The sequence below is a fragment of the Planktothricoides raciborskii GIHE-MW2 genome (assembly GCF_040564635.1).
GTDB classification, from domain to species: domain Bacteria; phylum Cyanobacteriota; class Cyanobacteriia; order Cyanobacteriales; family Laspinemataceae; genus Planktothricoides; species Planktothricoides raciborskii.
On sequence record NZ_CP159837.1, the window covers coordinates 2472816 to 2529982 of the forward strand.

The 57167-nt window shown below is 44.3% G+C and carries 59 protein-coding genes, 1 tRNA gene and 1 pseudogene (2 of these 61 cut by a window edge); 32 read left to right on the plus strand and 29 right to left on the minus strand.

What is annotated here, in order from left to right; genetic code table 11:
* Together ABWT76_RS10335 and ABWT76_RS10340 are read right to left on the minus strand one after the other, a co-directional pair.
* Window positions 1-434, minus strand: partial view of a TrkA family potassium uptake protein gene (locus ABWT76_RS10335; RefSeq protein ID WP_054466260.1) — the start only. 646 nt of this gene lie to the left of the window's left edge; the window shows 434 of its 1080 coding nt (coding positions 1-434); the start codon lies at window positions 432-434; the stop codon falls past the left edge of the window.
* 254 nt (window positions 435-688) lie between these two features.
* Window positions 689-760: transfer RNA gene (locus tag ABWT76_RS10340), tRNA-Val, on the minus strand.
* Window positions 761-803: 43 nt separating this feature from the next.
* Between ABWT76_RS10340 and ABWT76_RS10345 the strand changes: the two genes are divergently transcribed.
* The 10 genes from ABWT76_RS10345 (at window position 804) to proC (ending at window position 10891) form a co-directional block, all read left to right on the plus strand.
* Entirely contained in the window at window positions 804-1478 is a 675-nt protein-coding gene (locus ABWT76_RS10345) for a metal-binding protein (protein ID WP_054466339.1), read from the plus strand.
* Between the two features lie 90 nt (window positions 1479-1568).
* A complete protein-coding gene (gene mazG, locus ABWT76_RS10350; RefSeq protein WP_054466259.1) occupies window positions 1569-2420 on the plus strand; it encodes a nucleoside triphosphate pyrophosphohydrolase in 852 nt (283 codons plus the stop codon).
* A 256-nt stretch (window positions 2421-2676) separates the two neighbouring features.
* The gene (locus tag ABWT76_RS10355; RefSeq protein ID WP_354636041.1) at window positions 2677-3075 is read left to right on the plus strand and encodes a hypothetical protein; all 399 of its coding nucleotides are present in this window, start codon (window positions 2677-2679) and stop codon (window positions 3073-3075) included.
* Between the two features lie 189 nt (window positions 3076-3264).
* Complete coding sequence (der, locus tag ABWT76_RS10360) at window positions 3265-4626, plus strand: ribosome biogenesis GTPase Der (protein WP_054466257.1); 1362 nt, start codon at window positions 3265-3267, stop codon at window positions 4624-4626.
* Window positions 4627-4732: 106 nt separating this feature from the next.
* Window positions 4733-5761, plus strand: coding sequence for an energy-coupling factor transporter transmembrane protein EcfT (locus tag ABWT76_RS10365; RefSeq protein ID WP_190879835.1), 1029 nt, complete (start codon window positions 4733-4735; stop codon window positions 5759-5761).
* Window positions 5758-7347 carry an anthranilate synthase component I gene (locus ABWT76_RS10370; protein ID WP_082348844.1) on the plus strand — a complete coding sequence of 530 codons (1590 nt, stop codon included), beginning with the start codon at window positions 5758-5760 and terminating at the stop codon, window positions 7345-7347. The genes ABWT76_RS10365 and ABWT76_RS10370 overlap by 4 nt, the downstream gene beginning before the upstream one ends.
* A 160-nt stretch (window positions 7348-7507) precedes the next feature.
* Window positions 7508-7774, plus strand: a complete 267-nt coding sequence (gene pipX, locus ABWT76_RS10375; protein WP_054466255.1) for a transcriptional coactivator PipX — start codon at window positions 7508-7510, stop codon at window positions 7772-7774.
* Window positions 7775-8022: 248 nt separating this feature from the next.
* Window positions 8023-8682, plus strand: a complete 660-nt coding sequence (locus ABWT76_RS10380; protein ID WP_054466254.1) for a YggS family pyridoxal phosphate-dependent enzyme — start codon at window positions 8023-8025, stop codon at window positions 8680-8682.
* Window positions 8683-9342: 660 nt separating this feature from the next.
* Window positions 9343-9984, plus strand: coding sequence for a cell division protein SepF (locus ABWT76_RS10385; protein ID WP_054470425.1), 642 nt, complete (start codon window positions 9343-9345; stop codon window positions 9982-9984).
* A gap of 121 nt (window positions 9985-10105) precedes the next feature.
* Window positions 10106-10891: a pyrroline-5-carboxylate reductase gene (gene proC / locus ABWT76_RS10390; RefSeq protein ID WP_354636399.1), complete on the plus strand. Its 786-nt coding sequence runs from the start codon at window positions 10106-10108 to the stop codon at window positions 10889-10891.
* A 321-nt stretch (window positions 10892-11212) separates the two neighbouring features.
* On the opposite strand, the gene ABWT76_RS10395 is transcribed toward proC, so the two are convergent.
* Window positions 11213-11500: a hypothetical protein gene (locus ABWT76_RS10395; RefSeq protein WP_054470420.1), complete on the minus strand. Its 288-nt coding sequence runs from the start codon at window positions 11498-11500 to the stop codon at window positions 11213-11215.
* Window positions 11487-11936 (minus strand): BrnT family toxin, encoded by a 450-nt coding sequence (locus tag ABWT76_RS10400; protein WP_313890675.1) that lies wholly within the window; start codon window positions 11934-11936, stop codon window positions 11487-11489. Before ABWT76_RS10400 ends, ABWT76_RS10395 begins: the two co-directional genes overlap by 14 nt.
* 31 nt (window positions 11937-11967) lie before the next feature.
* Between ABWT76_RS10400 and ABWT76_RS10405 the strand changes: the two genes are divergently transcribed.
* From ABWT76_RS10405 to ABWT76_RS10420, 4 genes are all read left to right on the plus strand, one after another.
* Complete coding sequence (locus ABWT76_RS10405) at window positions 11968-12108, plus strand: hypothetical protein (protein WP_190879837.1); 141 nt, start codon at window positions 11968-11970, stop codon at window positions 12106-12108.
* 405 nt (window positions 12109-12513) lie between these two features.
* A complete protein-coding gene (locus tag ABWT76_RS10410; RefSeq protein ID WP_354636042.1) occupies window positions 12514-14250 on the plus strand; it encodes a bifunctional serine/threonine-protein kinase/formylglycine-generating enzyme family protein in 1737 nt (578 codons plus the stop codon).
* Between the two features lie 269 nt (window positions 14251-14519).
* The gene (locus ABWT76_RS10415; RefSeq protein ID WP_354636043.1) at window positions 14520-15311 is read left to right on the plus strand and encodes a transposase; all 792 of its coding nucleotides are present in this window, start codon (window positions 14520-14522) and stop codon (window positions 15309-15311) included.
* A complete protein-coding gene (locus ABWT76_RS10420) occupies window positions 15301-15513 on the plus strand; it encodes a hypothetical protein (protein WP_354636044.1) in 213 nt (70 codons plus the stop codon). Before ABWT76_RS10415 ends, ABWT76_RS10420 begins: the two co-directional genes overlap by 11 nt.
* A gap of 262 nt (window positions 15514-15775) precedes the next feature.
* Here ABWT76_RS10420 and ABWT76_RS10425 read toward each other — a convergent pair whose 3' ends face one another.
* Window positions 15776-17257, minus strand: a complete 1482-nt coding sequence (locus ABWT76_RS10425; protein ID WP_354636045.1) for a protein kinase — start codon at window positions 17255-17257, stop codon at window positions 15776-15778.
* A gap of 455 nt (window positions 17258-17712) precedes the next feature.
* Window positions 17713-18540 carry a BMC domain-containing protein gene (locus tag ABWT76_RS10430; RefSeq protein WP_054470084.1) on the minus strand — a complete coding sequence of 276 codons (828 nt, stop codon included), beginning with the start codon at window positions 18538-18540 and terminating at the stop codon, window positions 17713-17715.
* Window positions 18541-18782: 242 nt separating this feature from the next.
* On the opposite strand from ABWT76_RS10430, the gene ABWT76_RS10435 reads away from it, so the two are divergent.
* Window positions 18783-19868 carry a RuBisCO accumulation factor 1 gene (locus tag ABWT76_RS10435; protein ID WP_190880714.1) on the plus strand — a complete coding sequence of 362 codons (1086 nt, stop codon included), beginning with the start codon at window positions 18783-18785 and terminating at the stop codon, window positions 19866-19868.
* Between the two features lie 210 nt (window positions 19869-20078).
* On the opposite strand, the gene ABWT76_RS10440 is transcribed toward ABWT76_RS10435, so the two are convergent.
* Window positions 20079-20492, minus strand: coding sequence for a M48 family metallopeptidase (locus ABWT76_RS10440; RefSeq protein WP_054470082.1), 414 nt, complete (start codon window positions 20490-20492; stop codon window positions 20079-20081).
* A 193-nt stretch (window positions 20493-20685) separates the two neighbouring features.
* A complete protein-coding gene (locus ABWT76_RS10445; RefSeq protein ID WP_054470081.1) occupies window positions 20686-21042 on the minus strand; it encodes an iron-sulfur cluster assembly accessory protein in 357 nt (118 codons plus the stop codon).
* A gap of 423 nt (window positions 21043-21465) precedes the next feature.
* Here ABWT76_RS10445 and ABWT76_RS10450 point away from each other — a divergent pair, with 423 nt between their 5' ends.
* Window positions 21466-23115 carry a DUF6930 domain-containing protein gene (locus ABWT76_RS10450; RefSeq protein ID WP_054470080.1) on the plus strand — a complete coding sequence of 550 codons (1650 nt, stop codon included), beginning with the start codon at window positions 21466-21468 and terminating at the stop codon, window positions 23113-23115.
* Window positions 23116-23132: 17 nt separating this feature from the next.
* Here ABWT76_RS10450 and ABWT76_RS10455 read toward each other — a convergent pair whose 3' ends face one another.
* Window positions 23133-24143, minus strand: a complete 1011-nt coding sequence (locus tag ABWT76_RS10455; RefSeq protein ID WP_354636046.1) for an aldo/keto reductase — start codon at window positions 24141-24143, stop codon at window positions 23133-23135.
* Between the two features lie 252 nt (window positions 24144-24395).
* Between ABWT76_RS10455 and ABWT76_RS10460 the strand changes: the two genes are divergently transcribed.
* Complete coding sequence (locus ABWT76_RS10460; RefSeq protein ID WP_231636967.1) at window positions 24396-24599, plus strand: hypothetical protein; 204 nt, start codon at window positions 24396-24398, stop codon at window positions 24597-24599.
* A 198-nt stretch (window positions 24600-24797) separates the two neighbouring features.
* On the opposite strand, the gene ABWT76_RS10465 is transcribed toward ABWT76_RS10460, so the two are convergent.
* The 3 genes from ABWT76_RS10465 to ABWT76_RS10475 form a co-directional block, all read right to left on the minus strand.
* Complete coding sequence (locus tag ABWT76_RS10465) at window positions 24798-25271, minus strand: tetratricopeptide repeat protein (RefSeq protein ID WP_354636047.1); 474 nt, start codon at window positions 25269-25271, stop codon at window positions 24798-24800.
* 352 nt (window positions 25272-25623) lie between these two features.
* Entirely contained in the window at window positions 25624-26022 is a 399-nt protein-coding gene (psb27, locus tag ABWT76_RS10470; RefSeq protein ID WP_054470076.1) for a photosystem II protein Psb27, read from the minus strand.
* 259 nt (window positions 26023-26281) lie between these two features.
* Window positions 26282-26440, minus strand: a complete 159-nt coding sequence (locus ABWT76_RS10475) for a hypothetical protein (RefSeq protein ID WP_156332113.1) — start codon at window positions 26438-26440, stop codon at window positions 26282-26284.
* 60 nt (window positions 26441-26500) lie between these two features.
* Here ABWT76_RS10475 and ABWT76_RS10480 point away from each other — a divergent pair, with 60 nt between their 5' ends.
* Window positions 26501-27049 carry a hypothetical protein gene (locus ABWT76_RS10480; RefSeq protein WP_054470075.1) on the plus strand — a complete coding sequence of 183 codons (549 nt, stop codon included), beginning with the start codon at window positions 26501-26503 and terminating at the stop codon, window positions 27047-27049.
* 278 nt (window positions 27050-27327) lie between these two features.
* The gene (locus ABWT76_RS10485) at window positions 27328-27753 is read left to right on the plus strand and encodes a DUF2809 domain-containing protein (protein ID WP_354636048.1); all 426 of its coding nucleotides are present in this window, start codon (window positions 27328-27330) and stop codon (window positions 27751-27753) included.
* Window positions 27754-27995: 242 nt separating this feature from the next.
* Here ABWT76_RS10485 and purU read toward each other — a convergent pair whose 3' ends face one another.
* From purU to ABWT76_RS10510, 5 genes are all read right to left on the minus strand, one after another.
* Entirely contained in the window at window positions 27996-28850 is an 855-nt protein-coding gene (gene purU / locus ABWT76_RS10490) for a formyltetrahydrofolate deformylase (protein WP_054470403.1), read from the minus strand.
* A gap of 56 nt (window positions 28851-28906) precedes the next feature.
* The gene (locus tag ABWT76_RS10495) at window positions 28907-29968 is read right to left on the minus strand and encodes a DUF4340 domain-containing protein (RefSeq protein ID WP_082349233.1); all 1062 of its coding nucleotides are present in this window, start codon (window positions 29966-29968) and stop codon (window positions 28907-28909) included.
* Between the two features lie 162 nt (window positions 29969-30130).
* Entirely contained in the window at window positions 30131-31057 is a 927-nt protein-coding gene (locus ABWT76_RS10500) for a diguanylate cyclase domain-containing protein (protein WP_054470410.1), read from the minus strand.
* Between the two features lie 26 nt (window positions 31058-31083).
* Window positions 31084-31254: a hypothetical protein gene (locus ABWT76_RS10505; RefSeq protein ID WP_156332141.1), complete on the minus strand. Its 171-nt coding sequence runs from the start codon at window positions 31252-31254 to the stop codon at window positions 31084-31086.
* 426 nt (window positions 31255-31680) lie between these two features.
* Window positions 31681-32031 (minus strand): hypothetical protein, encoded by a 351-nt coding sequence (locus ABWT76_RS10510; protein ID WP_054470301.1) that lies wholly within the window; start codon window positions 32029-32031, stop codon window positions 31681-31683.
* A 1149-nt stretch (window positions 32032-33180) separates the two neighbouring features.
* Between ABWT76_RS10510 and ABWT76_RS10515 the strand changes: the two genes are divergently transcribed.
* The 6 genes from ABWT76_RS10515 to ABWT76_RS10540 all read left to right on the plus strand — a co-directional run bounded on the left by ABWT76_RS10515 (window position 33181) and on the right by ABWT76_RS10540 (window position 37307).
* Complete coding sequence (locus ABWT76_RS10515) at window positions 33181-33447, plus strand: diguanylate cyclase domain-containing protein (protein WP_354636049.1); 267 nt, start codon at window positions 33181-33183, stop codon at window positions 33445-33447.
* A complete protein-coding gene (locus ABWT76_RS10520; RefSeq protein ID WP_054470306.1) occupies window positions 33444-33773 on the plus strand; it encodes a diguanylate cyclase domain-containing protein in 330 nt (109 codons plus the stop codon). The genes ABWT76_RS10515 and ABWT76_RS10520 overlap by 4 nt, the downstream gene beginning before the upstream one ends.
* 246 nt (window positions 33774-34019) lie before the next feature.
* Window positions 34020-34568 carry a thioredoxin family protein gene (locus ABWT76_RS10525; RefSeq protein ID WP_354636050.1) on the plus strand — a complete coding sequence of 183 codons (549 nt, stop codon included), beginning with the start codon at window positions 34020-34022 and terminating at the stop codon, window positions 34566-34568.
* A 157-nt stretch (window positions 34569-34725) separates the two neighbouring features.
* Complete coding sequence (gene pyrH / locus ABWT76_RS10530) at window positions 34726-35454, plus strand: UMP kinase (protein ID WP_054470311.1); 729 nt, start codon at window positions 34726-34728, stop codon at window positions 35452-35454.
* Window positions 35441-35989: a ribosome recycling factor gene (frr, locus tag ABWT76_RS10535; protein ID WP_054470312.1), complete on the plus strand. Its 549-nt coding sequence runs from the start codon at window positions 35441-35443 to the stop codon at window positions 35987-35989. The genes pyrH and frr overlap by 14 nt, the downstream gene beginning before the upstream one ends.
* A gap of 187 nt (window positions 35990-36176) precedes the next feature.
* A complete protein-coding gene (locus ABWT76_RS10540; RefSeq protein WP_054470313.1) occupies window positions 36177-37307 on the plus strand; it encodes a geranylgeranyl reductase family protein in 1131 nt (376 codons plus the stop codon).
* A gap of 29 nt (window positions 37308-37336) precedes the next feature.
* Here ABWT76_RS10540 and ABWT76_RS30670 read toward each other — a convergent pair.
* Window positions 37337-37456, minus strand: a pseudogene (locus ABWT76_RS30670) (SUMF1/EgtB/PvdO family nonheme iron enzyme); the annotation flags it as partial.
* Window positions 37457-37954: 498 nt separating this feature from the next.
* Between ABWT76_RS30670 and ABWT76_RS10550 the strand changes: the two are divergent.
* Window positions 37955-38515, plus strand: coding sequence for a transposase (locus ABWT76_RS10550; RefSeq protein WP_354636052.1), 561 nt, complete (start codon window positions 37955-37957; stop codon window positions 38513-38515).
* An 814-nt stretch (window positions 38516-39329) separates the two neighbouring features.
* On the opposite strand, the gene ABWT76_RS10555 is transcribed toward ABWT76_RS10550, so the two are convergent.
* Entirely contained in the window at window positions 39330-40778 is a 1449-nt protein-coding gene (locus tag ABWT76_RS10555; protein ID WP_354636053.1) for a serine/threonine-protein kinase, read from the minus strand.
* A gap of 415 nt (window positions 40779-41193) precedes the next feature.
* Between ABWT76_RS10555 and ABWT76_RS10560 the strand changes: the two genes are divergently transcribed.
* Window positions 41194-41352, plus strand: coding sequence for a hypothetical protein (locus tag ABWT76_RS10560; RefSeq protein WP_156332002.1), 159 nt, complete (start codon window positions 41194-41196; stop codon window positions 41350-41352).
* A gap of 44 nt (window positions 41353-41396) precedes the next feature.
* Here the strand turns inward: ABWT76_RS10560 and ABWT76_RS10565 are convergent, their stop codons facing one another.
* The 3 genes from ABWT76_RS10565 to ABWT76_RS10575 all read right to left on the minus strand — a co-directional run bounded on the left by ABWT76_RS10565 (window position 41397) and on the right by ABWT76_RS10575 (window position 44089).
* The gene (locus ABWT76_RS10565) at window positions 41397-42365 is read right to left on the minus strand and encodes an alcohol dehydrogenase catalytic domain-containing protein (protein WP_054469368.1); all 969 of its coding nucleotides are present in this window, start codon (window positions 42363-42365) and stop codon (window positions 41397-41399) included.
* A 346-nt stretch (window positions 42366-42711) separates the two neighbouring features.
* Window positions 42712-43497: a hypothetical protein gene (locus ABWT76_RS10570; protein WP_054469369.1), complete on the minus strand. Its 786-nt coding sequence runs from the start codon at window positions 43495-43497 to the stop codon at window positions 42712-42714.
* Window positions 43498-43843: 346 nt separating this feature from the next.
* Complete coding sequence (locus ABWT76_RS10575) at window positions 43844-44089, minus strand: hypothetical protein (RefSeq protein WP_054469370.1); 246 nt, start codon at window positions 44087-44089, stop codon at window positions 43844-43846.
* Window positions 44090-45077: 988 nt separating this feature from the next.
* Between ABWT76_RS10575 and ABWT76_RS10580 the strand changes: the two genes are divergently transcribed.
* Window positions 45078-45257 (plus strand): hypothetical protein, encoded by a 180-nt coding sequence (locus ABWT76_RS10580; RefSeq protein ID WP_054469371.1) that lies wholly within the window; start codon window positions 45078-45080, stop codon window positions 45255-45257.
* 185 nt (window positions 45258-45442) lie between these two features.
* Window positions 45443-45634: a hypothetical protein gene (locus ABWT76_RS10585; protein WP_054469372.1), complete on the plus strand. Its 192-nt coding sequence runs from the start codon at window positions 45443-45445 to the stop codon at window positions 45632-45634.
* On the opposite strand, the gene cobA is transcribed toward ABWT76_RS10585, so the two are convergent.
* Complete coding sequence (gene cobA / locus ABWT76_RS10590; protein ID WP_054469373.1) at window positions 45627-47291, minus strand: uroporphyrinogen-III C-methyltransferase; 1665 nt, start codon at window positions 47289-47291, stop codon at window positions 45627-45629. The two genes, ABWT76_RS10585 and cobA, sit on opposite strands and share 8 nt — an antisense overlap.
* Window positions 47292-47489: 198 nt before the next feature.
* Between cobA and ABWT76_RS10595 the strand changes: the two genes are divergently transcribed.
* The 3 genes from ABWT76_RS10595 to ABWT76_RS10605 all read left to right on the plus strand — a co-directional run bounded on the left by ABWT76_RS10595 (window position 47490) and on the right by ABWT76_RS10605 (window position 51679).
* Window positions 47490-48110 (plus strand): hypothetical protein, encoded by a 621-nt coding sequence (locus tag ABWT76_RS10595; RefSeq protein WP_231636927.1) that lies wholly within the window; start codon window positions 47490-47492, stop codon window positions 48108-48110.
* Window positions 48107-50767, plus strand: a complete 2661-nt coding sequence (locus ABWT76_RS10600) for a KGGVGR-motif variant AAA ATPase (protein ID WP_354636054.1) — start codon at window positions 48107-48109, stop codon at window positions 50765-50767. Before ABWT76_RS10595 ends, ABWT76_RS10600 begins: the two co-directional genes overlap by 4 nt.
* Before the next feature lie 324 nt (window positions 50768-51091).
* Entirely contained in the window at window positions 51092-51679 is a 588-nt protein-coding gene (locus ABWT76_RS10605; protein ID WP_054469398.1) for a Uma2 family endonuclease, read from the plus strand.
* 261 nt (window positions 51680-51940) lie between these two features.
* On the opposite strand, the gene ABWT76_RS10610 is transcribed toward ABWT76_RS10605, so the two are convergent.
* The 6 genes from ABWT76_RS10610 to ABWT76_RS10635 form a co-directional block, all read right to left on the minus strand.
* On the minus strand, window positions 51941-53266 hold the full coding sequence (locus ABWT76_RS10610) for a permease (protein ID WP_054469375.1): 1326 nt from the start codon (window positions 53264-53266) through the stop codon (window positions 51941-51943).
* A gap of 182 nt (window positions 53267-53448) precedes the next feature.
* Window positions 53449-53691, minus strand: coding sequence for a thioredoxin family protein (locus ABWT76_RS10615; RefSeq protein ID WP_054469376.1), 243 nt, complete (start codon window positions 53689-53691; stop codon window positions 53449-53451).
* Between the two features lie 237 nt (window positions 53692-53928).
* Complete coding sequence (locus tag ABWT76_RS10620) at window positions 53929-54339, minus strand: heavy metal-responsive transcriptional regulator (RefSeq protein ID WP_190880472.1); 411 nt, start codon at window positions 54337-54339, stop codon at window positions 53929-53931.
* A 272-nt stretch (window positions 54340-54611) separates the two neighbouring features.
* A complete protein-coding gene (locus tag ABWT76_RS10625) occupies window positions 54612-55487 on the minus strand; it encodes a universal stress protein (protein WP_190880470.1) in 876 nt (291 codons plus the stop codon).
* A 555-nt stretch (window positions 55488-56042) separates the two neighbouring features.
* Complete coding sequence (locus tag ABWT76_RS10630) at window positions 56043-56492, minus strand: transposase (RefSeq protein WP_255353258.1); 450 nt, start codon at window positions 56490-56492, stop codon at window positions 56043-56045.
* Window positions 56489-57167: the 3' portion of a transposase gene (locus ABWT76_RS10635; protein ID WP_354636055.1), read on the minus strand. Its footprint extends 104 nt past the window's final position; 679 of the gene's 783 nt are visible here — the last part of the coding sequence; the start codon falls outside the window, past its right edge; the stop codon is at window positions 56489-56491. Before ABWT76_RS10635 ends, ABWT76_RS10630 begins: the two co-directional genes overlap by 4 nt.

Sequence of the window (57167 nt, forward strand, 5' to 3'; positions counted from 1 at the left end):
AGGACTAAGAAAGGAATGCCTTCTGCTTTGAATTCCAAAGCAACTTGACGTCCGGTGCGACCAAATCCACAGAGGATATAGTGTTCTGATAATGTATCTATCAATCGTCTCTGTTGCCTTAATCGAATAACGTCTTGAAAATATCCTGCAATAATCGCTTCTGTAAACCGATTCACAATGTAACCGATGGTAATTACACCCAGGGCAATTAAAGACATGGTGAACAGTCGCCCCGTAGGACCGAGAGGTCGCACCTCAGTAAATCCCACCGTTGAAAGGGTAATTGCAGTCATATAGGCGGCTTCGGATAAAGACCATCCTTCCATTGACCAGTATCCCAAGGTGCCTAGTAAAAAAACACCCCCAAGTAAACTGACACTGGTAATCAGTTCTTTCCTAATCCGTCGGTATTTTTGTTCTAGGATTGAATGCACTGGTTTGGTGTGAGAAGCACTTTCATTTTTGGTGTGATCTGATTAATTTTTGCATCGATTGTCACCAAAATCAGGATCTAGGTTGTGTGGCGATCGCATTTTTCAGTCAACGGTTGACGGTTAACGATTAACGATATCCGCCACCTACACCGCCACCTACATCCCGACTTGCATCCCGACTTAATAATCAAAAACCCCTGTAACCGATTTAGGTGACAGGGGTAAAAACCTTGTTATGATAAGGTTTCCGGGAATGGGCAGTACTGGGCTCGAACCAGTGACATCCTGCTTGTAAGGCAGGCGCTCTACCACTGAGCTAACCGCCCGGTTTTTGTAACCGAATCTACTATAGCACACTTTTTTCAATTTATGCCATCTGGTCGCACCCATGACGAAATTACTTTATGGAGCTTGCCCTGGGTGGCAGGTATCACCTGGGTTTTCACCCGTAACAGCCATTTAACTTTATTTGTTTCGGGAGGTTTTTTATTCAGTGGGCTGATGTTTGGCCCGGATCTGGATATCTATTCCCAGCAGTTTCTCCGTTGGGGGTGGTTGCGTTGGATTTGGCTGCCTTACCAAAAGAGTTTGCACCATCGCTCATTTCTGTCTCACGGTCCGGTGATTGGCACGGTGTTACGAGTTGTTTATCTGATGACTTGGATCGGCATGGTGGCGATCGCTATTTTGTTGGTGATGGATCTAGTCCGGGGTATGCCCTGGACCGTGGAGATGATGATTCAATGGGGGGCGCGATCGCTTCTGAGTCATTACCCAGACTTAATTGCCCTATTGATTGGTTTCGAGTTGGGGGCAATGAGTCACTCCTTAAGTGACTGGGGGGGTTCCACTTATAAACAAATAAAATCTCGCGGTTGGATGGCGGTGTTGCCCAAGTCTGTCACCTCCCAACTGGCGAAACGGCAGTCCCGCAAGTCCAGAAAACCCCCGCGTCCGTCTAGCAAATCCAGCCAACCGAAGGGTGGTCAGTCCAAGGGTCGGGGCAGCAGTGGCAGAAAAGCCCCCACACCGAAACGCAAATAAAGGGCAAGTAAAACACAAATAAAAATTCTAAGATGGTAAGAAAGTCCGGGCTAATCTGCACTTATATTTTGCACTTACATCACTTATATTATGTCCACCTACGAAACATCTCCAGCTAATCTGACTCCTGAACTTGCGGCTATGGAACAATTGATTTCCGTGGTGGCTAAATTGCGATCGCCTGATGGCGGTTGCCCCTGGGACTTGGCACAAACCCCAGAAAGCCTGATTCCCTATATCATCGAAGAAGCTTATGAGGTGGTCGATGCCATTCGGCAGGGCGATCCAAAGGCGATCGCCGAAGAATTAGGAGACTTGCTGTTACAAGTTGTTTTACAAGCGCAAATTGCCAAAGAATCTGGTCAATTTAGCATCGCCGAAATCGCCCAAGGAATCAGTGAAAAATTAATTCGCCGCCATCCTCATGTATTCGGGGATCTGAAAGTGAACAGCATCGAAGAAGTTCACCAAAATTGGGAACAAATTAAGGCTTCAGAAAAGGGCGAAACCAACTCAGAAAGCCAATTACTCAGTGATAAACTCAGCCGTTATGCCCGGACATTTCCCCCATTAGTGGCGGGAATGAAAATTTCTAAAAAAGCGGCAGCGGCGGGCTTTGAATGGGATGATGCCGAAGGAGTTTGGGCGAAATTACATGAGGAATTAAATGAGTTTAAACACGCCGTAGAACATGAAACCAAAGAAGAGCAAAAAGCTGAACTGGGAGATATTCTCTTTGTGTTGATTAATTTGGCACGTTGGTATGATTTGGAACCGGAAGAAGCTTTACAAATTACCAATGAAAAGTTTATTCAGCGGTTATCGAAAGTGGAGGCATTTAGCGATCGCCCATTGTCTGATTATTCTTTAGAAGAATTAGATCAACTTTGGGCAAAAGCCAAAGCACAAATTGCCCAGCAAAAATCAGCCAGCAAAAGTTAAATCATCTTCCCTAATTCAGAAACCGGGTTTCTGCGACAATTTACAGCACTTTTATCCGCGAGTCAACCACAAAGAATTTGTAGGGGCGAAGCATGACCGCAGAAGTTTGACGCTGAAAATATTAATGTGAATCCGGTCATGCTTCGCCCTACCCTGGTTCAGTAGGGGCGAAACCGCTGTATGATACCAAACCAATATTTATAGAACCAACCCGGTTTCTTTCGTCAAGCCAATTTATCAGACAAATCAGACAAAAATGATTAAACTTAAACCGAGTCTAAAACTAAGTCTAAATTTAGCGATCGCCTCTCTCTTAGCAGCCCTAGCGGGATGTACCAGCGCCCCAACAAGTAACCTAGGGCGAATTTGCACTTATGATGCCACAAAAGACCCGGAAAAAAGCCTGGGACAAAATGCAACATTGATCGTCCAAGAACAAGGAGGCGATACAATTTTTACTTACCAGTCTTTACCCTCGGTTCCCGTGGCGGAAAATATTACTCTGAATGCGAAAAGGGAATTAGTTTTTAAGAATACCCAGTTAGATACAGCCAGGGTAATTTTGCTGCAAAATAAGCCATATTTTAACCAGCTAGTAGGGGAGGAAAAACCCAAAGTATTTGCTGCCGTGAATCAGTTTTTAACTTGTCAATAGGCGGGAATCGCGCAATTTTGAAGAAAGAGTGGCAGGGGGGCAGGGTAAAACCGCACCCTCAATGGTCACTCGATGAACCAATCAATCAAAAAAGATTAAATAAACCTGATAATTTGGCAAAATTGTGATAAAAAATAGTATAATCATATAATTGCTATTTTTTATTCGTTTAGCAGGAACTATTAAAGAATGCCTCTGCCTATAGTAGCTATTATTGGCCGACCGAATGTCGGTAAGTCCACCCTGGTGAATCGTTTGGCGAGTACGCGAGATGCGATCGTCCATGATGAACCGGGAGTCACCCGCGATCGCACCTACAAACAAGCCTTTTGGGGCGATCGGGATTTTCAAGTCGTCGATACCGGGGGTTTAGTCTTTGCCGACGACACGGAATTCTTGCCGTTAATTAGAGAACAAGCCTTGACTGCCCTCACGGAATCAGTTGCCGCCATTTTTGTGGTCGATGGTCAAGCGGGTTTGACCTCTGGGGATGAAGAAATCGCCCAATGGTTACGACAACAAAAAGTGCCCATATTGTTGGCAGTGAATAAATGTGAATCAGAAACAATGGGTCTGACTCAAGCCGCCGAATTTTGGAATTTAGGACTGGGCGAACCTTTTCCTCTTTCCAGTATTCACGGCAATGGAACTGGTGAACTTTTAGACAAATTGATTACCTATTTTCCCCCGGTCGATGCAATTCCCGAAATCGAAGAAATTAAAATTGCCATTGTGGGGCGTCCGAATGTCGGTAAATCCAGTTTATTAAATAGCTTAGTCGGTCAACAACGGGCAATTGTTAGCCCAATTTCCGGCACTACTCGCGATACTATTGATATGGTGGTGCAACGGGACGATCAGGTTTATCGCCTGATTGATACAGCGGGAATTCGCAAAAAGAAAAATATCGATTACGGAGTGGAATTTTTTAGTATTAATCGGGCATTTAAAGCCATTCGCCGATCTGATGTGGTGTTGCTGGTGATTGATGCGGTGGATGGAGTCACGGAACAAGACCAAAAACTCGCCGGACGGATTGAAGATGAAGGTCGCGCTTGTGCGATCGTGGTGAATAAATGGGATTTAATTGAAAAAGATTCTTCGACCATTTATGACTATGAACGAGACATTAAAGATCGTCTCTATTTTGTCAATTGGGCACCGACGATTTTTACCAGTGCATTGACCGGCAAGCGAGTGCCGAATATTCTGGATTTAGTGGATCAAGTGGTGAGTCAACATCGCCGTCGCGTCTCTACTTCGGTGATTAATGAAGTGCTCGAAGAATCCGTGCGTTGGCATACTCCACCGACCTCGCGGCAAGGGCGTCAAGGGAAGATTTACTATGGAACTCAAATCAGAAGCCAACCACCCACGATCGCCCTATTTGTCAACGATCCAAAACGGTTTAAAGATAACTATCGCAGTTATTTAGAACGACAATTTCGCGATCAGTTAGGCTTTGAAGGGACACCCGTTCGGTTTGTTTGGCGGGGCAAAAAAGCCCGTGATGGAGAAAGGTCTGGAGCAAATCGGGCGGTGCGAGTGTAATATTGATAATTGATAATTGATAATTGATAATTATCAATTATCAATTAATGCCAACCACCAACCAACAACCAACAACCAACAACCAACAACTAATAACATTTAGAAAATGGATTTATTGCGATCGCTGCCTCTGGGACTTTATTTAGAACAACCAATTACCTGGCTACATTCCTTAGATGCACGGGTAAAATTAATCTGGTTGCTGAGTTTTCTTTTAGCCCCGTTGTTAGGAAATATTCCTTGGCGAATTGCCTTAGTTGGTTTACTAATTATTTTAACCTTTACCGCCATGATTCCCATGCGGGTTTGGCGACAACAAATGGGCTGGTTACTAATCTTTAGTGTTATGGTATTGTGCATCACAGCGATCGCCCCAGATGGATTAGCCATTGAACACCAAAGGCGTCTTCCTGCCTCGGAAATTACCTTCGTCACCACACCGCAGAATCCGCAAACCACTGCCACTCGTCAACCGTGGTACGATCCCTTCGGTTGGTTTAGCAATTCTGAAGCAAAGCAGCAAAAAGATGCGACCAAAGACCCCGCAAAAAAACCGGAATTATCATCGGATATTAACTTACCCCAGCCCACGGATTATCGTTATGTCATTTTTGATCAAGGGCCTGTGAAAATTACCCGCCGTTCTTTAGACTTAGGTCTTCGAGTCAGCACATTATTATTTACCCTAATTTACAGCACCAATCTTTATTTACTCACCACCGCCCCAGAAGAAATTACCGCCGGACTCGAAGATTTAATGAGTCCGTTGCAACGCTTCAATTTGCCAGTCACAGAAATCACCCTTACCTTAACTTTATCTTTGCGATTTATTCCCTTAGTCTTAGAAGAAGTGCAAAACTTAATTAGAGCCGTTAGCACTAGGGCAATTAACTGGAAAAAACTCGGTTGGCGTCGTTCCGTGAAAGTTTGGTTAACGGTGGTAGAACGGTTATTAGAAAACCTGCTTTTGCGAGCCTCTCAAATTGCTAATAGTATGCAAGTACGCGGCTTTACCAGTCCCAATGAGCATCGGGTGCAGTGGCATCAATTGCGCCTCAAAAGAGTTGATTGGTTAGCGATCGCCGGTTTGTTTATATTGTGGGGATTAAGATTAACCTGGGGATGGCAAGCATGAATCAACAAATACACCAAAAAAAACAACAAATCCAGCAACAAATACAGCCACAAATACAGCCAAGTCAGCCGTGGTATTGGCGATCGCTCCCTTTGCAAAAACGTACCGGATCCCAAGTTTTTGCCGCCTTATTTCGCACCAACGGCAACATCGCCACCTTATTAGAAAGTCCGGCAACCAAACCCTTGGAAAGTCAGGCATTAGCCCGATATTCCATCTGCGCTGGAACCCCTCGGATCGTACAAAATCAGCCACAAATTTGGACACCGCCATTAGGAGAAATATTTCCCTTTTTGCAGCAACTTTGGCAGCAAATTGAAGCCCGCAAACAAGGCAAATTTTCGCACAAGTCTGCGGTGTTGCCCGGATTATTGCCAGACCCTTCCTTACCTTTTACCGGCGGTTGGTTAGGTTGGCTAGGATATGACTTCGCTTGGGAAGTGGAAAAACTGCCCCAAATTAACACAGATCCCCTACCTTTTCCCGTGGCTTATTGGTATGAACCCGCAGAATTTGCCATCTTAGACCACCTGGAGCAAATCCTTTGGTTAGCCGCTAGTGAACCCAGGGATCTTGATAGTATGGAACAGCGATTAGAAACTATTAAGGCTATTAAGGCAGAAAAGTTAGCGCCAAATTTCTCCCAAAATCAGGGCTTAGTCACCGATTTACCTGCCATCGATCCCCATTTTCAGGTAAACCAAGGGGAATATGAACAGATGGTGCGTCAAGCAAAAAAATATATTCAAGCGGGAGATATTTTTCAGGCAAATTTGTCCTTACGCTTTGAAGCGGAAATTAGCCGCAACAGTTGGCAGATTTATCAAGCCTTACAAAACATTAATCCTTCTCCCTTTGCGAGTTACTGGCAAACCCCCTGGGGCGAAATGATCAGTTGTTCTCCCGAAAGATTAGTAAAATTGCAAGGGAGAAAAGCGGAAACTCGACCGATTGCCGGGACGCGATCGCGCGGAGTCACCCCAGAAAAGGATCGCCAACTTGCCCAAGAACTCTTGACCAACACCAAAGAACGGGCTGAACATATCATGCTGGTGGATCTGGAACGGAACGACCTGGGTCGAGTTTGTCAATGGGGTTCCGTGCAAGTGGATGAACTCTTGACCATCGAGCGATATTCTCATGTAATGCACTTAGTCAGTAATGCGATCGGCACTTTGCGTCCCGACTGCAATGGCATCGACCTGATCCGCGCCATGTTTCCTGGGGGCACCATCACCGGCTGTCCTAAAGTTCGTTGCATGGAAATCATCGAAGAACTCGAACCTGTACGGCGCAGTTTATTCTATGGATCTTGTGGTTATCTTGATTGGCGGGGAAATCTCGACCTAAACATCTTAATTAGAACATTATTATGTACTCACGGGGAAACCTATCCTGATGCCAACAGCCCCCTCTCCACTTCTACCAAAGCCTCAGCCTCCGCATCCTCCCGCGTATTTGGGCAAGTGGGTGCGGGAATTGTCGCCGACAGCGATCCAGAAAAAGAGTGGCATGAGTCCCTGCATAAAGCCCAAGCTCAATTAGCAGCTTTACAAATTGCGAGAATCAGCGATCCAAATACCTGATAAGATTTCTTTGTCATTTCACCTAAAATAGGACTTACGCAGCGCGGATATATCCGCAAGAACAGTTGGTAGGTGCTCTCCCGTGGCGGTGGTTGCCCCAATTAGAGACTCTTTGCGTAAGTTCTGTAAAATTTAGACCAATTGCTGGATCAAACCTTGAATGAGCACTGAAACTTATATCAATCATCCTAACTTTGGCCTGCTTTATCGAATTTGTCTGATTGCGGATAATCAGGAATTATTCACAACTCTCTATGCCCAACGTCTCTATTTTTTAGTCTCTAACCACCCCGATGGTTTGCAATTTCAACCCATTACCCGGAATGAGGCGCGAATTAATGTAGAAAACCGATTGCGAATGTTGCGGCGAAATCGACAAATGAGTGAATATCAAGAGCTAATGAAAGTTCATCAGCGTAATTTTTAATTAAAACTTCAGGCAACCTTCAGGATTTTCGCTAAACAGGTAATATTTTGAGCGCGGTCTGAGCGCTATCTGAGCGCGATCGCTATTTCATAACTCTCATATTCCTGTAAAAATCCTGTCGAGCTACTCTGGTCTATTAATTATTGACGATCGCCATAAGATTAGTCCTCAATTTATTAAAATTTCTAGTCAACATTAGTCAATAACCATATTTAACCCATTTTACCCTATTTAAATTATTGATAATGATGAATCAAGCCATCAGAGAAAAAATTACCAACATTCGCCAAAACCTACCGGCCAACGTGCGCCTGGTTGCCGTCAGTAAATATGTCTCCGTTGAGGAAATTAGAGCCGCTTATGCCGCCGGAATTAGAGATTTTGGGGAAAATAAAATTCAAGATATGGAGGAAAAAAAAGCTCAATTACCAGATTTATCGGACATTACCTGGCATTTAATCGGTCATCTGCAAACCAATAAAGCCAAAAAAGCCTTAGAACTTTTTGACTGGATTCACTCCGTTGACAGTTTAGCTTTAGCCCAAAAATTAAACCGACTAGCGGGGGAATTATCTAGGCAGCCGCAAATACTTTTACAGGTAAAAATATTACCAGATCCGAATAAATTTGGCTGGGAAATTGAGCAACTGATGCAAGAATTACCCGCTTTAAATGATTGCACTAATTTAAAGATTAGAGGCTTAATGGTGATTGCTCCTTTGGGCTTAAATGAAATCGAAAACCTAGATTTTTTTCACCAAGCCCGTCAGTTGAGTGAAGCGATCGCGCAACAAAATTGGTCGCATATTTCTATGGAAGATTTATCAATGGGAATGTCCGGGGACTACCCCTTAGCCGTCCAAGCAGGTGCCACTATCGTCCGCTTGGGACAAATTTTATTTAGGTAGATTGTTATTTGTTATTTCTTATTTGCTATTTGTTGTTAGTTATTTGTTGTCCGAACAACCAAAGAATCCCTACCCACCAACCACCAACCACCAACCAACAACCACCAACCACCAACCACCAACCACCAACCAACCCGATCGCTAACTGCCAATCTGTAGCAAAAAAATAAAAAACTTAAGATAATTGATCCAGAAATGTCAAAACCGCCGAGACACTTATAATATATTAAAAGCATCCTGTACCCTATTGTTACAGCCTAGGACTTTGCCAATACTCAAAAAACGGGTGCTTGCTGGTGATCTAGGCATAATAGACTTCTTGCTTTCATTCGTGCAAAGCCGAGTGGCGTTTTTAAGGGGGGTTGGGGGGATCGACCTCGGTATTTTGCACTCGTGTCTAATAAATATACTGTTAATCTAAAGACAGTAGTGAAATCCCGGCAGGTTTGGGAGCCTTTACGGGTAAGTGATTAAAGCAGATAAAAAGGTGCAGTCAACCACCAGTTAGGATAAGAAGAATTGCGACACCGCGATCGCGAGCAAGCAAAGAACAGGGGACAGAGTTACGAGTAAGTCATCGACTTGTAAGATCAAATCGGCGTTTTAATCAGGAAAGCTCTGGCCTTGAGTGAATCATTATGTAATGAGGGAGCGTGAACAGTGAACAACCTTTTTTCTAAGTTACGAGATTTCGTCACCGGCACCCCAGGCGACGAATATGATGAATACTATGATGGAGATGCGGAGGGACAAGGCTATCAAAATTTGTACCCAGAACAACCGCCTGCCCCAGCCGCCCCAGCCGATAATAGCCAGACCCGTAGTAGACTTCGAGACAGAACAGTTAGTGCTGTTGGCATGAGTTCTTCAAATATTGGTATGGGTGGAGCAGATACAGGAATGAATACAAATTTAAAGGGGATGAATAATGTGATTGGAATGCCCGGTGCCGCTAATGGGATCAGCGAAGTTGTGGTAATGGAACCTCGCTCGTTTGAAGAAATGCCTCAAGCCATCCAAGGTTTGCGGGAACGCAAATCTGTGGTGTTGAACCTGACCATGATGGATCCCGACCAAGCCCAAAGAGCCGTCGATTTTATTGCCGGTGGAACTTATGCCCTGGATGGCCACCAAGAAAGAATTGGTGAAAGCATCTTTTTGTTTACACCGAGTTGTGTTCAAGTCAGCACTCAGTCTGGTGTTGTCCATGATGTCCTGCAACATCATATCCGCTCTTCGCGTCAGCCAATAGCGCCGACCGGAAACTGGAATGATGACCAAATGCGGATGGCTTCTCAGTAAGTTTCTCGCTTTCTGCTAGTAAATCTATTCGTAGGGTGGGCAAGATTTTGCCCACCCTACTGTTTTAAAATTATCCATAATTAGCAGAAAGGATTAGAGAAAATTGTCCATAAAATTAGGCATGATTGGCGGTGGGGTAATGGGAGAGGCGCTTTTATCCCGGTTAATCGCCCAAAGCGTCTATGCGCCTCAAGAGGTGATCGTTAGCGATCCCCTACCTCAGCGAAGAGAATATTTAAGTGAAAAATATCAGGTTCAGGTGACATCTGATAATCAGGCTGTCGCCTTGGCAGATCGGGTGCTCTTATTGGCAATTAAGCCCCAAGTATTTGATGCAGTAGTTGCCCAGTTATCTGCCGGTGATGCTAAAGACCAGTTGGTGTTGTCTATTCTCGCCGGGGTGCCTCTGCGGAAATTGGAGGCGGCATTTCCCCAACAGCCTGTGATTCGGGCAATGCCCAATACTCCGGCAACGGTGGGGGCAGGTATTACCGCGATCGCCCCTGGGAAACTGGTTACACCGTCGCACTTGCAACAAGGTCAGCAGATATTGCAAGCAGTGGGGGATGTGGTGGAAGTCCCCGAATCCATGATGGATGCAGTGACGGGGCTTTCCGGTTCTGGCCCTGGTTATGTCGCGATCGCCATTGAAGCCTTAACTGATGGCGGTGTTGCGGCTGGTTTACCAAGGGCGATCGCCGCCAAACTAGCCCTAAACACCGTATTAGGCACCGCGCAACTACTCAAAGAAACGGAAATGCACCCAGCAGAACTCAAAGATCGAGTCACCAGTCCAGGGGGAACCACCATTGCCGGAATTGCCCAACTAGAAAGCGCCGGATTTCGTTCCGCCTTAATTGAAGCCGTCCGCAAAGCCGCCCAAAGGTCTCAAGAACTCGGCAGCTAGAGCCCCAGAAACCGGGTTTCTTGAAGCGGCCCAGAAACCGGGTTTCTTGCGTCAACCCTTGCCACCCACCAACAACGCTCATAGAAACCCGGTTTCTTGTCGGCCGAAGTCCAAGGACCCCTGAAACCGGGTTTCTTGCGTCAACCCTTGCCACCCACCAACAAACATCATAGAAACCCGGTTTCTTGTCCCTGGGGCTAGAAACCTGGAGAGGTTAGAAACCGGGTTTCTATGTAAGGGCCGGTGGGGAGGCCGAGATTTCTTAGAGAAACCCGGTTTCTTGTCCAGGAGTCCAGAAACCGGGTTTCTTTCCTGCTGAATTCAAATTGCCTGACAATTTTTCGGAAACAAACTAATCAAAGTGCGTAAAGCCCTATTCACCGTTTCAGCATCAGGAAAATATTCCCGCACATCTGGATCAAGCATAATTGCTCCATCTTCCAGAGTAAAATATTGAACAATATCCTTGCCATCGGTTTGATGAATGGTCACAGTATGTCCTTGCCGATAGGCTTGGTAATGCTTGCCGCGTATGCCCCCGGTAAAATCATATTCTGGAAGCATTTCATCATCAGTGATATCTGGCTGGTCAAAATTATGATTGTTCATAGATTTTCCTCTCTGTTTTGGTGGCTTTCCGACAACTAATAATCCGAATGTTTGCTTGACGTTCTGTGTAAACTACAACAAGTAACTGACCTTGACTGGACCGACCAATATCAATATAGCGATCTTCATTATCCGAGTGCTGGGAATCAGCGATCGTTATCGATAATGGGTCATTGAAAACGGTTTTTGCTTCCTCAAAACTAATTCCGTGTTTTTTGAGGTTATTTTCGGCTTTTTCTTCATGCCATTCAAACCTCAACTGCATATCATCGCCTCTTGAAAATTGAGAAACCGGGTAATTGACGAAAATCTCGGTTAGGATAGATAAATTATCGCCGAAACCCGGTTTCTTGTCCCCCCAGAAACCCGGTTTCTTTTTTCGGCCCAGAAACCGGGTTTCTTGCGTTAACCCTTGCCACCCACCAACAACTCTCATAGAAACCCGGTTTCTTCTTTGCCGAAGTCAAATGGCCCCAACACCTGAAGCGGTTAGAAACCCGGTTTCTTGTCCCTGGGGCGGTGGGAAGCCGGGAGAGGTTAGAAACCGGGTTTCTTGTCCCTGGGGCGGTGGGAAGCCGGGAGAGGTTAGAAACCGGGTTTCTATGTAGGGGCCTGTGGGGTGGCAAAGGTTAACTTAAGAAACCCGGTTTCTTGTCCCTGGGGCGGTGGGAAGCCGGGAGAGGTTAGAAACCGGGTTTCTATGTAAGGGCCTGTGGGGTGGCAAAGGTTAACTTAAGAAACCCGGTTTCTTGTCCCTGGGGCGGTGGGAAGCCGGGAGAGGTTAGAAACCGGGTTTCTATGTAGGGGCCTGTGGGGTGGCAAAGGTTAACTTAAGAAACCCGGTTTCTTGTCCCTGGGGCGGTGGGAAGCCGGGAGAGGTTAGAAACCGGGTTTCTATGTAGGGGCCTGTGGGGTGGCAAAGGTTAACTTAAGAAACCCGGTTTCTTGTCCCTTCTATGCTACTCTAGACTATGTGGCAAAGCTGATCTAAACAAGCCCGGTTTCTCACTCCCATGACCCAAATCTGGCAACCCGTCATCTGGCAACCCAACCAGCAACTCGACAAAGGCAAATACACCATCACCGGCATCCTCGGAGGCGGTGGCTTCGGCAGCACCTACACCGCTAAAGACAAAAGCGGCAAAACCTTCGCCATCAAAACCCTCAACACCCAACAACAAACCAACAAAACCATCGCCGAATTTACCAGCCTCCAGGTCAGTTTTGTCAACGAAGCATTACGGCTGGCAAGATGTCATCATCCCCACATTGTCCAAGTGTATGAAGTGGTGGAACATCAAGGACTCATGGGTATGGTCATGGAATATATCCAAGGGCAGAACTTAGCGGAATTCGTAGAAGACAATGGCCCCATGTCCCACCAGCAAGCCCTAAAAATTATGGAGCAAATTGGGGCGGCTTTGACTTTGGTACATAGCCAAGAATTATTACACCGGGACATTAAACCCCAAAATATAATGTTGCGCCGTAGTGATAGTAGCGCGGTGTTAATTGACTTTGGGTTAGCCAGACAGTTTGCCTACGGACAAACCGGCACCATGACCAACTCCAGAACCGAGTGTTATGCTCCCATTGAGCAATATAAACGGCAAGGAAAATTCGGTCCCTATACTGATGTCTATGCTTTGGCCGCTACGCTATATAATTTGCGGACAGGTAAAAGCCCGATCCCCGCTAATTTTCGGGATGAGTTGAAACTTCCCTTGCCGGAACCGAAACAGCATAATCCGCAAATCCCTGACTGGGAAAATGCCGCCATTCTCAAAGGCTTGGAACTAGAAGCCGCAAACCGTCCCCAGTCCGTCGCTGAGTGGTTAAAATTACTAGGTCCTTTTACCACCTTTACCTTTAACATCGTCAAAGTCAACGCCCAGGGGAAAGAAATCAGCCGCAGTCAAGGGCAAGCGAAACAAATCATCACCGACCTGGGCAATGGCATCACCCTGGAAATGGTTTATATTCCTGGGGGTACATTTATGATGGGTTCCCCTGCTGGTGAAGGATATGATGATGAAAAGCCGCAGCATCAAGTCACCATCAAACCTTTCCTGATGGGCAAATATCCCGTGACCCAAGCCCAATGGCGGCAAGTGGCCAGTTTTCCCAAGCTGCAAATAGACCTCGACCCCAACCCGTCATATTTTAAAGGAGAAAATCTTCCCGTTGAATGTGTTTCATGGTATGACTGCATCGAATTTTGTGCGCGGTTAAGTCAAAAAACTGAGAAAAACTATCGCTTGCCCAGTGAAGCTGAGTGGGAATATGCGGCACGAGCCGGAACGACCACAGCCTTTCACATCGGCGAAACCCTGACAACCGACCTGGCCAACTATGATGGCAATTATACCTATGGCTCAGGTGCTAAAGGCGTTTACCGCGAAAAAACTACTCCCGTCGGTCATTTTCAACACGCCAATGCTTTTGGCTTGTATGACATCCACGGGAATGTTTGGGAGTGGTGTTTAGACGATTGGCACGACAGCTATACTGGCGCCCCGACTAATGGTTTGGCGTGGCTAAATGAGAATGATAATGATTATCATTTTGAGCGTAATTGGATCCATTGGTTGAAAGAAATTTTTACCCATAAAAATAATAAGCTGTTGCGTGGCGGATTCTGGTTCGACGGTCCCAGGGCTTGCCGTTCGGCGCATCGTTACTACCTCGATCCGGGCTATCGGTATCTCATTATTGGCTTCCGTATTGGGATCTCCCTGCCGAGAACTTAATTTCCCTCTACTCTTTTTCTCTTTTTCCCTTTTGGCGCGAAGCGCCTTTTTTTTTTTTTGTAAAGTTTTGTAAAGTTTTAAGAACAATTATGTTGACTAAAAAATCAATCTTATGTTGACTAAAAAATCAAGTATTAATGCAGGGGCAAGAAACCCGGTTTCTTAAGTCAACCTCTGCCACCCCACCGGCCCCTCCATAGAAACCCGGTTTCTAACCGCTTCAGGTGTTGAGGCCTTTCGACTTCGGCTTTCCAAGAAACCGGGTTTCTATGACATTTGTTCGTTGGTGGCTTTCGATGGTCGAAAGAAACCCGGTTTCTGCGCCCCTGGACAAGAAACCGGGTTTCTCTAAGAAACCTCTGCCACCCCACCGACCCCTCCATAGAAACCCGGTTTCTAACCCCTCCAGGTTTCCCACCGCCCCAGGTTTCTGCGCCCCTGGACAAGAAACCCGGTTTGATGCGATAATTTTTCTCGGTTTTCTTATCCTAAATCCTGATATGCCACGTCGCGAAGTTATCTTTCAAGCGGGTAATTATTACCATGTTTATAACCGAGGTAATAACCGTCAGCTAATCTTCTTTGAACAAGATAACTATACTTATTTTTTACGCCAATTAAGAACCCATTTGATGCATCGCGGCGTGGATATTATTGCGTATTGTTTGATGCCCAATCACTATCATTTATTAGTCTATCTGAACACTGAAAATTTTTCTAAGCTGATGCAGGCATTTACTTTGTCTTATGCTAAGGCGATTAATCAACGGTATAAAAGGGTAGGGTCACTATTTCAAGGACGGTTTCAGGCGATTCATGTAGATAAAGACGAATATTTATTAAATCTAACTCGTTATATTCACTTAAATCCCGTCGAGGCTAATTTAGTGGAGAAAGCAGAGGATTGGGAGTTTTCCAGTTATCAAGAATATGTTGATTTGCGTCGGGGTAGTTTGCCGAAATTGGATGGATTGGAGTTGGTTTCAGCGGATGCTTATCGGGATTTTTTAGAAGATGTAAATATGGAGAATATAAGCGAGGATTTAACTTTTGAAGAATAGCCCCAGAAACCGGGTTTCTTGCGTCAACCTTTGCCACCAAGGAAAAAACATCATAGAAACCCGGTTTCTTCTTTGCCGAAGTCAGTTAACCCCAAAACCTGAAGCGGCCCAGAAACCGGGTTTCTTGCGTCAACCTTTGCCACCAACCCCAGAAACCGGGTTTCTTAAGTTAACCTTTGCCACCAACGAACAAATATCATAGAAACCCGGTTTCTTGCCCCGGTTTCTGGTTTGCCGAAGTCAAGGGGTCCCAACACCTGAAGCGGTTAGAAACCGGGTTTCTATGTAAGGGCCGGTGGGGTGACAAGGGTTGTCTAAAGAAACCCGGTTTCTTGTCCCTGGGGCGGTGAGAAACCGGGAGAGGTTAGAAACCGGGTTTCTATCTAAGGGCCGGTGGGGTGACAAGGGTTGTCTAAAGAAACCCGGTTTCTTGTCCCTGTGTCCCTGGTTTCTTGTCCCTGGGGTTAGGTTGCTTTTTCGATCGCCCCTTTAAATTCTGCCGCCGTTTTATAATATAATTCTGGTTGATCTAATAAGGCGCGATCTATGATTTTGGCCAAAGATTCGGGAATCCAGGAAGCGCGATCGCGAATGGGCACCGGATTATTTTTCAACACCGCCAAAAATGGGTCTTGCCCACTCAAATCGCGGGGAATAAAACCTGTTAACATAAAATACAAACAAGCCGCCACAGCCCACACATCAACCGCCGGATCTGCATACTTAAAATCAATCACTTGTTGCCGGGGCATAAACGCCGGAGAACCTGCTTTATCACCACTCATGGTAAAGCCACTTAACCCCGCCAAATCAAACGCTTTTGATAACCCATAATCGCCGATTTTGGCCTGAAATTTTCCCCCTTCATGCACTAAAAAAATATTCGGCGGCTTAATATCCCGATGCACCAGACCGCGACCTTTACCAAAACCACCACCGGCCAATTTTACCGCCGGAATTTCCGCTTGATGAGCATAAATTAACCCATCCAAAACTTGTCGAGTAATTGTCAAAGCTTCATCAATTGATAAAGTTCGGCCAAGTTGTTGCATCAAATCACAAACATTGCCACCATTACAATATTCTAAAGTAAAAAAGAAATTGCCATCGGCAAAACCCGCATCTTTTAGTTTGACAATATTGGGATGATTTAACACCCTAGTATTTTCAATTTCTCGCTGAAACATTTCCACGGCGCGGGGACTGGCTGCGACTTGCGGTAACATGATTTTAAGGGCAACTTCTTCCCCGGTTTGCTCATTTTTGGCTAAATAAACTTCCCCAAAACCACCTTCACCCAATTTACGCAATAGGGTATAATGTTTAATCGACCTTAAATTTTCCTCACCAGCTTTTGCCCGCTTTAATAAACCTTTTAACCAGTCCCATAAATTCGGTTTTGGCGAATGAACTGTAGCACGATAAAGTGGCACTTTATCTACATTCGGGGTTGGTAAAAATTCCGGGTCGGAGACAATATCTACCGAAAAAATCGTATTACTGAGTTTAATTTTATCTCCGGGATTTAAGTCATATTCAGGAAACTTGATTTTTGCTCCTTCTTCGGGGCTGTGATGTGCTTCTCGTTGGCCAATTTTTTGGTCATTGACAAACGTGCCATTTTTGCTGCCAAAATCCCGCACCCGGATATTTGGGGGGTTAATATCCAGCAAACAATGATAACGGGAAATTGTGCGATGATATTCATCATCGGGTATTTTCGGATAGCAATCATCAGCCCGACCGATAATACAAGTAGCGCGGGAATCAAACTCAAATTTTTGTCCCGCTAGGTTGCCTTTGGTGATGGTTAAAATAACTTTTGCTGACATAATTTCCTTTTTGAGAGAGACGTTAGAAACCGGGTTTCTTAAGTTAACCTTTGCCACCAACCCCAGAAACCGGGTTTCTTTAGATAACCTTTGCCACCAACAAACAAATGTCATAGAAACCCGGTTTCTTGCCCCGGTTTCTTGCGCTGGTTTCTTCTTTGCCGAAGTCGAAGGGTCCCAACACCTGAAGCGGTTAGAAACCGGGTTTCTATGTAGGGGCTGGTGGGGAGGCAAAGGTTGTCTAAAGAAACCCGGTTTCTTGTCCCTGGGGCGGCCCAGAAACCGGGTAATTAACGTTAACCTTTGCCACAAACGAAAAAACATCATAGAAACCCGGTTTCTTGTCCCTGGGGCTAGAAACCTGGAGAGGTTAGAAACCGGGTTTCTATGTAGGGGCCTGTGGGGAGGCCGAGATTTCTTAGAGAAACCCGGTTTCTTGTCCCTGGGGTTAGAAACCGGGTTTCTCTGTAGGGGCTGGTGGGGTGGCAAAGGTTGTCTAAAGAAACCCGGTTTCTTGTCCCTGGGGTTTCTTGTCCCTGGGGTTTCTTGTCCCTGGGGTTTCTTTTCCCTTAAAGTAATTCTGAGCGATCTAAATATTGTTTTTTCTTTTCCATAACAGGTTTTGACTCCTCGATCGCCAAGGGAACTTTTTCGATTTCGGGAAGTTTTAACGGTTGTTTTTCCACTTCTTGTTTAAGCGCTTTCGGCGTTAACACGGGCAACGGTTCCGGTTTTTCGATCCAGCAGCTTGCTATGGGTAAAGTATGTTCTAGGTCTTCCAACGGTCGAGGAATCACCATCACCGCATTCAATTCGCCAATCCTCTCCGCTTCATACATCCCCGCTTCCACCGCGACTGCGACATCAGCCACGCGACCCCGAATAATTGCCGTACATAAACCATCCCCAATGGTTTCATAAGCAGCCATTTGCACGTTGGCAGCCTTCAGCATGGCATCAGCAGCGCCGACCATTGCCGGAAATCCGCGAGTTTCCAGCAGCCCGATCGCCTGATTACTTAAACGGGATGACCCTTGCTGTTCAAACGCCAACTCTGCCAACCGACTCCCCAGAGGAAACACCACTTCCATATTCGGCATTGGTCTAGGAATCACGGACTTAGAAACAAATTGGCCAAACTGTTCGGCAACCCGGGCGCCTTCTTCCACCGCCAACCGCACATCCGCTACTTTGCCTCGGATAATTGCCGTACAATAACCGCTGCCAATTTTCTCATAACCCACGAGGATTACACCAGCGGACTTTAACATCATATCCGCTGTGCCAATAATTGCCGGGAAACTCCTGGTTGAGACTAAACCTAAAGCACTTTCGCGAATATTTTCGATTTGTCTGATTCGCCGGGAATTACCTGGGAGTTTCCTTTGTACTTTCATAGACATTGACGTATTACCTTACTTATAAAAATATCTTAGACTGGTCAAATTTGAATTAATTTTCTGGCTGGTGGTTGGGGTGTAATTGATAATTGATAATTGTTAATTATCAATTATCAATTGTCAATTGTCAATTGTTAATTGTTTTCCCCCACACCCCCGCTCCCTATGATTTAATTTTTCTCTGCGGATGAGGACTGGCTGTGAGAAACTGAGAGAGGTATTGTTTTTCTCTTCGTTTTATGACTCAAATGCCTCACGACACTTCGGCAAATTCTCAACCCTCGGAAGAAACGATCGCTGAGTTATTACAACTCCTGATTTATAAACAAGGAACTTGGGTAGATTGGGGAAATGCTTGTCAAGAGTTAAAAAAAGCTGGCTATACGCCACAAAAGATTTTTGAAGAAACTGGATTTCAACCGCAGCAGCAAAATTTAATTATCGTTGCCTCCCAAGTCTATGATAGTTTAATTAAAGGGCAAGTGTCTGAAGCGGTGGCTGAGTATTTCTTAGGGCCACGCAGTGATGTTTTGCATGAGTTGCGGGTTTTGAACCAGGCCGATCGCGTGACAGCGGCAGAATTTGCGATGGAAAAAAATCTGGATGTGGATGCAGCCCATGAAATGGCCAAAGCGATGAAAGAATATGCGGTTTTGGCCAAAAAACCAGCGGGATTTTCTGCCCATCCTGGGGATACAATGGCTTATCAATATTGGAAAGTTGCGCGAGAAAAAAAGGATCTGCAACAGCGATCGGTTTTAATTGCCAAGGGTTTAAAGTTTGCCTATTCTCAAACAGCCCGACAAGAAATTGAGAAATTGCTGTTAGATTTTACCGTAGTGCCCACCCGGAAAGCCCCTTTGTTGCCGGTTTATCGCTTAGAGTCTGACGATGATTTATCTCAGATTATTCCCGTGTTGCGATCGCTGGATGCATCTCCCCAAGAATTTGCCGCTATGCCAATTTTAGAGAAAACTGGCGATTTTATGGTGGTGAATTTTTCCGGTTCTTGTGCTTTGGTTTCCTTACCGGGATGGCAAGTGATTTTGAATATCAGTGAACCCGTGGGCATATTATGCTCTAGCGAACAGTTACCTCAACCACTGCCCGGAAAACCGGAAGAGATTTTGGTGGTGGTCGATCGCACTTTACGGGAATGGAGTAGTCAGAGTTATTTCTTAGTTGCTAATGGGGACAAATTAGAAATTAACTGGTTTGATTCTGCCCCAGAAAGTCCCATTCTCGGACAAGTTATCGTGGTTTTACGACCGAAAAAGATTTTTGATGAGAATGCCGTGACTGAACCTTGGCAAATGGATGATTAACGGTTAACTAGCAATTAACTAGCCAGTAGCCTTCAAGATTCGCATACATACATAATTTGTGTTTTATCTATGTTTTATTTATGTTTTTGCGAATCTTGAATCCCTCGATAGACTCCGATGGACAATTGATGATTTTTGTCTAAAAAAATCAGAGCAAATCAATGGTGATTTTGTCTAAAATCGGCGAAAAAATTAGGGGTTTTTATCGGGCTAAAATAGCCATTTTTGCACTTGAAGTAAGCTTTTCCATTCCGGTTTTCTGGTCAAGCCATCGGCGATATTTTGTTTCACTTCATCGTGCAATTCTGAGGAAGCGATGATTAGTTGTTGGGTTAATTCAATATGCGGACGAACCCCTTTTTCGCCACTGTCGAGCATGGCTACCGCTAGGTTTACCCGGGCTTGTGGATCTTGAGGATTCAGTTTTACGGCTTTTTGAGCCGCTTTATAAGCATTTTTCGGTTTATCGACTAATAAGTATAGCCAAGCTAAACAAGTCCAAGCATTGCTATTTTTGGGGGTGCGATCGCACAGGTCTTTAAATACAGGAATCAGGGTAGCTGGGTCTTCCCCCGCTTGATAGCGTTGTAAACCCTCATTAAACAGTTCGTCGATTTGAGTCATGTCTTTAATTAGATAATTCGATTCGTGGATAATTTTTCTGGTCTGGTTATTGGTTGATTGTTGTTGGTTGTTGGTTATTGGTTATTTGCTGTTCGTTTTGAAAATCCAATCACAAACAACCAACAACAACAAACAACCAACCAATAACGATAACCGCGATCGCGGTTAATAACCAACAGTCAAGATACCAGATTTAAGCCGAAAAGGAATTACCACAGCCACAAGTTTGGGTGGCGTTGGGGTTGGTAAACTGGAAACCACCGCCAATCATGGCATTTTTATAATCCAGGACAAGGCCATAGAGATAAAGTAAACTTTTAGGGTCGCAAACCACCTTAAAGCCCTCGTAATCGTAAACTTCGTCTTTCTCGGTGATTTGGCTGGCGTCTTCAAAGTCCATTGTGTAGGACATACCAGAGCAACCCCCTTGACGGACTCCCACACGCAAGCAGAGGTCTTTTTCTTGTTGCTTACGCAGTAGTTGAATCTGCTGGAGAGCGCTTTCGGTCATTTGGATGCCTTTTTGCGACGACTGAGTTGCTGTTGCCATCAGGTTCTAAGACTCCTTCTTGAATATAGGATAATGAGTTATTTTCATTTTAGCCCCATTGCTGCTTTGTGCCACTGGACTCGATATGTCAAAATGAAAGCGGTTCCTTAACCCGATAAAATGGTGAAAATGGTGAAAAGGGTGAAAGCAGAATGGTTGAATGGGGTCAAATCCTCTGCTGGGCGCCAAGTCATGGCTGGTTGCCAAGTCATTGGGCTAGGCAAAACGTCAGAAGTCGTCAATAATACTGATTGTAATTTTGAACCACTTTGTAGGATGTTAGGTAAGGAATGTGACTCCATATTTCTCGATCGCGATAATTGCTGCGGAAAAAGATCCTCACTAGGTCTATTGTTGTCCTCTACAAACTCCCGGATTTATTCCCTAACTGGTTCCATAATTCGTTAATTTATTTATAAATTTATGGCTGCATTGAATCGCTCCACTCGTCGTCGCTTAAAAAAACTGCCACAAATTCCCAACAGCGTGTGGGAGGGCGATCGCCGTCGGTTAGCTCAACCGTTACCGATGGGCTATATAGATGACCCACAAAATCCAGACGGTGGCGGCGATTGTATTTTGTGGGTGGATGGATCCCAAGGAATTGTCCGAGCAATGGATGTGGTGTCCCCACAAACTGGACCTGCGGCAGTTGTCCGCACGTTGTTGCGAGGGATGGAGCATCCTCACAGTCCCGGAAATCCGGCTCGTCCGCAGAAAATTGTGGTCAAAGACCGGGAAATTCAGTTTTTCTTGCGGGGAGTGCTGCAAGAACTGGACATTGATATTGAATATGTCCCGGACTTACCTTTAATTGATGAAATCTTTCGCGGTTTTTCCGAGGCGATGGATAATCGACCGGAAGCGTTACCCCGGAAATATGCCAGCTTATTGCTAGAGAAAAGCTATCAAATTTGGCAAGATGCCCCTTGGGAATTCCTGGGAGATCACCAAATTTTGACAGTGGAAATCAATCAGTGGGATGTGGACAATATTTATATTTGTGTGATGGGGATGCTGGGCCTCGATTATGGCATTTTGTTATATCGGTCTTTGGATTCCCTGAAGCAGTTTCGCCAACGCGCCATTGAAAGAGAGTCTGGGGAAGATATCGAAGAAGCTTTTCTCTCCCAAGATTGTTTATTTGTCACCTTTGAAAGCGCTGAAGAATTAGACGATGATGATGAGATCGATCTGGCGAATGCAGATGTAGAAGATATTGAGCCTTCGTTTGGCAATTTGCATCCCCTGGAAGGACTGCGGTCAATTCTTTATGAAGAGGAAGCACTGATTACCCTAGTTTCCCTGGAAGCTTTGCATCGCTTTATTAAATCCTATCGCCGCAAATTGGCCGATAATGAGTTTCCGACGTTAAGTAGTCGCTATAGAATTCCGGTGCCCCCAGAAGCGGAATTGGGCAAAAGGGAAATATCGGTGCAAGTGGCTACCCTGCCAGAGGTGTCTGAAGAACTCTATCAAATGAGTCTGATTGCTCAACGTCAACGGGAAGAGATGGAGGCGCCGCCTCGGTTACAAGATGACCTGGTGCCGGAAAATTCTTTTTTGGGTTTAGGGTTGATTCCTTGGGATGTTGTGGAGCTACTGCGGCAAAGGTTGAGTTGTTATCAGTCCGCTGATGTGACCCAAGATGGGGATGGGTTGCCGGTGATTTTGATTCAAACCACGCGACCCAAGGCGAAAAAGTTGATTGCCGATTTGGATCGGGTCGGCCCGATTCAAGGAATTGGATTTAATCAGGGAGAGGAACCGGGAATCGATCAGCGTTATGACCTGGGCATTTTACAGAGCAAAAACGGTGATTTACATTTGTTTGGGGAATTTTTAGAGGATGACCCGGTTCATCAAGAGGCGCGGAAAAAGTGGGACGATCGCTGCCAAAAAACTCAGGGCTATTGCGGATTGTTAATTGCTATGGGTTTAACCGGGGCTTCCCGAGGCAATCCCCAACTGAAAGATATGATGGGCCTGTTTGAGGTGCGATCGCTCTCGGAAAAAGACTTAGGACTCGGTGTGCTCCGCCGAATGCCGATTATACCGATGCCTCCCCTTTAAATTCCCTTTAAATTGTTTCAAGTCCAAGCCCGGAAAAAGGTGTTGTCTTCCCATTGGGCTGCGGTGCGTTGTTCAATTTGGGCGATCGCGGTTTGACTCAGGGGTTGAAACCCTTGGGCAACCGCCACATTCGCCGCCAACTGTGCCACACTATCTGCGGCGACGATACAACAATGCACTCCGGGCTGAGAGAGGCTATAGCCCATTGCTTGCGCCATGCCATCGAGAACCCCAGAGGTCAAAAGTTTGCCGTAAGCGGGGACTTTCATGGCAATGACGCCAATATTTTTCCGTTGGGCAACGGGTAAGACTTGGGAAATAAAGGAACGGGGATGATGGCGTTCGGCGGCATTCACGGGAATTAATGTGGTGTCAAAGGGATACCGCTCTAATCCTTTGACAATAATATCCGGTTCGTGGTGTCCGGTGATGCCGCTAAACCGGATAATTTTTTGGGCTTTGGCTTCTTCGATCGCTTTGATCGCCCCGTTAGACTGAAAAATTTGGTCTAATTCCGAGTCAAAGGATACATGGTGCAGTTGCCACAGGTCGAGATAGTCCGAGTTCAAGCGTTGCAGCGATCGCTCTAATTCTCGCCAAGCCCCATCCCGATCTCGGGCAGAAGTTTTCGAGGCGAGGAATATCTGCGATCGGTACGGTGGCAAGACTTTTCCTAAATAATCTTCACTCGGCCCATAACTTGGTGCCGTATCAAAATAGCGAATGCCTAATTCCAGGGCTTGTTCAATAATTTTGACGGCGGCTGATTCTTGATCCAATTTAGACAAAGGAGTTTGTCGAGAAGCACCGCCAAGGCCAAAAATCGGCAGGGACTGCCCCGTATTACCTAATAATCGTTCTGGTATGGTTGGGTTGACCGGCAGAGTTAAAGGTATGTTGCTGCTGGGGGGGACATTCGCGGATTTTTCCGGTTGACTTGAGGCAGAACAAGCGATCGCCCCTCCAGCCGCCATCATACTTAGGGTTAAAAAAGACCGGCGCGTGGTTTTTATGGCTTTTTTCGTCATTTTGTCCTCTTTATTTTATTTTGTTTCAGTTTTTTATTTTTCTATATTTTATTTATAATTCCCTTCCCTTTGATTTTGTCTTGGTTTAATGGTGATGAAAATCAGTTTAACTAATGATCTCCATCACATAAACTTTGGATTTATGTCACGAAAATTACTGCGTAAAATCACCAGGGTGGCTGCTTAAAATCACCAAAATTATTAAAAAAATATTAGAGAATATATGGTGAATAGTCAATTGAAGTCACGATCATGATGCCAGATCAAAGTTATCTCATCTATTCTCAGGTGAGTAAGCTATTTAGCAAAATCTGGAGTCAAGGCGGTTTAACTGCGAGCGATCGCCAACGACTGATGTTTGCCCTGCTGAAAACCTCCCTGTGTGAAGAAGAACTGTCTACCATCGATCGCATACTCCATGCGGTTCGGCGCGGATGGCTGCAAATCATCGATTAATCTCAAGTTCTCGGATTCAACTTCTCGGACTCAAGTTCTCGGAATTCATTGATCAAGAAAATAGAGCCGAAAATAGGGAGCAATTTTCCCGACTCGCTGACCGGAAATTGCCCATGTTAAACCCTAATTTTTGGTAAATTATTACCATAAAATTTAACGGATATTTTATGGGACATGACTAAAGCTTTACATTCAGGATTAACTTAGACGAGCGGTGCATTCTAGGATCAGTTTTTGGTTGATCAGTGAATAAGGCTGAACCTCTAAAGCTTGACGAAAAGCTGCGATCGCGGCTCGATATTCTCCCACCGCTGCATAAGATAATCCCAACCCATGCAGCGCCCCAAAATGAACGGGATTCAGTTGTAAGACCATTTCACAGTCTTTGATGGCTTTTTGATATTTGCCCACACTGTAATACAGCACCGCTCGTCGATTCCATGCTTCCGCAAAATCCGGTTGGTCTTTAATCAATTCATTCAGGATCGCTTCCGCTTCTTGTATTTTGCCCAACTCTAATAACATTTGCGATCGCTGAAGAAATTCTAAGCCATAGACGCCCTTTTGATGAAACCAAATATGCCACAACTGATGAGTGGCATTGGCTCTAACTTGTTCTTCGGGATTTTTTAAGTCTTGCAGTAATTTGTCTAAGGATGGATGATTCATCATGCTTGAATTACCATATTTTTATCCAAAAGTATAGCACAATCTAACATTCAATTCCACTGCACCTTGAATGTGACGGCAGAAGATAAAGAGGCGACAAAATTATATCAAAATTATATCAAGATTATATCAAGATTATATAATAGAAATATTATATAATAGACTTTTTGCTTTCCCAAGCTAAAAAGGGAGGATTTTTAGCTTGGGAAAGCAAAAAGTCTATTATCTGAATTACTGAATAGTTTCATCATTAAAAATCATCTAATGTATAAACATATAGCAGAGACAGCAGGTTTTAATTAGTTTCTACAAATCGCAGATAATGAATTGCAACCTACTGCTCTGGGTTTCCAGATTAAACCCCTTGTCTCAAAGATGCTTCTACCTGTTTAAACTCTTGCTCTAAGCGGTTCTTTAATTTCTCTGGCACCGGACGGTTGGGATAGTAATTGTAATGACCGGCCAAACCATTTAAAGCGGTACGCATAGTAGTGAAAGATGGCAGTTTGGCGATATTCGGATCGCGGACATAGCGAGAAGCATATTCATTAATGACTTGACGTGCTTCTGCTTGAGCGGCGATTTTTTCCTCAGAACCTTCTGGCAATTCAATGGCGGTTCTTAAGCTGCTCACCAAATTGAGGGTATCTTGAGTGTAATTACCCGTGAGAATTCCCGTACCCCCGGAACAACCCATCAAACCGATCGCCATAACTAAGACTAAAGCTAGAAGCTTAGAAAATATTTGTTTCATAAACCTGATAAACGCAAATCCAAATTCACCACCATCGTAGCTTGGATTGGGATCGGAGCGATCGCTGTTTCGACATAAACTTCTCTGAATCTATCCACGATCTATCGGTTTTTTGGGGTGTGGGGTGTAGCCCTTCGGCAGGCTCAGGGTAAGAGGTGTGGGGTGTGGGGAACCGCTGCTCCTCTGCCCCCCACACCGATGGCGGCCCCATACCCTACACCCCACACCCCTGTTGCCAGTCAAAAAACTGTCCCATGTTCTACGGAATAAGCAAGGGCGATCGCTCATCCCTGGAAGGAGACAAAAACAAATCACCACAAGACTTTTCCTTGATCACAAAGGTGCGATCGCACCCACCAGTCCACAGCAAAAAAATAGTCAGCCAACAAACCTGCACAAGCTCATCACTTGAACTCAAATAGACCACCTAGAGTTGGAATATCAAAAGTTCAGATACAACTCAAAAGGAACAAACACCATGAAAAGCTTAATCAAATCCGCAACTCTCTCTGCTTTATCAATCGTCGTTATGGGTTCTACCGTCGTCGCCAGTGGTGCCGCCAATGCAATGGATCCAATCACCGGCAAACAAGGTGTCACCACCAATTATATTGGCGCTACAGCCGGTGGCAGCTTTAACACCGTAGAAGACAGTGATCAAAGTGTCTTCACCGGCGGGCTGCAAGGTCGAATCACCACCCCGAATGCCCCGATATCTTTACGCGGTGCCGCTTTGTTCAATGATAAAGCCGCTGCCCTCGTCCCGGAAATCACCTACGATTTAGCCGTGACTGACAACGCCAATATTTACGTCGGTGGAGGCTATTCTTTCATCACCAAAGAAGATGAATTAACCGCCCTGGGAAATCGTAATGCCCCAGTCGTCACCCTCGGAGGAGAAATGCAGTTGCGAAACAATGTGGTCATCTTTGGTAATGGCAAAATGGGGATTAATGCTTATGACAATACCAACAGTGACAACGAACTAGCCTTCTCGGTTCAAGCGGGTGCCGCCTTTAGCTTTTAAGGCGATCGCTCACCAGGGGAGTGTGGTGTCAGCAAATCATCATTAAATCATCATAAACCAATCGGGGGTGCAGCGTCACCCCCGATTGGTTTTCCCGCAGAAATCTCCAGAAAAGATTTATTTTTGGCAGAAATATCGCGTAATTCCAGAAAGCGTTAAAGCGGAAAACAATAATTTTATCATCCACTCATCCTCAATCCAGGAAAATAACCCGTTTCTCCAGATATTTTAGGCATAATAGACACAACAACCTTAGAAATTTGCTCAAAATAACCCTTATGAATTTCCCATTTTCTCCCCAACATCGGTTTTTTCGTTATCGCCTAGCACTGCTGATCAGTATTCTGGCGATCGCTCCCTTGGGCTTAATGATAAAATTCTATCGCGGGCCGGGGCAAGAATGGTTAAATAATAGTTTTGGCGGAGTGCCTTATGAGATTTTTTGGATCTTGATCGTGGTCTTAATTAGGCCGCAAATTTCCCCAATATGGGCGGCAGTGGGCGTGTGTCTTGCTACCTGTTTATTAGAATTTCTCCAATTGTGGCAACCGCCATTTTTACAAGCCATTCGCGCCACTTTAATCGGGCGTTTGGCTTTGGGCAATACATTTCAGTGGTCAGATTTTCCCTATTATTTTATTGGCAGTTTTATTGGTTGGGCGGGTATAGCAGTAATTCAACATCAAACCATTAGAAAAAAATAAAATTTAACCAAAATATTAATAATACTATAAACTTTGGTGATTAATATTATTTAATTATCAAATATAAATAATATAAGGTTCACAGACAGAGCGATCGCCTAGGGTTGATTTGTGAGTAGGGTTGATTCGGGAGTAGGGTTGATTCGGGAGTAGGGTTGATTCGCCAGTAGGGTTGATTCGCGAATCAACCCTACTGAATGCTTACAATATATATAGGAATTACGCCCAAATCTGACGAATGATTAAGCAAAAACGACGGTGCGATCGCCATAGACTAAGACGCGATTTTGTAAGTGCGATCGCACTGCCCGGGCTAACACCATTCGCTCTAAATCTTTGCCTTTGCGGATTAAATCATCAACATCATCCCGGTGGCTGACTCTGACCACATCTTGCTCAATAATTGGCCCTGCATCTAGGTCTGGGGTGACATAATGAGCGGTTGCGCCAATAATTTTGACGCCCCGCTGATAAGCTTGATGATACGGTTTCGCCCCGGCAAAGGCGGGCAAAAATGAGTGATGAATATTAATCACATTATTAAAGCTGCTCAAGAAATCCGCACTCAATACCTGCATATATTTGGCCAGGACAACTAAATCAATCTGGTAATAGTTTAATAGTTCTAATTGTTTGGCTTCTTGTTCGGCTTTATTGGCTTTGGTAATCGGCATATGGTAAAAATCTGCCCCAAATTGACTGGCGATCGCTTTTAAATCCGGGTGATTACTAATAATCAGGGGAATTTCCGCTAAAAATTCTTTTGCTTCATGTCGCCATAGCAAATCTAACAAGCAATGGTCTTGGCGACTAACCCAAATTGATAGTCTAGGCACCCGATCGGAAAAGTGCAGTTGCCAAGTAGCATCGAGGGATTTAGCTAAACTTGCCACCGTCGGGGCGATCGCCTCTCTGGACAAATCAAATCCCTCTAATTGCCACTCAATCCGGGTCAGAAATAACCCAGCGGCAAAATCCGTATGATGGTCAGCATGAATAATATTACCATTATGGCAATAGATAAAATTGGCAATTTTTGCCACTAATCCACGTTGGTCTGGGCAAGAAAATAGTAAAGTTGCTGTTGGTGATTTCATATTTAATTTTAGTCTAACAAGCTTAATTTTTGGTTAGATTACGGGTAATTACCTGATTATTCATAATTTTCCTCTGGGAGACTTTCTGGATTCATGGGTTCCGTCGTTTCTGGATTTGGCGCCGAACTTTCCGGGGTTGGTTCTAATGTTTCTGGTTCAGGGTTATTTTCCGGGGCGGGATTTTCCGTTTCATTGCTGGGCGGCAAAGTTTCTGGCGTTTGTTCTGGATTTAATTTGGCAGGACTCTCCGGAGTTGTGGCTGGATTTTCTTCTAAAACTGCCGCTGGTTGTTTCCAGTCTTCTAGGGTGCGATCGACCGCATACTCAAAATTTTTGGAAACCACTAAAACCGTTTGATTTTCGGTTTCTGGCAGCGGTGGATTCACTTGAGCATAAATAGCGTTGCCGCTAAATTCTGATTTGCCCAGAATCATTTGATAAATTCTCTGGTCTTTGAGGATCACTTCGATAATGGCAACCGGAGGATTTAACCCATATTCTTTAACTTGTTCCGGGGTAGCGGTCAAAGTTTGCTGACTGCGATCGCTGACTAATTGTTCTAATAAAAACGATACATAAGCCTCATTAGCATAAACTTTTTCCTGAAATGTCTGGGTTGACTTCTCTGGCATTCGATCGGGACTTTGACTATTTTCCGTAGCCGCAGTTTCTTCTGCGTTGACGGTTTCTTCAGCGGTTTCGGCGGGAGTTTCTGCCCCATTTTCTTCAGCAGTTTCGGCGGGAATTTCTGCCGCTGTTTCTTCAAGAGTTCCCGTTTCGGCGGGAGTTTCTGCCGCTGTTTCTTCAGGATTTGCCGTTGCTTTCGGGGTGGCTTTTGGGGATGGCTTTTCTTCCTTTGCTTCTGCCACTTCTAGAATTTGCATTAACCAGAGGTCTTGGGGCGTAGATAAATCCGATGCGCGTTCAAAGCGTAATGTTTGGCTTTGAGTTTTGACGAATAAAGCTTGAACATCTTCTTCTTTAAATTTAAATAGTTTTCTGGCAAAAGCTTCTTTCGCTTCTTGGGCGGGGATAATTAAAGTTTCATAGTAATAGAACGCTCCACCCATAAGCAGAGCACCGAACAGCAATATTATCGTAGAACGCTGAAATTTCATTTTGATCCTTTTTTATCCTTTTTTATCCTTGGGTTGGGCGATTTGTGGTTAAGTTGTTGTTGCTGGACAGGAAGAGGGATTGTTTCAGTGGATCCCTAGATTTGGAGGCGCAAAGCATGGCCAACCGAATCTTGACTCTGTGCGATCGCTTATTCCTCGCGATCACAGATCGCGATCTGTTGAGGATCTTACCTGATTTCGTCCGTTGCTTTTCGCTCGATACAAAGCGCGATCGGCCATTTCAATTAAATTGTTGGCAGAGGTTTCATCGTTGGGAATGACTGTGGCAACTGCTAGACTCAAGGTGACATAATCAGAAACCTGGGAAATCACATGAGGCAGATGCAAGGATGCCACATTTTGGCGAATTTGCTCGGCAATTGCTGTGGCTGAATCGAAATTAGTTTCTGGTAGAATCACCGCGAATTCTTCGCCCCCATACCGAGCCACAAAATCCGCTGCACGTTGGACTGAACTGGCTAATGTTTGTGCCACTGTTCTCCGACACTGATCCCCAGATACATGGCCATAGGAATCATTAAAATTCTTAAAGTAATCAATGTCGATCATAATCAACGCCGAGGAGGTTTCCCGGCGTTGCGATCGCCTCCATTCTCCCTTCAGGACGCGATCGAACTGACGACGATTGGGGATTTCGGTGAGTCCATCAATTTCTCCCAGACGCTCTAATAGCTCTTGCTTGCGCTTCAGTGATAGATGGGTTTTGACCCGTGCTAATACCTCTCTTTGTCCAGATGGTTTAGTAATATAATCTACTCCCCCCGCATCAAATGCTTTGACTTTACTATCTTCATCATCTATGGCCGTGATAAATATAACCGGAATAGCTTGAGTGGCTGGTTCTGATTTTAAAAGGTGACAAGTTTCAAACCCATCAATACCGGGCATCATCACGTCCAGCAAAATCAGATCGGGAAGTACAAACAACCCTCGCTTGATTCCCATTTCCCCATTGCGAGCCGAAATGACGGTCAATCCTGCTGGTTTGAGAATTCCAATAATTACTTTGATATTTGTTTGATCGTCATCAATAACTAAAATCACACCATCATCGCGACGATCTGGCATCGTATTCTCCCAAATATGATCTTTTTTCATCTACTATTATTATTGGTATTGATGTATTTAGTCAACAACTCTAAAATTGGCTCTTCCTCTAGTTTCTCCGCATATTCCCGGATAGTCTGAGTAAAAGCCCGATATTGGTGGCTGATTTGCGCCATTTCATTCACCTTGGCTTGGACTTTTTGCAGATCGCCGAACATGGTTAATTCCTAGAGTGCTTCTAAATCCTCAATGCGGGGATATAATTGGTAAATTATAAAACGCCACTTGAAACAGCAGTGGCGCTTTATATATTATCTTAATCAGACAATTCCTTCAGCAACTCCGAGTAAATCATCGCAGCCACCTTTCGCATAGTTGCACCACGGGCGGCATAAAGTGCTTTTCCGCTAAGTTTTTGCAAGGAACCATCAGGCAGTAATTGATAAGCACGGTTCAGCCAATATTAGAGAATTCGGCGAATGGTGTTTCAACAAACTTTTTGTTGAATTTGCCGTTCTCTGTAAGAGCCATTTCAAAATTGTTATTGACGTACAGCCACATTATCGATCGCGCCATTCCTGACCCTTTTGCCTTGGACTTTGAATTGACAGTCGCGCCTGATTTTCGGACAACTTCTCCCAGCCCTAAAGCTTGTCGGAAGCGCCGCTGCGATTTTTTTTAGTCAGATGCTTCGGGTCTTTTTTCTCTTGTCCTATCGTATAGTCAATAATTGGTTTCCCATCTTTAAGGTATTTAGAAAAAGGGAAAATGCGAATCAAAATCCAAGCCCGCGACCGATGGCCAAACATACATTTAGAAAATACACGATGGTAGGGGACAAAAAGTGGATCGGCAAGTAGCTTTAGCAATCGCTCCTCCAACCGCGCCTCACTGGAATGCATCAAGCAGATGATGTAGGCAAGCTCGCGGGTTTCGTCAGAAATTCCGGTCGCACTGCCAAATTCTAGCGCTTCGTTGTACTCTCTTGCGACCAATCATTGAGACTTCTGAGACCCACGCCCCAAACCACGCAATCGAGGTCACTGACCCGCTTACCCCAGGTGTGATCGGTGCTGCCGCTGCATCGCATACTCATACCGGCGCTCAAATTTCTGGGAATACTTCCGGGAGTTCTGGGAATGTTACCGGGATAGCTGCGATCGCGAATGGGGACACCGGGCCTAGTACCGTTGCTGCGGCACGTAGTAATTTGAAGGTAGAATAAGTGAAATTTCTATTACTTTTAGTACAGGATGGTCAAATTATGGCTCTTATTGGCCGTTAAAAATTAATAAATTCTCAAATCTAATTATTATCAATGGACTGGTAACTCGTACAACAGGAACCAATTATATAATTTTTACCTTGCCAACGGATGCTAGACCTGTAGTATTTATTTTATCAAATTGTTGGGGGTTTTGGAACGGAATCTACCAACAATGTCGAGTAGATTTTTACCTTAATGGCAATGTAAGCTTGATATATGCCACCCAAACAATTCCCTCAGTAATTCCCTGGCTTCAAATTAACGCTACTTTTGTCACCGCTAATCCTTAACCCAAATGGATCCTATTTTTGTTGGTTAGGGATTCCTGTCGCATTAAGGTTCCTTGCAATTTTTTAAGTGCGATCAATGAGTTATTGAATAAAGTCAAAGCTTTTGAGGTGGGAGCTTCGGATTTTATTACTAAACCGTTCCATGTGTAATTTTAGTCATAATCGAAAATAAATTAACGATTCAAAGACAAAAATAACAGTTAAAGCAAGAAATTAAGGAACGATAAAAAAACTAACAAGCTTTGGCAAATTATAGAGCGGAGCGTTTTTAGCCAGTTTTTTAAATAGTTTCATCGAAGGGATTGCCGCATTTCATGCGGTGCGCGATCGCGATGGTAAAATTGTTGATATTGTTCAGCTTGAGTGTTTTTTGGCCAATCATGTGACCAACAAAATATTAGGCATAGCCCCAGATAATTTACCCAGAAAAAGATTATTAAAGTGATATCCTAATTTGCGGTAATAACAAAAAAATATTGGTTATTTTTTGTTTAAAAATAATTAAATTTTTAAACAATTGTCTTAATAAAATCGCCTAAATTAAAGTAATTATTCATGGATTATTCATCAAGTTATGCGATATTTTTGTGATTAATTTCCGCGATATTAGTCAACATAAACAGATCAAAGCTGAATTAAAGCGTCTGGCAAATGTAGATGGCTTAACTCAGGTGGCAAATCAACGGCGATTTGATGAATGTTTGCAAAATGAATTGCGCCGCTGTATGCGGGAAAAACATCCTTTATCTTTAATTTTATGTCATGTGGATTCGTTTAAAGCTTACAATGATACTTATGGCCATCAAGCTGGAGATAAAAGACGCAAGTCGCCCAAGCTATTGTTAAGAGTGTGAAACGAGCCGGAGATTTAGTAGCTCGATATGGGGGCGAAGAGTTTGCGGTGATCTTGCCGAATACTCACGCCCCTGGAGCAATGGAAGTTGGGGAAATCATTCGCACTCATGGGCAAAAATTGCAAATTGCTCACCGAAAATCAAGCGTCAGTGGATCTGTCACTGTCAGCTTGGGGGTTATTCAACGGTTTCTACGGTTGTTCCCACGAATCAATTTTCCTCAGAATTGCTGGTTGCCGCTGCGGATCAAGCTCTTTATCAGGCAAAATCTCAAGGACGCGATCGCGTTTTGTTTGAGCAATTGTCTCCTAGTTAGATATTGTTGATTATTGATTGGTGATTATTGATTGTTGATTATTGATTATAAAAAATAACAAGTGACAAATAACAGACAACAGATAAATTTTAGGGCAAATAAATTTTTTATTTGGAGTTCACAAATGTTTGCCCGTTTTAATAAACTAATGGGATAAGCAAGGCTTTTGGGTTTGGGCAGATCAGTCATCCCATAAAACCCGATCGCGCTCATAATGACGAAATCGTTTAGTTGATAGTACCTAGAGATAAGTTTCATGGAACAGATCGATACTTCTATCGGTGTTCATGCTCCAGATTTTGAATTACCGGGAACCGATGGTAAAGTTCACCACTTAGGTCGTTATTTGCGAGAGGATCTGGCGGTGGCCGTGGTCTTCTTGGCCAATCAATGTCCTAATGTCCAACAATATATCGAACGGTTAAAGCAGCTTCAGGCTGAATTCGGCGATCGCGGCTTGTTGGTAATTGGAATTAATTCCAACGATGGCAGCGAATCTCCCGAAGATAGTTTAGAAGCAATGAAGCGCTTTGCAGCGGAGCATCAACTTAATTTTCCCTATCTACGGGATGCCAATCAGGATGTCGCCCGTAGTTTCCAAGTCTGCCAAACCCCCGAATCTTTTCTGTTAGACCAAAAAGGGGTGATCCGTTATCACGGGGCAATTGATGATAGTCCCGGAAATTCCCATGAGGTAGATTCCGCTTATTTACAGCAGGCGATCGCCCAACTGCTGGCCAAAGAATCCATTACGATTAACTCTACCGAAACCAAAGGTTCATCGGTGAAATGGCGCTCACCCTAAATGCAGAATCCACTCTTGGCTATAGTTTTATTACTAATATGCAATTAATAATAAAAAGGATCAAAGCCTAGAGATTGATGGGATTAATCGCCGAAAAATGCTCTCAGACTGCTATGTTATGGGGGTGGGAATTAATAAGTGAGAAAGTAGTCACTCGATGAGTACGGTTTATCGGCGGGTTTTGCTGAAATTAAGCGGTGAAGCGTTGATGGGCGATCTAGCTTATGGCATCGATCCATCAGTGGTTCATGGCATTGCTGAGGAAGTCGCCCATGTGGTCGGCCAGGGCATTGAAGTCGCCATCGTGGTCGGTGGTGGAAATATATTCCGAGGAGTCAAAGGGGCTTCTGCGGGCATGGATCGCGCCACCGCAGATTATATTGGCATGATTGCCACAGTGATGAATTCTTTGACTTTACAAGATGCCTTAGAACAAATGCAGATTCCGACGCGAGTCCAGACGGCGATCGCCATGCAGGAAATCGCTGAACCTTACATCCGTCGTCGGGCCATGCGGCATCTAGAAAAAAAACGAGTGGTCATTTTTGCAGCAGGCAGCGGTAATCCCTTTTTTACCACGGATACCACCGCTGCGCTCAGGGCGGCGGAAATTGACGCTGAGGTCATCTTTAAAGCCACTAAAGTCGATGGGATTTATGATAGCGATCCTCATCAAAATCCCCAAGCGCGACGCTATGAAACCTTGACTTATTCGGAAGTTTTAACCCAAGACTTACGAGTAATGGATGGCACGGCGATCGCCTTGTGTAAAGAAAATAATATCCCAATCATTGTATTTGATCTTTCGGTTAAAAATAACATCCGCCGAGCTTTGATGGGAGAAAAAATTGGAACCATAGTCGGAGGTTTGCGTGAAACTGTCTGAAGTAGAAAGTCACATGAAAAAAGCGATTGAGGCGGCTCAACGCTCTTTTAACACCATTCGCACCGGACGGGCAAATGCGTCTCTGCTCGATCGGATTACCGTAGATTATTATGGGGCAGAAACTCCGCTAAAACAATTAGCAAATATCAACACCCCAGATGCCACCACGATTACGATTCAACCCTACGATCGCAGTAGCTTGAACATGGTGGAAAAAGCGATTAATATGTCAGATTTGGGCTTAACCCCCAACAATGATGGATCAGTGATTCGCTTAAATATTCCGCCATTAACCAGCGATCGCCGTAAAGAATTGGTCAAACTGGCAGGCAAACTTGCCGAAGAGCAAAAAGTCTCCATTCGCAATATCCGTCGCGATGCTGTAGACTCAGTGCGGAAACAAGAAAAAAGCAAAGAAATCTCTGAAGATGAAGCCCGCGATCTTCTGGATAAAATTCAAAAAATGACGGACAAATACATTGCCAAAGTTGACGAACTTTTGGCAATCAAAGAAAAAGACATTACCACCATCTAAACCCTTTCCATCGCGTTTCCCGCATTCGTAGGGTGGGCAAAATATTGCCCACCCTACAACTACAACCAACAACAAACAACAAAAGAATCCCTACCCAAAGAATCCCTACCCAAATAATCCCTACCCAAATAATCCCTACCCAAAGAATCCCTACCCAACAAAAAATTCAGTCAGGGGTAAAAAAATGATGTTCGACTGTATTATTGTCGGTGCGGGTCCCGCTGGGGGCACCGCTGGTTATCACCTAGCAAAACGTGGCTATTCAGTTTTAATTTTAGACAAAGAATCTTTACCTCGATATAAACCCTGTGGCGGTGGAGTTTCTCCGGAAATTGCTCAATGGTTTGATTTTGATTTTAGTCCGGCGATTTCCCAAAAAGTGACACAAATTCGCCATACATGGAAAATGACTAATCCGGTGGATGTTTGTTTGGATGAATCAGAAACAATTTGGATGGTACGGCGCAATATTTTCGACCATTTCTTAGTGCAAAAAGCCCAAGTTCAAGGGGCTGAATTGCAGGATAAAACGGAAGTGACCGGCATAGAATTTAAGTCCGATGCTTGGCAGGTGAAAACCGCTGCCGAGGTGTTTACTGGTCGCTATTTAATTGCTGCCGATGGCTCAAAAGGAATGATGGCAAAATGGTTGGGTTTCAAAAACCGCAAACAATTCGCTTGCGGGGCTTTGGAAATTGAACCCACTATGCCAGAAGTAAAAAACGGTCATATCGCTCATTTTGAGTTTGGTATGGTTAGGAATGGTTATGCTTGGAATTTTCCTAAAGCCGATGGATATTCCATTGGTGCAGCAATATTTCGCGGTCAGGAGAAAAAGTCCCAAAACTTGAGGGAATGTATTGCTGAATATTCCCATCTGTTTGATTTGGAAGTTAAAAGTATTAAACATTACGGTCATCCGATTTTTGCCTGGAATGGTTCTCAAATTCTGCATACTCAGAATGCAGTGTTGGCAGGAGAAGCGGCTTGTGTGGTGGATCCGTTTACCGCTGAGGGGATTCGCCCGTCTATGTTTAGCGGTCTGAAAGCAGCAGAGGCGATCGCCTCTGCCTTATCTGGAGACTTGGACGCTTTGCCCCGTTACACTCAAGTGATGGAGGAGGAATGGGGCAAAGAAATGATTTGGGCCCAACGGCTGACCCAAGTTTTTTATAAAATGCCTAAAATTGCCTACGAAGTCGGAGTGAAACATCCTAGCGCCACTAAGCGCATGGCCCAAATTCTCACAGGTCAAGTGCGTTACTCGCAGGCGGTGAAAAGTGCCCTCAAGCGCTTGAGTGGGGGCATTATGGGTTAGGGCTGATTCACAGAAACTAGGCTTTCTCATTCAGCTTCACTAGGCAATCGGTAGGGTTTGCCGATTTTTTTAGAGAGGCGGGCACACCACTCAACTGCGTCATCCCAGAAAACATCTGCAATGGGAAGATTTTCTCCTTCAAAATTTGACAGGTTGAGGTTGTCACCTCTCCGCCTTCGGCACCTCCCCTGACTAAGGGGAGGCTGGGTGGGGTTCCCAATAACTTTAACCACTCAGCGACGGACTGGGGACGTTTTGCTGCTTCTAATTCCAACCCTTTGAGAATGGCGGCATTTTCCCAGTCAGGGATTTGCGGATTAAGCTGCTTCGGTTCCGGTAAGGGAATTTTCAACTCATCCCGAAAATTAGCGGGTATCGGGTCTTTCCCCGTCCGCAAATTATATAGCGTAGCGGCCAAAGCATAGACATCCGTATATGGGCCAAATTATGGGCCAAATTTTCCTTGACGTTTATATTGCTCAATAGAAGGGACAAGAAACCGGGTTTCTTAAGTCAACCCTTGCCTCCCCACCGGCCCTTACATAGAAACCCGGTTTCTAACCTCTCCCGGCTTCCCACCGCCCCAGGGACAAGAAACCCGGTTTGATGCGATAATTTTTCTCGGTATTCTTATCCTAAATCCTGATATGCCACGTCGCGAAGTTATCTTTCAAGCGGGTAATTATTACCATGTTTATAACCGAGGTAATAACCGTCAGCTAATATTCTTTGAACGAGATAACTATATTTATTTTTTACGTCAGTTAAGAACCCATCTGATTGAGCGCGGCGTGGATATTATTGCGTATTGTTTGATGCCCAATCACTATCATTTATTAGTGTATCTGAAAAATGAGTATTTTTCTAAGCTGATGCAGGCATTTACATTGTCTTATGCTAAGGCGATTAATCAACGGTATAAAAGGGTTGGGTCACTGTTTCAGGGACGGTTTCAGGCAATTCATGTAGATCGAGAAGAATATTTATTGAATCTGACTCGCTATATTCACTTAAATCCCGTTGAGGCGAATTTAGTGGAAAAAGCAGAGGATTGGGAGTTTTCCAGTTATCAAGAATATGTTGATTTGCGTCGGGGTAGTTTGCCGAAATTGGATAGAGTGGAGTTATTTTCAGCGGATGCTTATCGGTATTTTTTAGAAGATGTAAATATAGAGAATATAAGTGAGCATTTAACTTTTGAAGAGTAGCCCCAGAAACCGGGTGCGGCCCAGAAACCGGGTTTCTTCTTGCGGCCCAGAAACCGGGTGCGGCCCAGAAACCGGGTTTCTTTAGACCATCTTTGCCACCAACGAAAAAACATCATAGAAACCCGGTTTCTTCTTTGCCGAAGTCGAAGCAGCCCAAAAACCCCAGAAACCGGGTTTCTATGGAGGGGCCGGTGGGGAGGCAGACATTTCTCAAAGAAACCCGGTTTCTTCTTGCGGCCCAGAAACCGGGTTTCTTCTTGCGGCCCAGAAACCGGGTTTCTTTAGACCATCGAAAGCCACCAACGCACAAATGTCATAGAAACCCGGTTTCTTGTTGGCCGAAGTCAATTGGCCCCAACACCTGAAGCGGTTAGAAACCGGGTTTCTATGTAGGGGCCGGTGGGGTGGCAAAGGTTAACGCAAGAAACCCGGTTTCTTGTCCAGGGGCGCAGAAACCGGGTTTCTTTAGACCATCGAAAGCCACCAACGAACAAATGTCATAGAAACCCGGTTTCTTTTTTGCCGAAGTCGAAGGGTCCCAACACCTGAAGCGGTTAGAAACCGGGTTTCTATGGAGGGGTCGGTGGGGTGGCAAAGGTTGACTTAAGAAACCCGGTTTCTTGTCCCTGGGGCGCTTAGTGGTAGGATGTGTTAGGCGTGCAGTTATTTCTCGGTATAAACCAACAAGTTTTATTCAAGCCGTAACTAACGCACCAATATGAGCAAGTGGTGCATTACCGCCTGAAAAAGATTAGTTGTTTCAACCGTCAATTTATGGCGAGCCTAACGCACCCTACCAGACCTACTTTAGGTGTTAAAGTCCACAAGTCTCGACGCGACATAAGATAGGGAACCCTTGACCTGTAGGCAAAGTCCAACCGACCTCAGTAAGAAAAGGAAGGTGAGGAAGGTGACCGGAAGGGGCTTTCATATCAAAAGTAATATCACTGTAATTCAACCACTCTTCTCTTTTTCTCCGCTCTTCTCCTTTTCTCCACCCTACTCTGTTTATAAATTCTTGCCATTTCGGATAGACGAATTTCTCATCGGTTATATTACCTGTTTGAAGCAAACTTCGATAAATGCGACTCTGCACCGAAAAGCCAAAGCGCCCATTGCTGTATTTAACCCACAATTGGTCAATGGTTCGCAGGTCAGTACAAGGAAAATTGCCCAGATGAGAATTTGCCCCCCAGCCTCTGCGTCCCCCTATTTGGTCGGGACTGAACTCCAATATTTCGTAAACGGTGAGCCGGTCAATGCCAGGAAGATTATCCCTGAAATTCAGCCAGAAATCTTCTTCTTCTACGCCCATCACTTTCAACATCACTCGCGCTGTTTCCACGTCTGCGGCTTTCCACTCTTGCGCTTTTAAATAGTCTCGCAAGCGATGATAGTCCAATCCTTTATCTGAGCTCAAATCGTCTTCCAATAACTTCAACCACTCAGCCACGGACTGAGGACGTTTTGCTGCTTCTAACTCCAAGCCTTTGAGGATGGCGGCATTTTCCCCGGCTGGGATTTGCGAATTATGCTGTTTCGGTTCCGGCAGGGGGATTTTCAACTCATCTTGATAATTAGCCGGTATCGGATTTTTTCCCGTCCGTAAATAATATAGAGTAGCGGCCAAAGCATAGACATCAGTATAGGGACCGAATTTTCCTTGCCGTTTATATTGCTCAATGGGAGCATAACACTCGGTTCTGGAGTTGGTCATGGTGCCGGTTTGTCCGTAGGCAAACTGTCTGGCTAACCCAAAGTCAATTAACACCGCGCTACTATCACTACGGCGCAACATTATATTTTGGGGTTTAATGTCCCGGTGTAATAATTCTTGGCTATGTACCAAAGTTAAAGCCGCCCCAATTTGCTCCATAATTTTCAGGGCTTGCTGTTGGGACATGGGGCCATTGTCTTCTAGCAGTTCCGCTAAGTTCTGCCCTTGGATATATTCCATGACCATGCCCATGAGTCCTTGATGTTCGACCACTTCATACACTTGGACAATGTGGGGATGATGACATCTTGCCAGCCGTAATGCTTCGTTGACAAAATTGACCTGGAGGCTGGTAAATTCGGGGATGGTTTTGTTGGTTTGTTGTTGGGTGTTGAGGGTTTTGATGGCGAAGGTTTTGCCGCTTTTGTCTTTAGCGGTGTAGGTGCTGCCGAAGCCACCGCCACCGAGGATGCCGGTGATGGTGTATTTGCCTTTGTCTAGTTGCTGGTTGGGTTGCCAGATGACGGGTTGCCAGATTTGGGTCATGGGAGTGAGAATCCGGGCTGGTTTAGATCGGCTTTGCTACATGGTCTAGAGTAGCATAGAAGGGACAAGAAACCGGGTTTCTTAAGTTAACCTTTGCCACCCCACAGGCCCTTACATAGAAACCCGGTTTCTAACCTCTCCCGGCTTCCCACCGCCCCAGGGACAAGAAACCCGGTTTCTAACCTCTCCCGGCTTCCCACCGCCCCAGGGACAAGAAACCCGGTTTCTAACCTCTCCCGGCTTCCCACCGCCCCAGGGACAAGAAACCCGGTTTCTAACCTCTCCCGGCTTCTAGCCCCAGGGACAAGAAACCGGGTTTCTTAAGTTAACCCTTGCCACTCCACCGGCCCTTACATAGAAACCCGGTTTCTAACCCCCCTTGCTCTCTATGTTTGAGCAACTTTCACCACAATAGTTGGGGGTTATTCAACAGTATTGGAATAGCACTTATTATTCCTGTCGAGTAGATTTTTACCCTAATGGTACTGTAGCCTTGGTATATGCCACCGGAACAATTCTTTCCGTAATTCCCATTCCTCAAATTAACGCTACTTTTGTCACCGCTAATCCTTAAACCAAATGGATCCTATTTTTGTTGGTTAGGGATTCCTGTCCCATTCAGGTTCCTTGCAATTCCCTAATATCCAGCAAAACTTTAAGCACTCCCCGTGTTTGGGCGTGTTTAAAGGCAGCGATCGCTTCTTTTAAGGGATAACGGGCTTGAATCAACGGCTGAACATTAATTTTATTTTTAGATAAGATTTCTAGGGCTTGGGGAAAAGGGCCACAACGAGAACCAATTAGGGTAATTTCATCCACCACTAACCCCGAAGCATCAAAGGTGAGATTGCCCTTATAGGTACTTTTCAGCACCAACGTGCCCCTGGGACGTAAAGCGCGACGGGCGATCGCGAATCCTTCCGGGTTGCCAGTACATTCCACCGCAATATCAAAACTTCTATCTTTGACCAAATCCGCAAATCCGGTTTGAATTCCTTCCGCTTCCAGGTTGGCCAATTTCTCACCATGACGCCCGATCGCCAATAAGTCGCAAGCAGTCAACGCCAAGGTTTGCGCCACCAACTGACCCAACTTGCCATCCCCGACCACCAACACGCGATCGCCGGGTTTAATCTCCACTTGCTGCTGAATTTCCAACGCGGCAGCCACAGGTTCCGTAAAAGTCGCCACATCTGTGGAAATGTTATCCGGTACTCGGTGCAAATTTTTGACTGGCAAAGCCAGATAATCCGCAAAAGCGCCATTCCGATTCACAATCCCCAACACCGTGCGATTTTCACAGTGAGTCGGTTGTCCCTTTTGACAAAAGCGACACCAACCGCAAGCGGCATTAATTTCGCCCACCACCCGCTGATTAATCAAATTTTCCGGCCCTTGTTCCACCACCCCAACAAATTCGTGGCCCAAAATGCCATTGTAAGGATAATAGCCTCTGACCAATTCCAAATCCGTATTGCAAATACCTGCCCGCAAAACCCGCACTAAAGCTTCTCCCGGTGCAGGTTCAGGAATTGGCAGATTTTGCCGCAGTTCTAATGTTTGATTTTCTAACCAGAGTCCTTGCATAGTTTGTTATTTGTTGGTTGTTGGGTAGGGATTCTTTGGTTGCCCCTCTTTGAAGGGGGTTGGGGGGTTGTTTGGTTGCCCCCCTTTGAAGGGGGTTGGGGGGTTGTTGGTTGGTTTTTTCGATAACTCCTGTTAAAAAAAGCGAAACCGCTACCTTAAATTTGGTGCGGTTTAGTTCGGCAGTTATACCACTACCCTTGGGTCGAACCCTACTCATTTGATACCCTACTCATTTGATACTCAATTAAACCCAGACTGTCAAGTAGCTTGTGGGAGAATGTACCACTTAGCCTCAGAAACCAGAGAAACCCGGTTTCGCCGAAGTTACCGGGTTTCTGGTTTGTAATCAAGCTTTCTTGAAAAAGCGAATAATTTCCCGGACATGGTTGAGAAATTCCCCATCTTCGGTAATTTGCGCGATCGCATTTTGAGACTCTTTGGCTAACTGTTCATGCTGCGCTTGATTGGTACTTTTGAGGGATTCCATCGCCGCTGCAAGCTGGGTTAAATCATGGCGAATGGCCTCAAAATTGCGGTTTTGCTTTACCGCTAAAGCTTGGGGATTTTCTAAGTTAAATTCTTGTTGAATTGCATTTAGATTTGCTTCCAGGGAATCGACTCTGCCGCGCAATTCCCACACATCTTCACGGGGATAAAGAAACTCTTGTCTGACCATCCCTAGGCGGACTAAAATATACTCATAAGCCCGGATTGCTGGCCGTAATACCGTTAATAATAAAGCCGCCCCAGACCCGACATACCCGACGGCACTAATGCCGGTAATCGCCAAAGTATAAAGGGCGATCGCAGAGAGGATATGCAGCAAAATTGCTAAAGGCAGCGATCGCTGGGCTAAAGTTTGCACATAATTCAGTTTTTTCTGATCGATCGGAATACTTTTATCCTGACTTTTCTCCTGAGACTGTTCCGCTTCCGCTAAAACTTGCTTCGCTTGAAAATAAATATTCCAAGGCACCGTTACAATCACCATTAACCACCAAAACGTTGCCCCACCAATCACCCAATCTAAAAAAGTGCCCGCACTAACATCTAGCCATTGCAACAAGCCAAATGTCCCCAGCACTAACACTACCAATCCCACAGTAAAACTGGCAAAAACATTTAAATACATAGATTTCACCGTTTTTTGCTAACTTTTTTCGAGTCAATTTTTACAGTCAATTTAATGATCGCCACTCTCTGAATGAAAAAATTTCACTCTGTGACAGTTTGATGACTGGCATAAGCGAGAAAAAAACCAATGGTTACATTTTTAATCAATTTTACTCAATATGATATATTTTATTTGAATTTTTTCATTTAACTTCATTTATTTTTGTTGAAAATATAAAAAAATGGAATCGCCCCACGCCCCGATCGCGATTTCGGTTAATGTGGGGGTTTGAATCAAAAAAAATTTTTTTATATGACCAGAATAGGTCGTTAAATTATTTGGTTTAATTATCTTTTTCAGGAAACTAAAAAATATCACATTTCCAACCACTCATCGACCGATTAATTAAAAAATTATTGGTCGCTGGTTCAGAAATATGACCTGGGATATCTTTCCCTAATAAGGTCAAAAGATATACTAAGCTGAAGCCATACATTAATATTGATATACCAAGAGCAATTTTATTGAAATTAAAAGCATAATATTGAGGCGAATTTGCTTCGCTGTATCTAAAGAATCTATTGGCTTGGTTTAATAAATTAGAAATCATGGCGACAATTCTCTGGTATTTCAGTTGATATTTGTTTGATACCTACAGAATACCAAGATATTTTTTTCGGGACTGCGATCGCGCTAATCACTTGTGGTGATAATCTCGGCGATGATTCGTGATTAAACCAGTACCAAACTGTAACCACATCCACCAAGTTGAGTGATTTCTATCACAGATCATTACTTGTTATTTGGGAACGGGGTGTAGGGTGCTTCTGGTGCGGGGGAGCTTTCGGAGCAGGGGTGCTTCTGGTGCAGGGGAAAGTGAAAAGTTAAAAGTGATGCATTCGTAGGGGCTTTCTGGCCATATAGCCTGACGGATTATGCTTCGCAAGGACGCCCGTACAAGTGAAAAGTTAAAAGTGATGCATTGAAAAGTCGTAGGGGCTTTCTGGCCATATAGCCTGACGGCATGGGCTTCGCAAGGACGCCCGTACAAAAGAATTATCACTATTTACTATTTACTATTTACTATTTACTATTTACTATTTACTATTTACTATTCACTATTCACTCTCTCCTCATCTCCTCATCTCCTCATCTCCTCATCTCCTCATCTCCTCATCTCCTCATCTCCTCTGCCGACGGCGGTGGCGGGTTCCGAAAGCTCCGAAAGCCCCTACACCCTACACCCAAGGGTCAACAAAAATTTTTAGATTTATACCTAGACGTAAATAGAAAAAATATGTATAGTGAAGGAGAATGTATATTAAAATACATTCTCCTGAGTTCCTAAATTTTCTATTTTTTTTAGAATCTCCCAAAACCTACTCTAGAACTGAAATCCTTTTGGTGATTGGCATAGCCGCCTCAGTATATGCCAACCATATCGGTATAATATCCGTAAAAACACGGATAAAACATCGGTGAATATACGCAGAAAAAAAGATCCGGGAATATACTGAACAAAAACTCGCAACATTACTGATGCACTTCAAAAGAAGAAGATGCAGTATGTATATATGGAACAGTTCAGGAGACGGAATATGCAATTCACTAATATCCAAGATTTATTTATTAAAGGTTCTATTTCTCATCAAATTAACCGGATTGACTGGGAAAAAATCAATACTCTCTCTGGCAGCAACCTTTCCGCAGAAGATGAACTAATGATTAAGAGAATTCGCCATAGTGTTCGTCGCGGCTGGATTAACGTTTTCTCTTAATGAGTACCAAGGATCACGCTTCAGGAAACGCTTCAGGATATTTAGGCAAAGCCTAAAGTAATCCAAGATCCAATGATTCAACCGACTTGAATTAAGTTGGTGATTTCTCACAACAGCTTTTTCCTCTTTGATGGATTTTTTTGAGAATTATACCGATAAACAACGAGAAACAGCGAGGAAAGATTATGTCTATCAAGTCATTTAGCGCTAAAATTGAGCAGATTTTTATCGATACTTCCCTGACTCAACAAATGACGGTTCAAGACTGGCAGCAACTTAATCAGTTGGCACAAGCTTCGTTGCCTCAAGATGATGAACGAATTGTTAGGAGAATTATGCATAGTGTGCGTCGAGGTTGGATTCAGATTCTTAATTAATCTGTTTGTCGCGGTGAGATGCCCATTTGACAATGGTTTGGGTTAGCCCGTCTAGGGTGTATTCTTCCGCCTCTATGTCTACTCTGCCCAGCAGTTTGATACAGGTTTGAGAAGTTTGCGGGCCAATAGAGGCAAAGTAAACATTAGATAATACATCTGATAACAAATTGTCCAGGTTTTGGTCTTTTTTGGTTTGTGGGTAATCGGTTTGCTGGTCTTGATTCAAGTTTTGATTAGATGCTAGTTCTTGGGTTAATAGCTGACAGAAATATTGTACGGTTTTGGAACTGGCAAAAGTAATTACATCTACCTGGCGTTGTAACAGTAAGTTAGCAACGGCAGGGTCTATTTTTTTGGGACAACCGGACTGATAGGCGGCGACTTCGGTGACGTTGGCACCAGCAGCAGTAAATTCGGCCACGAGCACTTCTCGTCCCCCGGTTTCGACGCGGGGAAATAAGATATTTTTGCCAGCAACCGATTCGGGAAATTCTGCGACTAAGGAGTCGGCAACAAAGTTGGGGGGAATAAAATCTGCTTGCAAACCCCTTTGTTTCAGACTGGCGGCGGTTTTTTTGCCAACGACGGCTATTTTAATTCCGGCTAAGTGACGAGTATCTTTGCCTTGGGTCAGTAGTCTGTCAAAGAAATAGTCTACGCCATTGGTGGAGGTGAGGATTAACCAGTGGTAGCTGTCTAGGTTGGCGATCGCCCGATCTAGTTCTTGCCAACTGGACGGTGGACCAATTTCTAGGGCAGGCATTTCGGCGACGATCGCCCCGAATTCTTCTAGGCGATCGCGAAATTCATTATTTTGTCCGGCAGCACGAGTGATTAAAATAGTGATTCCGGCAAGAGGGAGAGACTGATCGGACATGGCAAATTTATTTAGGAAGCCCGGGCTACCCGGTGGACACAAATAATCTCGCAGCCCCACCACTTCGCCGATCGCAATGACTGCGGGAGAAAGGGACAAACCGCGAGTTGTTTCTAGAATATCTCCTAAAGTACCCGTCCATACAGTTTGTTTGGGAGTGCCCCCAGCCTGAATAATGGCAATGGGAGTTTTGGGGCTGCGATCGTGCCGGAGTAATTGGTGGATAATTTCCGGTAATTGTTGGGTTCCCATTAAGATCACCAAAGTTTCTAGCTGAGAAAAGATTTCCCAATTTAAATCGGCGGGTTCGTGACCAGTCAATACGGTAAAACTGCGACTCAGAACCGGATCCGTTAAAGGAATGGCAGCTAATTCTGGGGCGGCTAAAGCGGAAGAAATTCCCGGCACCACTTCAAAGCAGCAACCCGCTTCCTGTAAGGCCATAATTTCCGCCGTACAACGACCAAAAATAAACGGATCTCCCCCTTTGAGGCGGACTACCTGTTTTCCCGCCTGACATTCTGACACGAGTAATCTATTGATGTCTGTTTGTAGCCAACTCGCTTGTCCACCGCGTTTTCCCACATGGAAAAGTTGACAATTTGCCGGGGCAAATTGCAAAATTTGTTCGTCTACCAGAGCATCATAAATAATCACTTCGGCCTGTTTGAGCAATTCCTCAGCCCGTCGAGTTAGGTAAGCAATGTTTCCCAGTCCGGCACCTACCAAATAAACTTGGCCATACATTCGGTCACTTTTTCGGTTACTTTTATCCGTCATTACTCGCAGTTCTCCCTGATTTTCGGCTGATTATTCTGTTGTTGCCTTTGAAGGGGGGGTTGGGGGGGTTAGACGCCGGGAACGCCCGTAGGGTGTTGTTCCGTGCGAGAACCCATTCCTGACCAGTCCTATCAAAAACCAGTCCCATCAAAAATGATAAACTTAAACGAGTTGGCGGAAAATAAAGTCAAATGAAAAATGTCAGAGTCCCTGCTTAATATACAGTTTGATAAACTCAACCTTGACCAGACCAGTAGTCAGGCGATCGAACAGCTACTTGCTTATAGTCTGTCGCTAATCGATCCAGCAAAAGAACCAGAGGCGATTGCCTACTTATCCCAACTTCAAAAACAGATCGTCCAACTGAGAAGTCAGAAAGGCAACTTCGGTTCTAAGAAAATTCATGTCGGGGTGAGCGAGTTAAGGCAAGCTTTTCATGCTCATAGTCAATCGGCTGCTGCTGAACAAATTAAACAGATTTCGGCTTATTTACTCCTATTCTATGCCGTTGAATGTGGCCTCAAGAGTATTTGGCTGAAACAAAACAAGTTGCAAACCACTGAACAGATTCCCGACCGAACCCTTTTATCTAAAGATGGTCATAATCTAGATAGATGGGTCAAAGAACTGAAAATTTCCGCCAGCCAAGTGAGCGCAACTCCCGATTTTCATCTGGAAAAAGGGGGTTTCAGTTTAAACATAGAAAAGGCTCATCAAGCGTGGCGATATAACATTCGCCTCAAAGGTGAAGATGAAAAAGTTTTAGTCGAGTGGTTAAACAGTATTTGTAATTGGATTAAGGAGAACATCAACCGATGATTCCATCAGATATTCGTCTTTATACTTGGGTTGACGTAGAAGAAGTTTTACTGCGGAAACAAAAGCAAAATGACTGGCCAAACTGGTTGGTTTGGGCGCGAACCTACTGGGACGGGTTAACGATGGGAATTCGTCCGGGAACTCAAGCAGAAGCCCAAAATTGGCTGAGTGAAATCTACGATCCTCGCTTCCGAAATAAGTCTCAGTCGGACAGTCTAGATAGTTATATTATTTTAGAAAGTGTTGCTGATAATCAACGGATTTTGTCGATTTTTTTGGAGGAAACCGAGGAAGCCCCCCCAACTCCTAGACTTACTCCCAGTTTATCCAGACCGGGTGTGCTTTGGCCTCCCAGTGAAAATATCGAACCTCCGGCTATTATGCCATTAGATTTTCCCCCAGTGGTGGCATTTCATTCTTTTAAAGGTGGGGTGGGACGGACTACTCATGCGATCGCTTTAGCAAAAGCTTTAACCGCGAAAAAACAAAAAGTTCTGTTAGTTGATGGGGATTTAGAAGCACCGGGAATTAGTTGGTTATTTGAGCGAAGATTGCCCAATCCCCCGGTTTCTTTTGCGGACTTTTTAGCCCTGGTTCATGGCGATCCATCTCCCCATGCTGAAACCGCCATACAATTAGTGAGCGATCGCCTGCAAGATGCATTCATTGACGGGATATTTATCCTGCCCTCATTTCGGTCTACTTCAGGATTTAGCTCGTTAGAAATTAGACCAGAACATCTGATCCAAGGTTCTCAAAATGCGTTTCTATTGACCGATATTTTAGCCAGTCTGGGAAAATCTCTAGGGGTCGATGTGGTGTTAGTAGACTTGCGGGCTGGACTCTCAGAATTAGCCACAGGTTTAATTTTAGATCCGCGAGTTTATCGGATATTTGTTACTACCTTGACCGGACAATCCATCGCCGGAACGGTGAGAGTTTTAGAATTGATTGGGGAGCGATCGCCTTCCACCAGAGAAGAAGACCCATTACCCGCCTTAATTTTCAGCCAAGTTCCTGAAGATAAAAAATTAAGCGATTTGGTCATAGAACCTGAACAAAAACTGCTGGAAGCAGCCAGACCATTTTTAGGAGAAGATGGGGATATTCTGAGAGTAATTACCCCCTTTGCTGATAGTTTGCTGGTTTTACCTCCTAGTTGGGAAGAGGTGATGAATAAGCTGGAGCGATCGGGGATGGTGGATGCAGTAATTCCCCTGTTGGATTGGTTGCCTAGTCAAAGTGGTGAATCGCTCCAAGAAAGTCTTTCTAGTTTTAAATCCCAACGACAACTGATTAAAGAATTGGCGGAAAAATTAGTTTATGCCGAGACAGCAGAAATCGATAATTTTTTAGCTACAATTCCTTTAAAAAAATTGTGTTCAGACCATCGAAGACAACTCCCTATTACAGTAGTTGTTGGAGCTAAAGGTTCAGGAAAAACTTATACATTTATGCAAATCGTTCGCAGGGAAAACTGGGAAAAATTTGTGCAGGAAACTGGGGCGAAAGTGCAAAATAATGCCTTAATAGCTCCTGTGTTAGCCTCAAAAAATTTAGAGGATAATGCTAAAAAAATAGTTGAGAATGTGCAGAAAAAAAATGCTAAAAAATTAAAATTTGACCGGCCTCAATACTCTAACGATATTCGAGATGATATTAGAAAAAATCTGACCCAAAACCTCCATGAAGGGCAGTGGCGAGAATGTTGGCTAGATGTCATGGCTTGGGGGGTTGGTTTTCAACCTAAGCAAGCCGGGGCTGGGCGAGAATTAGCCGACCATTTATTTCAAGAAAAACAGCAGCTTATTGTCGTCATTGATGGGCTAGAAGACTTATTTCAGAACTTTGATAATGACGAAAATCAACAAAAAGCTTTACGGGCTTTACTTCAAGAAGTACCGGAATGGTTAGGACAACAGCCCGGTCGTCCTTGGGGAATAATTATTTTTGTCCGGCGAGATATTGTCTTGGCGGCGGTGCGTCAAAATGCCGCTCAGATGATGGCTCGTTATCAGCCTTATGCTTTAAAATGGAATCGGGAAGAAGCACTTAGATTAGTGGCTTGGGTGACAAAAAAAGCCATTTCTAATTTTAACATTAATCTTGACAAACTGCAAGATATGAGTGAGGAGGAAATCACCGATACTTTAGTCCCACTGTGGGGGAAAAAATTGGGGGGTGAAAAATCTAAAGACGCTCGTTCTGTGCAATTTGTCCTGGCTGCTCTTTCTGATTTCAATGGTCAAATTCAATCGCGAGATTTGGTCAGATTTTTAAAGATAGCCGCCGATAAATCTATGAATGATAATCGGTGGCAGGATCGAATTCTCATTCCTAAAGCAATTCGGGATGCTTTACCGGAATGTAGTCAGCGGAAAATCGAAGAAATTGAGATAGAAAATACTGCCTTAAAAAATATTTTTACTAAATTACGGGACTTGGCAGAGGCTAATCGGAAAATTCCTTTTACCCGCGAAGCTGCTCAGTTATCGATTGAGGAAATTAAAACCTTATTAGATAATGGCGTATTGATTCAAGAAGAAGATGATTATTATATGCCGGAAATATTCCGTTACGGGTTAAATTTTGGACTGACAGGCAGGGCTCGTCCGCGTGTTTTATCTCTGGCTCGCCGTGCGGGACAGAGTTATTAATTAGTCCCCAGGATTTAGTCCCCAGGATAACGATGTATTCGGGAATGGTATTCGGGATAGAGGTTCTTAGGATAGAGGTTGTTAGGATAGAGGAAAATTCTCTATGCATCTCTCCTCTATTCTCTCTCCGATTGAAGGGATTAGCCCACATCAAATATAATGGTTTCTCTGTAGTAAGCGATCGCAGGAAGAACTGACGGCAAAGTTGGGGGAACAGTTTAAGGAGTCTGCTCGATTAGAGGCGGCGATTCGGGATAATTTACGAGTTTTGGGTTATGAGTTGTAGATTTATATTATTACTTTTGGATTAAGGAGTTTATGGCTATTATAGCAGCACGAGATGAGGAGCGGTACTTTACACCTGAAGAGTATTTTAGTTGGGAAGAGACGCAGCTAGAAAAACACGAACTGATCGATGGTCGGGTTTATGCGATGGGTGGTGGGACTAGAAATCACAGCGATATCGCGGGAAACTTTTTAGCGATAATCAAGCCCCATCTGCGGGGCAGTGGTTGTAAAACATACAATTCTGACTGTCGCGTAAATATCCTCAATACTCGCAACTATACCTATCCTGATTTAAGCGTTACTTGCGATCCGCGAGATAATTCTAGCGCCCAATATATTACTTATCCCTGTTTGATTGTTGAGGTTTTATCCGATAGTACCGAGGCTTACGATCGCGGCAAGAAATTTGAAAAATATCGGCAAAATCCTAATCTGGTTGATTATGTGTTGGTGAGTTCTGATGAGATGGCGGTGGATATCTATCATAAAAATGATGCGGGTGAATGGGTGATTCTTAGCTATCGAGAAGGCGATCGCGTGGAGTTGAAAAGTATTGATTTGAGTGTGGCGATCGAGCAATTCTATGAGGAGATCGTTTTCGAGCCTCAGCCTGATGTGGTTTAGTGTTGGCAACTTGGGAGAATTGGCGGGGGGTTTGCACATGAGTTCTGAGATTGTCCCGGAAAGTTTTGGTTAGCATCCCCTGTATTATAGAGCGCGATCTTGACCGGAGGAAATTTGTGTTTTTTACTATGTCAGGGCGAAGCATTCCGCCATGAAATTTCTGCTTTTAACCATCGAATGCCGAAATGTTTCGCTCCTACCAATCGGGTTTGTCCCCTGCCAAACCCATCGTTGCCAATTAAAGAGATAAAATTGATAATTCTAGGCAAATATTGACCCATAAATTAAGCCGCTGATGGTGGCCATGATCACAACTAAGGCCACAAAAACAATGGTTTTTTTCGTGCCCATAATACTTCTAATTACTAACATACTGGGCAGGGATAAAGCGGGGCCAGCTAATAGTAAAGCTAAAGCAGGGCCTTGACCCATGCCACTGCCAATTAATCCTTGGACAATGGGCACTTCGGTTAAGGTGGCGAAGTACATAAAAGCACCAGCGATCGCGGCAAAAAAGTTGGCAAATATTGAATTACCGCCCACTGCTTGTACCACCCATTCTGATGGGATTAAGCCTTCGTGACCGGGACGACCAAGCAAAGCCCCGGCAATTAATACGCCAAATAATAATAGGGGTAAGATTTGTTTGGCATAGTCCCAAGAAGTGTTAAACCATTCTCCCGCTTCTGCTTGGTTGATACTGGTTAGCCACGATAGACCAACGATCGCAACAGAAAAGGGTATGAGGGGTTGATTTTGGAATTGCCAAGAAAGTATCGCGGTGACGATGGTAATGAGGATAACTTTGCCAGAGTTGAGATGCAACCACTGGCAAGCAATTGCCGCTAAAGCAATGCCTAATAGTCCGGTAATCCACCATTTCAGCCCATAAATGGTTGCCCAAATTCCGAGATTTGTTTCCGGTTTTGCCCAGTTAGCAAAAACCAAGATACCCACCATAACGGCAAAAAATACGGCAGTTTGCCAGAGGGGACGGCTGGTTTCTGAGTCGGATAACAGGGTTTTGGCCTTGATTTTCGGCGGTTCTTCGTCACGGAAAATCAAATGCATGGCGAAACCAATGACGACGCTAAAGGCGATCGCCCCAATACCCCTGGCGATTCCTAATTGCAGACCTAATATCCGGGCGGTGAGGATGATGGCGAGGACGTTAATTGCTGGACCGGAATAAAGAAAGGCGATCGCCGGCCCCAAACCCGCCCCCATGCGGTAAATTCCCGCAAATAAGGGCAATACGGTGCAGGAACAGACCGCTAAAATTGTCCCGGATACCGAGGCAACCCCATAAGCGAGAAACGGATTGGCTTTATCGCCCAGATATTTCATCACCCCATCTTGGCTGATAAAAATCGCGATCGCCCCGGCAATAAAAAAAGAAGGAATGAGACATAATAAAACGTGCTCTTGGGCATACCAGCGCAGTAGATATAGGGCTTCCCAAAAGGCATTTTGCAGGCGTTGGGACTTTTGCAACGCTTCCACCGGCATCAAATAAGAAAGTAAAAATATGCCCACAATTAGGGCAAGAGGTTTCCATTGTTCTCGCCAAAATGGTGCAACTTGCATGATATTTTTCCTAATATTTCCTAATATTAATTAACCTCAGAAACCGGGTTTCTCTGAGAAATGTCTGCCGACCCACCAGCCTCTCCATAGAAACCAGGTTTCTAATATGAGGTTTCTAATATGATAAATGTCTGCCGATCCACCGGCACCTCCATAGAAACCCGGTTTCTAACCATCAAGAATTAAACGGTGAGATACTTTTTAATTTGTTCTGGGGTGGCAACTTGACCCTGACTTACCAGGGTGTCATTGACTACTAAAGCGGGGGTTTTCATTACTCCGCGTTCCACAATTTGCATCGGGTCTTTAATGTGAACCACTTCTGCTTCTAAATTTAGGGCAGCGATCGCCTCTTTCGCGTTAGCTTCTAATTGCTGGCACTTCTTGCAACCCGTTCCTAAGACTTCTACTTTAATGGCACTCATGGAAAAACTCCTTTCTACGGGCTTTCGCATTCGGGTATTAAATTTGGGGGTTAACCAGAGAAATTATTGCCCGAATGCGAAAGCCCCTAAGACTTTAACGGTGAATTTAATCCCAGCTTAATCCTTATACCTAGGTATAAGGTCAAGGGGTTTTGGCGAAAATTTGGAAAATTTTTATTAAGATTTAGGCAAACTTACGATAGACCAACTATCTGGAGGATGTGCGGGGGCAATGTTCTAAGAATCTTCTTCGGGTTGTTCAAAGACGATACATTCTTTGGTTTGATTGATTGGATCGAGATTAGCCTGACAGCGATCGACTAGAGGCAGGAGTTCATCTCGCAACCGTTGGAGAGAGAGAATTTTTGCTTCAATGTCCTGAACTTTTTGGTGAAGTCGTTCATACATTGCCTGACAGGTGAGCGATCGCCCATCTTTTAAAGTCAGAATTTCCTTAATTTCATCCAGAGTTAGACCGAAAGACTTGGCGCGAACAATAAAACCCAGGCGTTCCACATCCTGCGGACTAAAAAGGCGATAACCCGCTTCTGTGCGTTGCGGGGAGGGAATCAAGCCAATTCGTTCATAAAAATAGACCGTTTGCGGATTAAGCCCCAAACGTTGGGAAACTTGACCAATTTGGAACATGGTTTTCTCTCGACCTTCCATACTGATTCCAGAAACCGGGTTTTTAGCAATTTACTGATATTTATATTTTCCGATATTTTTTTGATATATATTCGGCATCAATCAGATTTCTGGCAAATTGTTTGAAATCAATTATCTGCCTAAAATGCCAGCATTACAATATTAATAGCAAAACTTTTTAGTCATAAAAGCGATCGCGATTCAGTTTTTGTCGGTTGGGCGATCACCACTCAACCCAACCGAAATGAACAGGGTCATAAATTACCATGAAACTAACGGAATAAGAATACCGGAATATTGCTAGTTTTCAAAATTTGGTCGGTAGTGCTGCCAATGACTAAATGGCGAATCCGATTATGGCCGTAAGCGCCCATGATTAATAGACTGATATTTTTTTCCCTAATATAGTTGGCGATCGCCTTTTCTGGTTCCCCCTCTAGCAAGTGAGCAACGGGGGCAAATTCCGCCTCTTGTAATAATTTTGCTGCTTGATTTAGTCGGTGCTTCATTATTGGGCGATCGAGCAAACTTTTCGCCACTGTCACCAGATGCAATTCTAATCCTTGAAACAAGGGAGATGCCTTGATAAATTCCAGCATTTTTTGGCCATTTTTACTGCCATCGTAGGCTAAAAGTAATCGTTCAATTGGCTGATATTTTAGGGGAGTAACCAGGCAAGGTTTGCGGCTATTGCGAACAATTTTTTCTAGATTAGCCCCTAAATTACCCGATGCAAAACTAGCATTTTCACCGCGTTTCCCTAGGACAATTAAATCAAAGTCTTGCTCAAATTCATCTAAGCAATCTAATAAGAAACCTGTTTTATATATCGGGTTAATTCGGTTAATTCCTTCGGCTTTCAGAGTCCGCAAAGCGGTTTGTAAAATCAATTTCGCTTGGTGGTGGGTGAATTTTGCTTTTTCATGTTCCAACTCAACCAAACAATTTAGTAAATTTTCTGAAGCATCAATGCCAATACTGCGGCAAAAGTTTCCCTTAGAGACTACTTGTTGACTGTTAATATCGGTGACGCATAATACATCAACTGCTGCCCCTTGTGCTTTTAGCCGGTTAGCTACATAAGCCCCATACCGATAGCTGGTTTCGGCAAAGGGCGATCCATCGGTGCAAATCAAAATAGTTTTCATTATTTTGGATTATTTGTCATAATTAGGGGATGGAGATTCGCTGAATGACTGTCTGTTCTCAGACTCAGAATCTTTGCATATTTCTTTTGTAGACAGCTAATTTATCGTACAATTAATCGCTCGTAGAATGTCGCCCTGGCTTGATTTAATCCCACCAGTTTTAGGGAAGATTCGCGTCTTCTGGGGCGATCGCGAATCGCCCCTACAGTAGCCTTGATGCCACCAGCGGACAAATGGGTGGCAAATTAGACTGAGAAACACTGGCGAACAGAGACATGATTAACTGTTGAGAATTGGTACGGTGTTTAGATTTGGCAGGCTGAGAACGCCGATATAAACTATATCATAAAACCTACCTGTCCCCTGTATCCTATCCAAAGATCGGCAATTGTTGCTCCTGTTGTTTCCGAAAGTGGATGAAAAAGGTGACATCTCAGGTATAAACGGAAGGTAAGGTCATAAGAGGAAGATAGAGACAAAGATAGATCGAGAGATAGCGCACCACATAAGAATGCTTGACAATGGGCTTTATGGAGATCGCCCGCTAGATAAAACTTACCCAAACTTACCCATCAAGTCTGAAAGCTTGATTTTTACTAAGCTTGAGTTGGTTTTACTTCCTGCTTCTACCAACGGAGTCGGCTCCAAATTGTCCACAGGCGTAGATTTGGCCGTAGCTCGACCTATTTTTTCAAGATTTCTTGCGGCATTTAAATCTCGATCTATTTTGAGATGACAATGCTCGCAGTAAAATACTCTTTCTGATAACGGTAATGAGTCTTTAATTGCACCACAGTTTGAACAGGTTTTACTCGAAGGATAAAACCTGTCAACAATGATGAGTTGTGACCCATACAGTTCACTTTTATATTCCATCTGTCGCCGAAAGTCATAAAACCCCATATCGGCAATTGATTTCGCCAGTTTATGATTCGCTAACATCCCTGATACATTTAAATCTTCTATCACATTGATTGCGTGGTTCTTGCATAAGTGTGATGTCAACTTATGTAAAGTATCTTTTCTGATATTAGCGATTTTTCTATGAAGTTTTTGGACTGTAGGGGCGAACGGCCGTTCGCCCCTACATGCCCATTGGCTGATTTGAATACTTTTCGACTAAATTTTCTTTGAAGTCGTGTCAGTTTTTTCTCGTGTTTTCTATATGATTTTGTTCCTTTTACGATTTCTCCAGTGGATAGGGTAGCAAGCACTTTTATCCCCAAATCTATCCCTACTACATCTTTTGTTTTCTCTGTGGGACTAACGGGAACATCGATTTTAAACGAAATAAACCATCGGTCAGCCTCTCGACTAATCGTGACATTTTTGGGGTCGGGAACGACCGGCAGCCTTTCATAAGTTTTTAGACAGCCGATAACTGGTACTTTCAGTTTATTTGATGATAAAATTTTAATTCTCCCATCCAAGGTAAAGCTGTCTTGTCTACCTTTTTTCTTAAACCTAGGTCGGGCTTTCTTTTTTTTAAAGCAATCTTGCCACCCTTGGGCGAGATTCCTTAAAGCGTACTGAGGAGCACATTTGGAAACTTCATAGTACCAAGGATTCTCTGGTTTTACCAGCTTATTTAACCATTTATGTAAGTCAATGGCTGTAGGAAATTTGATTTTTTCTTCGGGGCTACAATGAGTATTATGAGATAAAATCCCTAAACACAAA

Excerpts from the sequence above, each read along its gene's own strand:
- ABWT76_RS10505 (WP_156332141.1), bottom strand. The coding sequence starts at position 31,254 with ATGTTCGGCGATCTGCAAAAAGTCCAAGCCAAGGTGAATGAAATGGCG.
- ABWT76_RS10570 (WP_054469369.1), bottom strand. The coding sequence starts at position 43,497 with ATGTATTTAAATGTTTTTGCCAGTTTTACTGTGGGATTGGTAGTGTTA.
- ABWT76_RS10355 (WP_354636041.1), top strand. The coding sequence starts at position 2,677 with ATGATTAAACTTAAACCGAGTCTAAAACTAAGTCTAAATTTAGCGATC.
- ABWT76_RS10625 (WP_190880470.1), bottom strand. The coding sequence starts at position 55,487 with ATGAAAACTATTTTGATTTGCACCGATGGATCGCCCTTTGCCGAAACC.
- ABWT76_RS10500 (WP_054470410.1), bottom strand. The coding sequence starts at position 31,057 with ATGCCAGATCGTCGCGATGATGGTGTGATTTTAGTTATTGATGACGAT.
- cobA (WP_054469373.1), bottom strand. The coding sequence starts at position 47,291 with ATGACGGATAAAAGTAACCGAAAAAGTGACCGAATGTATGGCCAAGTT.
- ABWT76_RS10595 (WP_231636927.1), top strand. The coding sequence starts at position 47,490 with ATGTCAGAGTCCCTGCTTAATATACAGTTTGATAAACTCAACCTTGAC.
- ABWT76_RS10525 (WP_354636050.1), top strand. The coding sequence starts at position 34,020 with ATGGAACAGATCGATACTTCTATCGGTGTTCATGCTCCAGATTTTGAA.
- ABWT76_RS10550 (WP_354636052.1), top strand. The coding sequence starts at position 37,955 with ATGCCACGTCGCGAAGTTATCTTTCAAGCGGGTAATTATTACCATGTT.
- ABWT76_RS10345 (WP_054466339.1), top strand. The coding sequence starts at position 804 with ATGCCATCTGGTCGCACCCATGACGAAATTACTTTATGGAGCTTGCCC.
- pyrH (WP_054470311.1), top strand. The coding sequence starts at position 34,726 with ATGAGTACGGTTTATCGGCGGGTTTTGCTGAAATTAAGCGGTGAAGCG.
- ABWT76_RS10580 (WP_054469371.1), top strand. The coding sequence starts at position 45,078 with ATGCAATTCACTAATATCCAAGATTTATTTATTAAAGGTTCTATTTCT.
- ABWT76_RS10610 (WP_054469375.1), bottom strand. The coding sequence starts at position 53,266 with ATGCAAGTTGCACCATTTTGGCGAGAACAATGGAAACCTCTTGCCCTA.
- ABWT76_RS10430 (WP_054470084.1), bottom strand. The coding sequence starts at position 18,540 with ATGAAAGTACAAAGGAAACTCCCAGGTAATTCCCGGCGAATCAGACAA.
- ABWT76_RS10455 (WP_354636046.1), bottom strand. The coding sequence starts at position 24,143 with ATGACGAAAAAAGCCATAAAAACCACGCGCCGGTCTTTTTTAACCCTA.
- ABWT76_RS10565 (WP_054469368.1), bottom strand. The coding sequence starts at position 42,365 with ATGCAAGGACTCTGGTTAGAAAATCAAACATTAGAACTGCGGCAAAAT.
- ABWT76_RS10555 (WP_354636053.1), bottom strand. The coding sequence starts at position 40,778 with ATGACCCAAATCTGGCAACCCGTCATCTGGCAACCCAACCAGCAACTA.
- mazG (WP_054466259.1), top strand. The coding sequence starts at position 1,569 with ATGTCCACCTACGAAACATCTCCAGCTAATCTGACTCCTGAACTTGCG.
- ABWT76_RS10450 (WP_054470080.1), top strand. The coding sequence starts at position 21,466 with ATGGCTGCATTGAATCGCTCCACTCGTCGTCGCTTAAAAAAACTGCCA.
- ABWT76_RS10465 (WP_354636047.1), bottom strand. The coding sequence starts at position 25,271 with ATGATGAATCATCCATCCTTAGACAAATTACTGCAAGACTTAAAAAAT.
- ABWT76_RS10435 (WP_190880714.1), top strand. The coding sequence starts at position 18,783 with ATGACTCAAATGCCTCACGACACTTCGGCAAATTCTCAACCCTCGGAA.
- ABWT76_RS10400 (WP_313890675.1), bottom strand. The coding sequence starts at position 11,936 with ATGAGAGTTGTTGGTGGGTGGCAAGGGTTAACGCAAGAAACCCGGTTT.
- ABWT76_RS10460 (WP_231636967.1), top strand. The coding sequence starts at position 24,396 with ATGATGCCAGATCAAAGTTATCTCATCTATTCTCAGGTGAGTAAGCTA.
- ABWT76_RS10585 (WP_054469372.1), top strand. The coding sequence starts at position 45,443 with ATGTCTATCAAGTCATTTAGCGCTAAAATTGAGCAGATTTTTATCGAT.
- ABWT76_RS10370 (WP_082348844.1), top strand. The coding sequence starts at position 5,758 with ATGAATCAACAAATACACCAAAAAAAACAACAAATCCAGCAACAAATA.
- ABWT76_RS10445 (WP_054470081.1), bottom strand. The coding sequence starts at position 21,042 with ATGGCAACAGCAACTCAGTCGTCGCAAAAAGGCATCCAAATGACCGAA.
- ABWT76_RS10485 (WP_354636048.1), top strand. The coding sequence starts at position 27,328 with ATGAATTTCCCATTTTCTCCCCAACATCGGTTTTTTCGTTATCGCCTA.
- der (WP_054466257.1), top strand. The coding sequence starts at position 3,265 with ATGCCTCTGCCTATAGTAGCTATTATTGGCCGACCGAATGTCGGTAAG.
- ABWT76_RS10415 (WP_354636043.1), top strand. The coding sequence starts at position 14,520 with ATGACATTTGTTCGTTGGTGGCTTTCGATGGTCGAAAGAAACCCGGTT.
- purU (WP_054470403.1), bottom strand. The coding sequence starts at position 28,850 with ATGAAATCACCAACAGCAACTTTACTATTTTCTTGCCCAGACCAACGT.
- ABWT76_RS10395 (WP_054470420.1), bottom strand. The coding sequence starts at position 11,500 with ATGAACAATCATAATTTTGACCAGCCAGATATCACTGATGATGAAATG.
- ABWT76_RS10425 (WP_354636045.1), bottom strand. The coding sequence starts at position 17,257 with ATGACATTTGTTTGTTGGTGGCAAAGGTTATCTAAAGAAACCCGGTTT.
- ABWT76_RS10405 (WP_190879837.1), top strand. The coding sequence starts at position 11,968 with ATGGCCCCAACACCTGAAGCGGTTAGAAACCCGGTTTCTTGTCCCTGG.
- ABWT76_RS10540 (WP_054470313.1), top strand. The coding sequence starts at position 36,177 with ATGTTCGACTGTATTATTGTCGGTGCGGGTCCCGCTGGGGGCACCGCT.
- ABWT76_RS10440 (WP_054470082.1), bottom strand. The coding sequence starts at position 20,492 with ATGACTCAAATCGACGAACTGTTTAATGAGGGTTTACAACGCTATCAA.
- ABWT76_RS10410 (WP_354636042.1), top strand. The coding sequence starts at position 12,514 with ATGACCCAAATCTGGCAACCCGTCATCTGGCAACCCAACCAGCAACTC.
- ABWT76_RS10495 (WP_082349233.1), bottom strand. The coding sequence starts at position 29,968 with ATGAAATTTCAGCGTTCTACGATAATATTGCTGTTCGGTGCTCTGCTT.
- pipX (WP_054466255.1), top strand. The coding sequence starts at position 7,508 with ATGAGCACTGAAACTTATATCAATCATCCTAACTTTGGCCTGCTTTAT.
- ABWT76_RS10600 (WP_354636054.1), top strand. The coding sequence starts at position 48,107 with ATGATTCCATCAGATATTCGTCTTTATACTTGGGTTGACGTAGAAGAA.
- ABWT76_RS10620 (WP_190880472.1), bottom strand. The coding sequence starts at position 54,339 with ATGTTCCAAATTGGTCAAGTTTCCCAACGTTTGGGGCTTAATCCGCAA.
- ABWT76_RS10615 (WP_054469376.1), bottom strand. The coding sequence starts at position 53,691 with ATGAGTGCCATTAAAGTAGAAGTCTTAGGAACGGGTTGCAAGAAGTGC.
- ABWT76_RS10365 (WP_190879835.1), top strand. The coding sequence starts at position 4,733 with ATGGATTTATTGCGATCGCTGCCTCTGGGACTTTATTTAGAACAACCA.
- psb27 (WP_054470076.1), bottom strand. The coding sequence starts at position 26,022 with ATGAAACAAATATTTTCTAAGCTTCTAGCTTTAGTCTTAGTTATGGCG.
- ABWT76_RS10575 (WP_054469370.1), bottom strand. The coding sequence starts at position 44,089 with ATGATTTCTAATTTATTAAACCAAGCCAATAGATTCTTTAGATACAGC.
- proC (WP_354636399.1), top strand. The coding sequence starts at position 10,106 with ATGATTGGCGGTGGGGTAATGGGAGAGGCGCTTTTATCCCGGTTAATC.
- ABWT76_RS10380 (WP_054466254.1), top strand. The coding sequence starts at position 8,023 with ATGAATCAAGCCATCAGAGAAAAAATTACCAACATTCGCCAAAACCTA.
- ABWT76_RS10480 (WP_054470075.1), top strand. The coding sequence starts at position 26,501 with ATGAAAAGCTTAATCAAATCCGCAACTCTCTCTGCTTTATCAATCGTC.